This window comes from Stenotrophomonas sp. MYb238, assembly GCF_009496535.1.
Taxonomy (GTDB): Bacteria; Pseudomonadota; Gammaproteobacteria; order Xanthomonadales; family Xanthomonadaceae; genus Stenotrophomonas.
In genome coordinates this window covers 1-57,261 of record NZ_WIDL01000008.1, presented here as the reverse complement: position 1 = coordinate 57,261, position 57,261 = coordinate 1, and the positions used below count along the sequence as shown (strand labels likewise).

Here is a 57,261-nt window from a genome sequence, read left to right as displayed (position 1 = left end):
ACGGATTTCGCCGATGGGCGCGGTCATTTCCTGGTCGGCGGCGAGTTCCTCGACAACGACGGCATCGTGCCGCGCAGTTCGCGCAGCCGCGCCGGCCGCTGGTCGACCTTGTCCATCGGCAACGGCCAGTTCCAGCTGATGCCCGATGTCGGTTTCTCCGATGCCGGCTATGGCGGCCTGATCCTGTCCGGCGTGCTCAAGGGCAAGGCCTTCAATCCGGACGGTTCGCTGCGCGACTTCCAGTACGGCCATGTCGTCGGCGCGCTGATGAGCGGCGGCGAGGGTCCGTCGAACGACGACTACAGCCCGCTCAGCGCGCCGCAGAAACGTTACTCGGTGCTGGCCAGCGGCCGCTACGACCTGAACGACGACGTGCGCCTGACCGCCGAGGTCCGCCATTCGCGGATGTACAACAACTACATCTGGTTCGGCGACCACAACCGCAACAACCTGGACATCGGCATCGACAACGCCTTCCTGCCGCAACACGTGCGCGAGGCGATGCAGCAGGCAGGCGAAACCAAGCTGCGCATCGGCCGCTTCAACAATGACATCAACTACCCGCACATCGATTTCGAGCGCAGGACCACCCAGGCCACGCTCGCGCTCGATGGCTATGCCGGCGACTGGCGCTGGAGCGCCTACTACAGCCATGGCGAGGCCGAAGCCAACTTCGACACCCCCGGGTTCATCCTGCGCGACGCCTGGGCCAATGCGGTCGATTCGGTGATCGACCCGTCCACCGGCAAGCCGGTGTGCCGCGTCAGCCTGGGCAACCCGGCGGTGCACTGCGTGCCGATCAACGTGTTCGGCGAGGGCGCGCCGTCGCAGGAGGCCATCGACTACGTGACCGGCACGCCGCAGCAGCGCGCCAAGACCACGCTGGACGTGTTCGGCGCCAGCCTGCGCGGCGAACCCTGGGAGCTGCCGGCCGGCGCGGTCTCGGTGGCGTTCGGCGTGGAAGGGCGGCGCGAGGCGATCGACCAGCGCGTCGGCGAGCTGGACGCGGCCAAGGCGTTCCGGTCGTTCAACTTCAGCGCCATGAAGGGCTCCTTCAACGTCAAGGAGGCCTTCGGCGAAGTGCTGGTGCCGCTGGTCAAGGACGTGCCGGGCCTGAACAACCTGGCCCTGAGCGCGGCCGCGCGCATCTCCGACTACAACACCACCGGCTCGATCTGGTCGTGGAAGCTCGGCGTCACCAACGAGTTCTTCGACGGCTTCCGCGGCCGTATCGCCCGTTCGCGCGACATCCGCTCGGCCAACCTGGGCGAGCTGTTCACGACCACGACCACCGGCTGGAGCTACGTCACCGACCCGACCAACAACCAGACCGTCTACGCGTTGAGCAACGGCGGCGGCAACCCGGGACTGCGGCCGGAGACCGCCGACACCCTGACCGCCGGCCTGAGCTGGTCGCCGCGCGCGGTCGAAGGGCTGGATTTCTCGGTGGACTATTTCAACATCGACATCAAGGACGTGATCACCACGATCGGCCTGCAGGACATCCTCAGCCGCTGCGCCGCCGGCAACGCCGAGCTGTGCAGCCGGGTCGAGCGCGACGCGGGAGGAAACATCACCCGCATCGTCTCCACCTACACCAACCTGTCCCAGTACAAGACCGACGGCGTCGACCTGGAGGCTTCCTACCGCCGCGACGCCAGCCTGTTCGGCGTGCCCGGGCGGCTGCGCCTGCGCACCCTGGCGACCTGGGTCAACAGCCTGAGCACCGACGACGGGGTCAAGCGCATGGAGTACGTGGGCTCGCAGGGCTATGCGTTCGGCCTGGGCGTGCCGAAGTGGCGCGCGGTGTCCAGCATCGCCTTCGACAGCGATGCCTTCTCGGTCAACGCGCGCGCCCGCTACCTGTCCGCCGGCGACTACGACCGCAACCAGAACATCGTCAACAACCGCATCGGCAGCTACGTCTACTACGACGTGGGCGGCGCCTACCGACTGGGCGGCGAGGGCAGGGTCGAGCTGTACGCCAGCGCCAACAACGTCTTCAACAAGAAGGCGCCTATCGCCGCGACGTTCTCGCCCTACTACGACGTCATGGGCGCCTACTACACCGCCGGCGTGCGGGTGAAGTTCTGAGCGGCCTGGCCGCCAACCGACAAGGAGCACAAATGAATCATGCAATCCGTAACCTGCTGGCGGCGGCGTTGGCCGTCGTCGGCAATGCGGCCGCAGCGGTTCCGGTGCCGCCGGCGATCCATGCCGACGGCGTTCCCGCCATCCCCGACGCGACCGCCGAGGCCAGCGCCCGCTACCTGGAGTTCCGCCGCGCCGCGTTCCTCGGCTGGAACCCGCAGGACCGCTCGGTCCTGATGAAGACCCGCTTCGGCGGCACCGACCAGCTGCACAGCGTGCGCTCGCCCGGCGCCGCGCGTACCCAGCTGAGCTTCGAGGCCGAGCCGGTTCCCTTCGCCAGCCATGCACCGGGCGACAGCGGCCACTTGGTGGTGCAGAAGGACATCGGCGGCAACGAGTTCTTCCAGCTGTACCTGCTCAAGGACGGCCGCCTGGAGCTGTTGACCGACGGCAGCTCGCGCAACTGGTTCGGCAGCTGGAGCCGCGACGGACGCCTGCTCGGTTACGCCTCCTCGCGGCGCAACGGCGCGGACATGGACCTCTACGTGCTGGACCCGGCGCGGCCTGGCAGCGACCGCATGGTCGCCCAGGTCAGCGGCGGCGGCTGGAACATCTCCGACTTCTCGCCCGACGGCAGCCGCGCGCTGGCCATCAACCGGCTCTCCATCAACCATGCCGTGCTGGCCGAGATCGACCTGCGCAAGGGCGGGATGAAGGTGCTGACCCCGGCGCGCGGGCGCGCGTCCTACGCCGATGCGCAGTACGCCCGCGACGGCCGGATCTGGGTGCTGTCCAACCGTGACTCGGACTTCGTGAGGCTGGGCAAGCTGGACCCGCGCAGCGGTGCGTTCGCCGCGGTCAGCCGCGAGCCGCGCTGGGACGTGACCGACTACGCGGTGTCCGACGACGAACAGGTGCTGGCCTATGCGATCAACGACGCCGGGGTGTCGCGGCTGCGCGTGGGCGACGGCCAGGGCGGCAACGTGCGGCAGGTCGAGGGTTTGCCGGACGGCGTGCTGGACTGGAGCATCGGCCGGCTGCTGCAGATCGCGCCGTGGGGCGAGATCGGCCTGAGCCTTTCCTCGGCAAAGGTGCCCGGCGATGTCTATTCGATCGACGCCAGGACGCTGGCGGTCCGGCGCTGGACCCGGAGCGAGGCCGGCGGCCTGGACCTGGAGCGCAACCGCGAGCCGGAGCTCGTGGAGGTCGCCAGTTTCGACGGCCAGAAGATGTCCGGTTTCCTGTACCGCCCCGATCCCGCCCGCTTCCCGGGCAAGCGCCCGTTGATCATGGATATCCACGGCGGGCCGGAAGGGCAGAGCCGGCCGGGTTTCCTCGGGGCCGACAACTACCTGGTCAACGAGCTGGGCGTGGCCCTGTTCCTGCCCAACGTGCGCGGCTCCTCGGGCTACGGCACCCGCTTCCTGGACCTGGACAACGGCCCGTGGAAACGCGAGGACTCGGTCAAGGACGTGGGCGCGTTCATCGACGCGCTGGCGGCCGATCCGGCGCTGGATGCGGCCCGTTTTGCGGTCTACGGTTTCAGCTACGGCGGCTACATGTGCTACGCCGCGGCGGTGCACTACAGCGACCGCCTGCGCTCGGCCAGCTGCGCCGTGGCCATTTCCGATTTCGTCACCTTCCTGGAGAACACCCAGACCTACCGGCGCGACCTGCGCAGGGTCGAGTACGGCGACGAGCGCGACCCGGCCCAGCGCGCCAGGCTCGCGGAGATATCGCCGCTGCGCAATGTCGGGAAAATCCGCATTCCGCTGATGGTCGCCGCCGGCGGCAACGATCCGCGGGTGCCGGCCTCCGAGGCCGAGCAGATCGTCAAGGCGCTGCGCGGGCAGGGCGGCGAGGCCTGGCACGTGCTGGCACGCAACGAGGGCCACGGTTTCCACAAGCGCGAGAACCGCGATTACATCTTCTGGGCCGGGATCGAGTTCTGGAAGAAGACGCTGCTCGGCCAGGCGGATTGAGCGCGGGAGCGCCGGCGGCCGCTGGCGCTCCCGCTTCAGCGGTCGTCGTGCAGCTGGCCGCCGGGCAGGAACACCCAGGTGCGGGTGACCTGGAGGATGTCGATGTCTTCGGTGGTGCGGGGCAGGGGCGGGAACGGCTGGGCCAGTTCCACCACCCGCAGCGCGGCGGCGTCCAGCAGCGGCGTGCCGCTGCTGCGCAGGATGCGGCTGCTTTCCACGCTGCCGTCGCGGCGCACGCCCACGGTGATGACCACCTGGCCGCCGAGGCGGCGCTGGCGCGCTTCGTCGGGGTAGTTCAGGTTGCCCACGCGCTCGGCGCGGTCCACCCAGGCGCGCAGGTAGTTGGCGTAGGCGTATTCGCGGGTGCTGGCCGAGACGAACTTGCGGTTCGGGCGCTTGGCGTACTGCTCCGAGCGCAGGTGCACTTCGGCGGCCAACCGCGCCATTTCCGCGTCGCGCTGCTCGCGCGCGGTCATCGGCGCGTTGCTGTCGGGACGTTCGGGCAGCGGCCGCGACTGCGCCTCGGCGACGACCTGTTCGCCCTGCGCGCTGCTGACCACGCGCGCCTGCGGCGGCGGCGGAACCGCCGCGTCCCGGCGCCGGGTCGGCACCGGCGCCAGTCCGTCCTCGGGCTGCGGCACGATGCCGGCCTGGCTGTCGCGCGGACGCTGCGGCCTGTCGTGGTCGCCGCCGCCCTGCTGGTTGGCCTGGGCCAGGAAGTCGGCCTGCTTCGGCGTCAGCGGCGTGCTGGTCTGGCTGAAGATCACGTCCAGCGTCGGCACCAGCGGCGCGGTGCCGCCGACCGCGAAGCCCACGCCCGCGATCAGCAGGCCGTGCACCAGCAGCGACAGCGCCAGCGTGGCGCCCAGCCGCTGTTGTTCGGTGACCCGCGCCGGCGGCGGCAGGGCATCGGCGGGGGCGCTCATCGCGGCAGGCCGGCCTCGATCGCGTCGAACAGCTGGCCGGCGATGTTCAGCCCGAACTGGGCGTCGAGCTCGCGGGCGCAGGTCGGGCTGGTGACGTTGACCTCGGTGAGGTAGTCGCCGATCACGTCCAGGCCGACGAAGCGCATGCCGCGGCGCTTCATCTCCGGGCCGACCTGGGCGGCGATCCAGCGATCGCGCTCGCTCAGCGGGCGGCCTTCGCCGCGGCCGCCGGCGGCGAGGTTGCCGCGGAACTCGTCGCCCTGCGGGATGCGCGCCAGGCAGTAGTCCACCGGTTCGCCGTCGATCAGCAGGATGCGCTTGTCGCCGGCGCTGATGTCGGGGATGAAGCGCTGCGCCAGCGCCAGCCGGCGGCCGCCGTCGGTGAGTGTCTCCAGGATGACGTTGAGATTGGGGTCGCCGGTGCCGCTGCGGAAGATCGAGCGCCCGCCCATGCCGTCCAGCGGCTTGAGCACGACCTGCCCGTGTTCGAGCGCGAAGGCCTTGAGCGCGGCCGCGCTGCGGCTGACCAGGGTCGGTGGGCAGCACTCCGGGAACAGCAGCGCGGCCAGCTTCTCGTTGTAGTCGCGCAACCCCTGCGGATCGTTGACCACGCAGGCGCCGGCGGCCTGCGCCACCGACAGCACCTGGGTGTCGTAGAGGAATTCGCCGTCGAACGGCGGATCCTTGCGCATCAGCACGATCTGGCCGGGACCGAACGCGGTGCGGGCGTAATCGCCCAGCGTGAACCAGCCGGCCGGGTCGTCGCGCACCTGCAGCGGTGCGGTCTCGGCCACGGCGGCACCGCCTTCCAGCGCCAGTCCGCCGGGGCGCACGTAATGCAGGCGGTGGCCGCGCCGCTGTGCTTCCAGCAGCATGGCGAAGGTGGTGTCCTTGGCGATCTTGATTTGGGCGATGGGGTCCATCACCACGATGACGTCCAGCATGATCCACGGCCTTTCGGGTCAGGCGGCGATGGTAGCCTCCCGGCGCGACGGGCGCCCAGCGCCATGCGCGGCCCGGAGCGTTGCGCGGCTGAATGGCCCGGCGCAACGACTGCGATGGAGGTCACACTGCGCGCGGCGACGGCCCCGCGCTGGTAGCGGCCCTTGACAGTTTGCGGCCGGACTGGGATATAGACCGCTTTCGCAGCAGCACCACGCACAGATGGCGCGCTGCGCGCCCGGGGAAATCGCAATGGTTGAAAACATGGCTGCGGGTGGGGAACTCGCAGGGCTGAAGGTGATGGTCATCGACGATTCGAAGACCATCCGGCGTACCGCCGAGACACTGCTCAAGCGCGAAGGCTGCGAGGTCGTGACCGCGACCGACGGCTTCGAGGCACTGGCCAAGATCGCCGACCAGCAGCCGCAGATCATCTTCGTCGACATCATGATGCCGCGGCTGGACGGCTACCAGACCTGCGCGCTGATCAAGGGCAACCAGCTCTTCAAGTCCACGCCGGTGATCATGCTGTCCTCCAAGGACGGCCTGTTCGACAAGGCGCGCGGGCGCATCGTCGGCTCCGAGCAGTACCTGACCAAGCCCTTCACGCGCGAAGAACTGCTGGGTGCCATCCGCACATACGTCAACGCCTGACCAGGGGGTAAGGCACATGGCTCGAATCCTGTTGATCGAGGACTCACCGACCGACCGGGCGGTGTTCACGCAATGGCTGGAAAAGGCCGGGCACGAAGTGCTCGCCACCGACAACGCCGAGGATGGCCTGCAGATGGCGCGCAGCCAGACGCCGCAGCTGGTGCTGATGGACGTCGTGCTGCCCGGCATGAGCGGCTTCCAGGCCACCCGCGCGCTGTCGCGCGACGAGGCCACCCGCGGCATTCCGGTGCTGATCGTCAGCACCAAGAGCATGGAGACCGACATGGCCTGGGGCATGCGCCAGGGCGCGTCGGATTACGTGGTCAAGCCGCCGCGCGAGGACGACCTGATCGCGCGGATCAACAAACTGGTGGGTTGATGCGATCTCCCTTCGACATCCTCGAGGCCTACGAGCGGCGCAGCCTGGCGCACGCGGTGCAGCTGCCGGAACGGCATTTCTCCGCCGACGTGTGGCGCGGCGTGGGTTACCGCATCGGCAGCCGGCGCCTGGTGTCCGATTTCCGCGAGGTGGTCGAGATCGTGCCGATGCCGCCGGTCACGCCGGTGCCCGGCGCGCAGCCGTGGCTGCTGGGCGTGGGCAACCTGCGCGGCAACCTGTTCCCGGTGGTGGACCTGAAGTACTTCCTGGAAGGGCAGCGCACCGTCCAGCAGGAAGGCCACCGCGTGCTGATCATGCGCCAGACCGGCGGCGACGTCGCCATCAGCATCGACGAGCTCTATGGGCAGCGCAGTTTCGAGCTGTCCAGCCAGGTCCCGGCCGGCGACATCGCCCAGGGCCGTTACGCCCATTTCGTCGAGCGCGCCTTCAACGATGGCGGCCACGACTGGGGCGTGTTCTCGCTTTCCGTGCTCTCGCGCACGCCTGAATTCCGGCAGGCCGCCGCCTGAGCGCGGGCCCGCCTTTCCGTATTGGATACCGAGGTCGAAACATGAGTACTGCTCCGGACGCCGCCAAGGCCGGCAAGCTTGGCAACGTGGGTACCAATTTCTGGCTGGGCCTGCTGGTGCTGTCGATGATCGTATTCGGCGCCAACACCGGCGTGGCGACCTGGCAGGGCAGCCGCCTGGCCGGCGCGGGCACCGGCGCGGCCGACCTGCAGGTGCTGTCGCAGCAGCTGGCCAACCAGGGCCGCGAGGCGGTGGCCGGCAACCGCGAGGCCTACGCTGCGTTCAAGGACACCCGCGCCCGGGTCGACCGCACGGTGGGCGAGCTGAAGGGCCGCTTCGGCGAGGAAGCCGGCGTGGCCGCGCCGCTGCGCCAGCTGGTCGAAACCTGGCAGCCGCTGTCCAAGAACGCCGAGCAGATCGTGGCCAGCGAGCCGGCGGTGCTGGCGCTGGCCGGCAACGCCGACAGCTTCGTCGGCGCGGTGCCGCAGCTGCAGGCGCAGCTGAACGAAGTGGTGCGCGCGATGACCGCCGGCGGCGCGCAGTCGGCGCAGATCTACAACGGCCTGCAGCAGGTGGTGGTGGTCGGCTCCATGGCCCGCCGCGTCACCGAGATCCGCGCAGGCGGTCCCGGCGCCAGCGGCGCCGGCGACGCGCTGGCGCGCGACATGACCGTGTTCACCCAGGTGCTCGAAGGCCTGCGCGCCGGCAACCAGGAACTGGGCATCGCCGCGGTGCGTAACGCCGACGCGCAGGTGGCGCTGGAGCAGTCGGCCAGCCAGTGGACCAAGATGAAGAAGGACGCCGACGCGATCCTGGCCAGCTCGCGCAACCTGTTCGCCGCGCAGTCCTCGGCCGCGGCGCTGGCCAGCGGTTCGGACCGCATGCTGGACAGCAGCCGCAAGCTGTTCGACGCCTTCTCCGCGTTCGGTTCCACCCGCGACACCCGCATCTTCCCGAACTTCTGGTGGAGCGTGGTGTTCGGCGCGCTGTCGGTGCTGTCGATCATCGGCTTCGTGTGGAGCACGGTGCGCAGCCGTTCGCGCGAACAGGAACTGCGCTACCAGACCCAGGTGGAGTTCAACAGCCGCAACCAGCAGGCGATCATGCGGCTGCTGGACGAAATCAGCTCGCTCGGCGAAGGCGACCTGACGGTGAAGGCCTCGGTGACCGAGGACATGACCGGCGCCATCGCCGACGCCATCAACTACGCCGTGGACGAGCTGCGCCACCTGGTGACCACGATCAACGACATCTCCAGCAAGGTGGCGGTGTCGGCGCAGGAAACCCAGGCCACCGCCATGCAGCTGGCCGAAGCGGCCGGCCACCAGGCCGACGAGATCACCAGCGCCTCGGACCGCATCGGCGAGATCGCGACCTCCATCGAGCAGGTGTCGCGCAACTCCAGCGAGTCGGCCGAAGTGGCGCAGCGCTCGGTGGTGATCGCCACCGAGGGCGCCGGCGTGGTGCGCCAGACCATCCAGGGCATGGACCAGATCCGCGACCAGATCCAGGAGACCTCCAAGCGCATCAAGCGGCTGGGCGAGTCCTCGCAGGAAATCGGCTCGATCGTGGAGCTGATCAACGACATTTCCGAGCAGACCAACATCCTGGCGTTGAACGCCGCGGTGCAGGCGGCATCGGCCGGCGAGGCGGGCCGCGGCTTCGCGGTCGTGGCCGACGAAGTGCAGCGACTGGCCGAACGCACCTCCGGCGCGACCCGACGGATCGAAGGCCTGGTGCAGGCGATCCAGGCCGATACCAACGAAGCGGTCACCTCGATGGAACAGACCACCGCCGAAGTGGTGTCCGGCGCGCGCCTGGCCGAGGACGCCGGCACCGCGCTGACCGAGATCGAACGCGTGTCCAACGCGCTCAACACCTTGATCAAGAGCATCTCCATCGCCGCCCACCAGCAGGCTGCCGCCGCTACCGACATCACCCAGACCATGGGCGTGATCCGGCAGATCACCGGCCAGACCTCGCAGGGTGCCGGACAGACCGCCGATTCGCTCGGCCAGCTGAACCAGCTGGCCGCGGACCTGCGCCGTTCGGTGGCCGACTTCAAGCTTCCGGCCTGAACCGGTTGAACGGGCGGGGATGGAAAGGAACCAGCAGATGATGTGTCGTCATACCGCAGAACAGGGCCGCCCGGACGGCATGCGAACGATGCTGCACGGGGGAGTGCGATGAGTACCTTGCGCGATGCGATGAGCCACGCGGCGCTGGGCTGGGTCAAGCCGGAGCTGGACGAGACCCTGCGCCAGGCGCGCAGCGAGATCGAGTACTTCGTCGAGGACCCCGCCGACAGCAGCCGCATGCGCTTCTGCGCCGGCTACCTGCACCAGGTGCAGGGCACGCTGCGCATGGTCGAGCTGTATGCCCCGGCCATGGTGGCCGAGGAACTGGAACTGCTGGCCGACGCCGTGCGCGACGGCGCCGTGCCGGACCGCGACGAGGCCTGCGCCACGCTGATGCGCGGCACCGTGCTGCTGCCCGATTACCTGGAACGCCTGCAGAACGGCCACCGCGACATCCCCATCGTGCTGCTGCCGCTGCTCAACGAGATCCGCGCCGCGCGCGCGGCCGAGGGCATCAACGAGGGCGTGCTGCTGGCCTTCGACCCAGAGGCGGGCAAGGCCAGCGAAGCCGAACTGGAGCACGCGCGCGGCAGCCTGAGCGGGCGCAACCGCGAGCTGCTGGACACCGTCGGCAACGCGGTCAAGGAAGAACTGCTGCGCATCAAGGATGCGCTGGACCTGCACGTGCGCCTGGGCGGGGAGACCGCCGGGCTGCAGACCCAGGTCAACGAACTGGGCGCCGTGGCCGACACGCTGGGCGTGATGGGGCTGGGCGTGGCGCGCGGCGTCGTGGCGCAGCAGCGCGACGCGCTGCGCGACGTGGTGGACGGCGGACGTCCGCTGGACGACAACCTGCTGCTCGACATCGCCGGCGCGCTGCTCTACGTCGACGCCTCGCTGGACGACCAGGTCGCCTACCTCGGCGCCACCCTGGACGGCGACGAGGATCCGGCGGCGGTGGAAACGCGGCGCACCGTGGAGGTGCTGGCGCACGAGGCCATCGCCAATTTCGGTGCCGCGCGCGAAGCCTTCGTCGCCTTCATCGAGACCAACTGGGACCACGCGCGCCTGCAGGACGTGCCGCGCCTGCTCGACGAGGTGTCCGGCGCGCTGCGCATGCTCGACCTGCAGACGCCGGCGGACTACATGAACGGCGTGCGCCAGTACATCGGCGTCGAACTGATCGGGCGCAAGCGCGTCCCCGGTGGGCGTCAGCTGGACACCCTGGCCGATGCCATGGCCAGCCTGGAGTACTACCTCGAGGCGCTGCGCGAACGTCGCCCCGGCCGCGAGGAAATCCTGGACATCACCCGCAGCAGCCTGGAGGCGCTGCGCTACTGGCCGGTGCCCGCGGCGGGTGCCCCGGAGGACGCGATCCCCGCTCCCGCCATGGCGGCGCCGGCCGTTGCGGCCGCGGTCGCCGACGATACGCCGGAAGACGTGGCCGTCGCGACGGCGCCCGTCGCCTCGACGTCCGATGCCCCGGAGGCGGCGAGCGATGAGGCCGTTGCCGCGCCGGCCCGGCCGCTGGTGTTCGCCCAGGCCATCCATGCGCGTCCGGCGCCGGTAGCGGCCGAACCGCCGCCGCTGCCGCCGCTCGACATCGCGCCGGCCACGGACGTTGCGGACGCCGTCCCGACCTTCAGTACGAGCGAGGACGACTCCGTCGTGGCGGATGCCGAACCGGCGCCGTCCTTCGCGGCGCCGCGCTCGGACGCGGGCGAGCTCTATTCGATGCCGGAATGGCTGTCCGGCGATGCGGCCGGCAAACCTGCCGCAACCGACGAACCGGTGGTGGACGGAGCGGCCTTCGATCCGGTCGCCGCGGAACGGGATGCAGGACCGCAGGCCGGCATCACGCTGGAACCGTTTGCGGCCGATCCCGCCGCTGGCGAGTCCGCGCCGCTGGATGACGTCGATGCTTCGGCCGATGCCCGGGCGTTTCCCACCTTCGATCCGGTCGCTGCCGAGCAGGGGCCGACGGACGACGCGCCTGCCGTGCAGGCCACCAGTGACGCGCCGGTGTTCGATGCGGCGCCGTTCGAGTTCACCCTCGAGGAAGATGCATCGACCGCCGCGCGCGTGGAGGGCGAGGACGTGTCCGCCGCCGCCCCCGCGCAGCAGGACGAAGCGCCGGCTGCGATGGATGCGCCGGAACAGGCCGTCGCCGCCGCCGTGCCGGCCGGCGGCGGCCCGGTTTCCGAAGCGCCCGCGCCGGACCACGAGATCGCGGCGTTCATGGCCGAGCTGGACAAGGCCGCCGCGTCCTTCGATCCGTTCGCGGCCCCGGCCGCACCGGAAGCCGCGCCCGCCGCACCCGCGCCCGTCGCCGAGGCGCTGGACGCGGGCGTCGGCATGGACGGCGGTTTCGACAACGATGCCGAGCAGATCGACCAGGACATCCGCGATGTATTCATCGAGGAGTTCGATGAGGAACTGCTGAACCTGGGCCGGCTGCTGCCGGCCTGGCGTGCGGCGCCGGACAGCATGGAGCGCCTGCGCCCGGTGCGCCGCGTGTTCCACACGCTCAAGGGCAGCGGCCGCCTGGTCGGCGCGCGCACGCTGGGCGAGTTCAGCTGGAAGATCGAGAGCATGCTCAACCGCGTGCTCGACGGCAGCCGTCCGGCCAGCCCGGCGGTGGTGGCCATGGTCGGCCAGGCCTTCGAAGTGCTGCCGCAGTTCAACGCCGCCCTGCGCGACAACGGCCGCATCCATGCCGACGTGCTCGGCATGCAGGACATCGCCGACCGCATCGCCGCCGGCGAGGAAGCGTTCCATGTCGCCGGCGCCCCTGCCGCTCCGGCCGCCACCACCGTCGCACCGGCGGAGGCCACGCCGGCCACCACCGGCACGCCGGCCTCGGTGGACAGCGTGCTGCGCGAGATCCTCGAAGCCGAAGTGGGGCAGCACCTGGCCACGGTCGAAGCGTGGCTGTCGCAGTCGCGCCCCGAACCGCAGCCGGTGAGCGAGGAACTGCTGCGCGCCGTGCACACCATGAGCGGCGCCTTCGCGATGACCGAAGTGCCGGAGATCACCGCGGTGACCGCGCCGGTCGAGTCGTTCGTGAAACGCTCGCTCGCCAATGCCGTCACCCCGAGCGCCGAGGGCGTCGCCGCGCTGGGCGAGGCCGCCACCGCCGTGGCCACCACCATCACCGCGCTGCAGGCGCCGTCGCCGCTGATCCCGTCGTTCGCGCCGCTGGCCGAGCGCCTGCAGGCGCTGGCCGACGCGCTGCCGGAAGTGCGCTGGCCGCCGCTGGTGCACGAGGACATCGACGACGAGGACGAGCCGGTCGCCACCGCAGCCGGCGACACCCAGGCGCCGGAACCGCTGCCGGTGGCAGGCGAACTTGCCGGCATCGGCGATCTTTCCGCGTATTTCGATCCGGCGCTTCTGGAGGCCTCGTTCGCGGGTGTCCCGGCGCAGGAGGCAAGCGCGCACACGGAACCGCATGCGCCTTCCGCCGCCGCGGACGAGACGGCCGCGCTGCAGGTCTTCGAATGGCCGGAAGAGACCCCGGACGAAGCCGAAGCCGGCGTCGCGGCCGGGGAAGACGCCGACACCGAGACCGAAGCGGAACTGGAGATTTCCAGCCCGCTGCAGGACGAGGTGGAAACCCCGCTCGCGCAGGACGGGATGGACGCTGCCGGCACCGCGCTGGAGCGCGATGACGCCGCGCTGGAAGCATCCGTGGACACCGGGTCCGTGACGGACCCGGCGATGGAGCTGGCGCCGGCCGACGTCGAGCCGACCGAACTGGCCGGACTGGCCGACGCCATGCCGCTCTCCGACGAGGTGGAAGCCGTTGCGGCCGACGAGGAGCCGCAGCAGGACGAACAGGCGCAGGCGATGGACGCAGCCGTCGCGGCGCAGGACGAGCAGCACGACGGAGACGCGACTGGCGGGTTCGATGCCGCGATTTCGGAGCCGCTCCAGGTCGAAGAAACAGCCGACGTATCGGCGCCGCCGCTGGATGCGACCGAATCGATGGACCTGCCGGACGAGCGGATCGAAGCTGCGGCCGACGTCGCTGCGGCCGATGTTGCCGCCGAATCCGAACCTGAACCTGAACCTGAACCCGAAGCTGAAGCCGAAGCCGAAGCCGAAGCCGAAGCCGAAGCGGAATCCGAAGCGGAATCCAAGCCGGAGCCGGACCAGTTCGCCGCAGCAGCGGCGGCGCTTGCGCCGTTGACGGCGCCGGTGGACGACGAGGCCGCGCCGGCGCCCGCCGTCGACGCGGCGGCATTCGATGCCGGCCCGCTCGACTTCGACGACCTCGACCGCGAACTGGTCGACATCTTCGTCGAGGAAGGCAAGGACCTGCTCGACCATTGCGACCGCCTGATCAGCGAGTTGCGCTCGGCGCCGGAGGACCGCGAGCTGCTGGCCGGGCTGCAGCGTGACCTGCATACGCTCAAGGGCGGCGCGCGCATGGCCGGCATCAACGCCATCGGCGATCTCGGCCACGGCATCGAATCGCTGCTGGAAGCGGTGGCGGCCAGCCGTACCGAGATCGGCCGCGGCGACGTGCAGCTGCTCGAACGCGGTTTCGACCGCCTGCACCAGCTGCTGATCCGCACCGGCGCGCACCGCGCGGTGCGGATGCCGGTCGACCTGATCGAGGCGTTCGAAGCCCGCACTGCCGGCCGCGGCGACGCGCCGGAAGCGGCGCTGGCCGCGTACGCGCCGTCGGTGCCGGCGCTGGACGCCGGTGTGGCGCCGGCCGTCGAGGCCATGCCCGAAACGGAAACCACCGAGGGCGGAACGGAGCCGGCATCGGCCGAAGCCGATGCCATCGAGGACGCGTCCGCGGGGACGGTGGCGGCGTCCGCGCCGGCCGAGGCCCTGCCGGACATCGCGCCGCAGCCGCTGGCGGCCACCGGCATCGCCGCCGAGCCGCTGTCCGCGCCGGTGGTCGAAGCGCAGGCGGTGGACGAGGAAGGCGCGATGCGCACGCAGGAACAGGTGCGCGTGCGCGCCGACCTGCTCGACCGCCTGGTCAACCACGCTGGCGAGGTCGCGATCTACCGCTCGCGCCTGGAACAGCAGCTGGGCGCGTTCCGCAGCGCCATGGGCGAACTGGACCGTACCAACGCCCGCCTGCGCGACCAGCTGCGCCGCCTGGACCTGGAAACCGAGGCGCAGATCGTCGCCCGCTACCGCCGCGAGCAGGAGCAGGCCGACCAGGCGTTCGATCCGCTGGAACTGGACCGCTTCTCCACGCTGCAGCAGCTCAGCCGCGCCCTGAACGAATCGGCGGCCGACCTGGGCGGCCTGCAGGGCGTGCTCGACGACCTGTCGCGCAACTACGACGCTCTGCTGCAGCAGCAGTCGCGCGTCAGTTCGGAACTGCAGGACGGCCTGATGCGCGCGCGCATGGTGCCGTTCGACGGCCTGGTGCCGCGCCTGCGCCGCGTGGTGCGGCAGGCCGCGCAGGACATCGGCAAGCAGGTGCACCTGAATCTGGAAGGCACCCACGGCGAACTGGACCGCAACGTGCTCGACCGCATGGTCGCGCCGCTGGAGCACATGCTGCGCAACTCCGTGGCCCATGGCCTGGAGACGCCGGAGCAGCGCGTCGCCGCCGGCAAGCCGGAGGAAGGCAGCATCACCCTGCGCCTGCGCCGCGAAGGTTCGGAAATCGTGCTGGAAGTGGCCGATGACGGTGCCGGCCTCGACCGCGAGGCGATCCGCCGCCGCGGCGAGCAGCGCGGCCTGATCCAGGCCGGCGAACAGCTCGACGACACGCAGCTGGACAGCCTCATCTTCGCCTCCGGCTTCAGCACCAGCGAGCAGGTCAGCCAGCTCGCCGGCCGCGGCGTGGGCATGGACGTGGTGCGCAACGAGGTGCGCCAGCTCGGCGGCTCGGTGGACATCCACTCGGTGCGCGGGCAGGGCGTGACCTTCACTCTGCGCCTGCCGCAGACGCTGGCCGTCACCCAGGCGGTGTTCGTGCGCATCGGCGAGACCACCTTCGCCGTGCCGGTGGCCTCGGTCAGCGGCATCGGCCGCATCGCCCGCGAGCGCTTCGAATCCGGCCAGGGCGGCTACCACTACAACGGCGAGGACTTCGCGCTGCACGACCTGGGCACGCTGGTGGGGCAGGCCGCGGCCAAGGCCGAGGGCCAGCCGCAGATCCCGCTGCTGCTGGTGCGTGCCGGCGACCTGCGCGCGGCCGTGGCCATCGACCAGGTGCTGGGCAACCGCGAAATCGTGGTCAAGCCGGTGGGCCTGCAAATCGCCTCGGTACCGGGCATCTACGGCGCCACCATCACCGGCGAAGGCAACGTGGTGGTGATCCTGGACGTGGCGCCGCTGGTGCGCCGCCACCTGGCGCAGCCGCAGCAGCCGGTGGAGGCGACCGTGGTCGGCCAGCAGCGGCACGTGCCGCTGGTGATGGTGGTGGACGACTCGCTGACCATGCGCAAGGTCACCGGCCGCGTGCTGGAGCGCCACAACTTCGAGGTGGTGGCCGCGCGCGACGGCGTCGAGGCGCTGGAGCGGCTGGAAGAGCGCGTGCCCGACCTGATGTTGCTGGACATCGAGATGCCGCGCATGGACGGCTACGAGCTGGCCACCGCGATGCGCGCCGATCCGCGCTACCGGGAAGTGCCGATCGTGATGATCACCTCGCGCAGCGGCGACAAGCACCGCCAGCGCGCATTCGAGATCGGCGTGCAGCGCTATCTCGGCAAGCCGTACCAGGAGCTGGATCTGATGCGCAATGTCTACGACCTTTTGGGGATCGCCCGTGTCCGCGAGTGACCGTTCCAGCGGCAGGCCGGTCGCCCTGCTGGCGCGGCCCGGCGCCGCGCGCGAGCGGCTGAAGGACGCCGTGCTCGCCGCCGGCGGCGCGCTGGTGCTGGAAGCGGACCCGGAGGCGCTGGAGCCGGCGGCGTTGCAGGCCCTCGGGCCGGCGATGGTGCTGGTGGCGCTGGAGCCGGCGGTGGAGGACGCGCTCGAGCGCCTCGCGCCGGCCCTGGATGCGCCGCAGCTGGAGTTGATGTTCGAGGAAGCCGAGCTGGCCGCGCGCCGCGAAGGCTGGGATGCGCAGCGCTGGACGCGCCATCTTGCCGCCAAGCTGCACGGACACGGCCAGGTGCTGCCGCCCGGACACGAGGAAGAGGCGTTGCCGCTGCTGGAGCCGGGCATGCCCGAACGCCCGGCCGAACGCCATGCCGATGCGCCGCTGCAGTTCCACGTCGACGAAGCCGTGCTGCATATCGACGAGGTGCCGGCCGACACGCTGTATGCGCCGCCGGCCGCCATCGACCGGCCGGAAGTGCTGACCTTCGAGGAACTGATGGCGCTCGCGCCCTCGCGGGCGGAACCGGAAGCAGCGCCGGCGCCGCCGGCCGGGCCGCCGGAACTGCCGCCCGCGGCCACCGCGCCGGCACCGGCCGCCGCCGCGCCCTTGCCCGGCAGCTTCCACAGCTGGTCGCTGGTGGAGGACGACGCCTACGTCGCGCCGGTGCCGGTCGCCGCGCCGGCCGTGGACGATGCGCCGCAGGCCATCGATGCCGGCGGATTCGACGCCGGCGCGCTGTCGCTGGTCGAGCTGGACGCGGAAGCCGCCGCCAGCGTGCCGGGTGCGGTGCTGCTGCTGGCCGGCATCGGCGGGCCGGACGCGGTGCGGCGCCTGCTGGGCGCGCTGCCGGACGACTACGCGCTGCCGGTACTGGTGCAGATGCGCCTGGACGGCGGCCGCTACGCCAATCTCGTCAAGCAGATGTCGCGCGTGGCGATGCTGCCGGTCGCGCTGGCCGAAGCCGGACAGGCGCTGGAGGGCGGCAATGTCTATGTGCTCCAGGACGGCGTCGGCGTGGTCGCGCAGGCGGGCGGGCTGCGTTTCGTGGACGGGGCGGCGCCGGTGCTCGAGGCCTTGCCGGCCGAGCGGTCGGCGGTGGTCATGCTGAGCGGCGCGGATCCGTCGCTGGTGCCGGCGGCGTTCGCATTCGCCGAGCGCGGCGGCTGGGCCGCCGGGCAGAGCGGGGAAGGGTGCTACGACCCGGAGGCCGCCAGCCAGCTGGCCGTGGCCGGGCATCCGGCCGGCACGCCGGAATACCTCGCCGGCGAGCTCGCGCAGCGCAGCGCCGGCTGAGCCGCAACCGATCAAGGAACCGACCATGAGTTATGCAAGCAACGATGAAGTCCGCGGCGTCCTGATCCAGGCCGGCGCCGAGCGCGTGCTGCTGCCCAACGCCACCGTCGCCGAAATGATGTCGCGGGTGACGGTGGAGCCGATCGAGGGCGCGCCCGACTGGCTGGCCGGCTACATCGCCTGGCAGGGCTGGGAAGTGCCGCTGCTGTCCTACGCCCGCTTCAACGGCGGCGACGAACCGGTCGGCGGCAGCAACAAGGTGGTGGTGCTCAAGGCGCTGGGCGGCAACCCGGAGATGCCGTACTTCGCGCTGCTGACCCAGTCCTTCCCGCAGCTGATCGCGGTCCCCCGCGACGGCCTGCTGGCCGACGCCTCCGAGGAAAGCCTGCCGCAGGGCGTGCACATGCGCGTGCTACTGGGCGAGCAGAGCGCGCTGCTGCCCGACCTGGACGCGATCGAAAACGCGGTGCTCGCCGCGCTGGCGACGGTGGCCTGAGCCGTATCCTGCCGCCGGCAGCAACGCCTGGATACCCGTAGGAGCGGCTTCAGCCGCGATGGGGCGTTCCCGGCAAGACCCCATCGCGGCTGAAGCCGCTCCTACAGGTCGCCCAGCCCGCCTGCAGCGCCGCGATGGCCGCCAGCCCGGCGGTCTCGGTGCGCAGGATGCTTGGGCCCAGCCGCAGTCCCTGGAAACCGGCGTCGGCCAAGTTGGCGGCGGTGGCCTGAGCCGTATTCCCCCGCCGGCAGCAACGCCCGAACACCGTAGGAGCGGCTTCAGCCGCGAAGGGGTGTTCCCGGTAAAGCCCCATCGCGGCTGAAGCCGCTCCTACAGGTCGCCCAGCCGCGCCTGTGGCGCCGCGATGGCCGCCAGCCCGGCAGCCTCGGTGCGCAGGATGCTTGGGCCCAGCCACAGTCCCTGGAAACCGGCGTCGGCCAGGCTGGCGGCGGTGATCTGAGCCGCATTCCCCCGCCGGCAGCAACGCCCGGACACCGTAGGAGCGGCTTCAGCCGCGAAGGGGCGTTCCCGGCAAAACCCCATCGCGGCTGAAGCCGCTCCTACAGGTCGCCCAGCCGCGCCTGTGGCGCCGCGATGGCCGCCAGCCCGGCAGCCTCGGTGCGCAGGATGCTTGGGCCCAGCCACAGTCCCTGGAAACCGGCGTCGGCCAGGCTGGCGGCGGTGATCTGAGCCGCATTCCCCCGCCGGCAGCAACGCCCGGACACCGTAGGAGCGGCTTCAGCCGCGACGGGGCGTTCCCGGCAAAGCTCCATCGCGGCTGAAGCCGCTCCTACAGGTCGCCCAGCCGCGCCTGCAGCGCCGCGATGGCTGCCAGCCCGGCGGTCTCGGTGCGCAGGATGCGCGGGCCCAGCTGCAGTCCCTGGAAACCGGCGTCGGCCAGCTGCTGGCGGTCGCGCGGCGACCAGCCGCCCTCCGGGCCGATGGCGATCACCACGCCGCCGGCCGGCGCCGGCGGCAGCGCGGACAGGCGGTGTTCGCCCTGCGGGTCCAGGGTCAGGCGCAGGCTCTGCGCGGGCAGGGCTGCGGCCGCGGCGGCCAGCGCCTGCGGCGGCGACAGCGCCGGGATGCGGGCGCGGCCGGACTGGCCGCAGGCCGAGCCGATCACGCTGCGCCAGTGCGCGATGCGTTTCTCCGCGCGCGCGGCGTCCAGCTTCACCTCGGTGCGTTCGGCGTTCACCGGCACGATGGCGGTCACGCCCAGTTCGGTGGCCTTCTGCAGGATCAGGTCCATCTTCTCGCCGCGGGCGATGCCCTGCAGCAGGGTGATGGCCAGCGGCGATTCGTTGTCCAGCGCGTGCGCGGCGTCGATGCGCACCTGTGCGTCGCGCTTGCCCACTGCCACCAGCGTCGCGGCGTAGTCGCTGCCGTCGCCGTTGAACAGCACGCAGCCATCGCCCTCGCGCAGGCGCATCACCCGCACCAGGTGATTGGCGGCCTCCTCGGGCAGCGCCAGGGTCTGCCCGGCGTGCAGCGGCAGTTCGACGGGGCAGCGGGTCAGGCGCATGCGCGGCTCCGGCGATGCGGGGGCAACGGCGCGACGGCGGGGTCTGCTAGCATTTCGGACTCATGGAAACGTATCTGCCAGCGCGCATTCTAGCGATCCGCCCTCCCTCCGCCCGGTGCCGCGCATGAGCCGGCGGCTCCCGGTCATCCACCGCGTGCGGGAAGAGGACATCGGCCCGTTCCACCAGGAACACCTGGATCTGGAGTTCTCCAACGGCGAGCGCCGCCACTTCCAGCGGCTGGTCAGCCACGGGCACGGCGCGGTGGTGGTGGTGCCGATGCTGGACGAGGACACCGTGCTGCTGGTGCGCGAATACGCCGCCGGCCTGCACCGCTACGAACTGGGGCTGGTGAAGGGCCGCATCGACGCCGGCGAGACGCCGGAGCAGGCGGCCGACCGCGAGCTCAAGGAGGAGGCCGGCTACGGCGCCCGCCGCATCGACGTGCTGCGCGCGCTGACCCTGGCGCCGACCTACATGAGCCACCAGTCGTGGCTGGTGCTGGCGCGCGATCTCTACCCCGAACGCCTTGCCGGCGACGAACCCGAGGAACTGGAAGTGGTGCCCTGGAAACTGGCCGACCTGGACCAACTGATGCTGCGCGAGGATTTCTCCGAAGGACGCTCGCTGGCGGCCCTGTTCATCGCCCGCGAATGGCTGGGGGCGGCGCGATGAGCGTAGTGGACGCGGCCCTGCGCGAAGCCGTCATCGCCATCGCCCAGCAGGCCGGCGCGGCGATCATGCAGGTCTACGCCGACGGCTTCGACGTCGAGCACAAGGACGACCACAGCCCGCTCACCAGCGCCGACCTGGCCGCGAACGAGGTGATCGTGCAGGGCCTGTCGCGCCTGACCCCGGACCTGCCGGTGCTGTCGGAGGAATCGGCGCAGCTGCCATGGGAAACCCGCCGCCGGTGGCAGGACTACTGGCTGGTCGATCCGCTGGACGGCACGCGCGAGTTCATCAAGCGCAACGGCGAGTTCAGCGTCAACATCGCGCTGATCCGCGACGGCGCGCCGGTGTTCGGCGTGGTGCAGGCGCCGGTGACCGGCGTCGCCTGGCACGCCACGCGCGGCGAAGGCGCATGGCGCCGCGAGGGCGGGCGCGAGGACGCCATCCTGACCCGGCGGCCGCCGGCGCTGCCGCTGCGCGTGGCCGCCAGCCGCTCGCACCGCGACGCGCGCACCGTCGAACTGCTCGCGCGCATGGGCGAGATCGAACTGGTCGCGCAGGGGTCGTCGCTGAAATTCTGCCGCATCGCCGAGGGCACGCTGGACGTATACCCGCGCCTGGGCCCGACCAGCGAATGGGACACCGCCGCCGGGCAGTGCGTGCTGGAAGCGGCCGGCGGCGCGGTGCTGGCGGCCGACACCGGCGAACCTTTCCACTACAACCGGCGCCCGCGCCTGCTCAATGGCGACTTCGTCGCGCTGGGCGATGCGTCGCTGCCCTGGCGCGACTGGGTGGCCGGGCTGTGAGCGGGACCGGCGACATGGGCGAGCCGGGCGACATCGGCACCCTGCTGCGGATCATGGCGCGCCTGCGCGATCCGCACGACGGCTGCCCGTGGGACCTGCAGCAGGACTTCTCCAGCATCGCGCCGTATACGATCGAGGAAGCCTACGAGGTCGCCGACGCCATCGACCGCAACGACCTGGCCGACCTCAAGGACGAACTCGGCGACCTGCTGCTGCAGGTGGTGTTCCATGCGCAGATGGCCAGCGAGCGGGGCGCGTTCGCCTTCGCCGACGTGGTCGCGGCGATCAGCGGCAAGATGCTGCGCCGGCATCCGCACGTGTTCGGCGACGCGCGCGCCGGCGATGCGGGCGAGGTCGTGGCCAACTGGGAACAGATCAAGCAGCGCGAGCGCGCCGATGCCGGCGATACCGATGGCTCGGCGCTGGCCGGCATCGCCCGCGGCCTGCCCGAGTGGCAGCGGGCGCTGAAGCTGCAGAAGCGCGCCGCGCGCACCGGCTTCGACTGGCCCGACGTCGCGCCGGTGCTGGACAAGCTGCGCGAGGAGATCGGCGAGGTGCAGGCCGAGTTCGAGACCGCCGCGTATTCGGACAACCATGCGCGGCTGGAAGACGAAATCGGCGACCTGCTGTTCGTCTGCGCCAATCTCGCCCGCCATGCCAAGGTGGACCCTGGCAGCGCGCTGCGCCGCGCCAACCTGAAGTTCGAGCGCCGCTTCCGCGCCATGGAAACGCTGGCCGCCGCGCGCGGGCAGGCGATGGCCGCGCTGGACCTGGAACAGCAGGAAGCGCTGTGGCAGGCGGTCAAGCGCGACGAAAAGGACGCGCTGTGATCAGGACGCTGGCGCTGTTCCTGCTGACCGCGCTGGCCGAGATCGTCGGCTGCTACCTGCCGTGGCTGTGGCTGCGCCAGAACGGCAGCGCCTGGCTGCTGCTGCCGGCGGCCGCCAGCCTGGCGCTGTTCGCCTGGCTGCTGACCCTGCACCCGACCGCCAGCGGCCGCGTCTATGCCGCCTATGGCGGCGTCTATGTCTGCGTCGCGCTGTTGTGGTTGTGGCGGGTGGACGGCGTGTCGCCGACCCGCTGGGACCTGCTCGGCGCCGGCCTGTGCCTGCTGGGCATGGGCGTGATCATGGCCGGCCCGCGCGGCGCCGCGGTCTAGGGCGCTATGCTGCGCGCATCGCCCGTCGAGGGATGCGCCATGGCCGGTTTCGGCAGCTTCCGCGAGTTCTATCCGTTCTACCCGCGCGAGCACCGCGACCGCACCTGCCGCCGCCTGCACGTGCTCGGCAGCGGCGCCGCGCTGCTGTGCCTGCTGGCGGCCTTCATGACCGGGCGCTGACAATGGGCGCTGGCGGCGCTGTCCTGCGGCTGCGGCTTCGCCTGGGCGGGGCATCTGTTCTTCGAGAAGAACCCCGCCCGGTCACATTCAGCCATCCGCTGTACTCCTTCGCCGGCGACGGGGTGATGTTCGCCGGCGTGCTGCGCGGCCGGCTGCCGTTCCAGCGCCGGCGGGCTGGCTATACTCGGACGACAGTCATGCGAATCGATTCTCACAAGGAGTGTTCTGATGGGTAGCGGTGCCTTTCTCGCGTTGGTGGTGCTGGTGGCCGGCGCCATCGTCCTGTTCAAGACGGTGCGCATGGTGCCGCAGGGGTATGAATGGACGGTGGAGCGCTTCGGCCGCTACACCAACACCATGTCGCCCGGCCTGCATTTCCTGATCCCGGTGGTCTACGGCGTCGGCCGCAAGGTCAACATGATGGAACAGGTGCTGGACGTGCCCAGCCAGGACGTCATCACCAAGGACAACGCAGTGGTGCGCGTGGACGGGGTGGTGTTCTTCCAGGTGCTGGACGCGGCCAAGGCCGCCTACGAGGTCGCCAACCTGGAGGTGGCGATGATCGCGCTGGTGCAGACCAACATCCGCACCGTGATCGGCTCGATGGACCTGGACGAATCGCTGAGCCAGCGCGAGACCATCAACGCGCAGCTGCTGAGCGTGGTCGACCATGCCACCAACCCGTGGGGGATCAAGGTCAACCGCATCGAGATCCGCGACATCCAGCCGCCGCGCGACCTGGTCGATTCGATGGCGCGGCAGATGAAGGCCGAGCGCGAGAAGCGCGCGCAGATCCTCGAGGCCGAGGGCTCGCGCCAGTCGGAAATCCTGCGCGCCGAAGGCGAGAAGCAGGCCGCGGTGCTGGAAGCCGAGGGCCGCAAGGAAGCCGCGTTCCGCGACGCCGAGGCGCGCGAACGCCTGGCCGAGGCCGAGGCCAAGGCGACGGCGATGGTGTCCGAGGCCATCGCCCAGGGCGACGTGCAGGCGATCAACTATTTCGTCGCGCAGAAATACGTGGAGGCCTTCCGCGAGCTGGCCAGCTCGCCCAACCAGAAGCTGGTGCTGATGCCGATGGAAGCCAGCGGCGTGATCGGTTCCATCGCCGGCGTCGCCGAGCTGGCCCGGGAGGCGTTCGCCAAGCAGGAAGAACGCAAGGCATCGCCGTCGCGCGGCAACCCGCCGCCGCTGGGGCGCTGAGCCATGCGCTGGGAAGTGGTGGCCTGGGCGGCGCTGGCGGTGATCCTGTTCGCCGCCGAGGCGCTGGCGCCGGGCGCCTTCATGCTGTGGATGGGCTTCGCCGCCGCCGCCGTGTTCCTGGTGGTCTGGGCCTACGACGGACTGGCCGTGCTGATGCAGGTGGTGCTGTTCGTGGCGCTCAGCTTCGTCTCGATCCAGATCTACCGCACCTGGTTCCGCAGGCGCGCGCGGCCCAGCGACCAGCCGCTGCTCAACCGCCGTGCCGAGCAACTGGTCGGGCGGGTGGTGGTGCTGGACCAGGCCATCGCCAACGGCACCGGCCGGGCGAAGGTGGACGATGCGTTCTGGGTGGTGGCCGGCCCCGACCTGCCGGCGGGCAGCCACGTGCGGGTGGTCGCCGTGGACGGCATGACGCTGAAGGTGCAGGACGCCTGAGCATCCCGGCGGCGCGGCCACCGCGCCGCCGCGGTTTTGGATGCAACCATCTGGGATAATGGCCGCTTTCCTCCCGTGGAACGGCCATGACCCAGAAGACTCTCCTCAACGAAACCCACCGCTCGCTCGGCGCCAAGATGGTCGACTTCGGGGGCTGGGACATGCCGATCCACTACGGTTCGCAGATCGACGAGCACCACCTGGTGCGCCGCGCCGCCGGCATGTTCGACGTCAGCCACATGACCGTGGTCGACCTGAAGGGTGCGCGCACCCGCGAGTTCCTGCGCCAGCTGCTGGCCAACTCGATCGACAAGCTCAAGGTCGCCGGCAAGGCGCTGTACTCGTGCATGCTCAATGCCGAAGGCGGGGTCATCGACGACCTGATCGTCTACTTCCTGGCCGACGATTTCTTCCGCATGGTGGTCAACGCCTCCACCCGCGAGAAGGACCTGGCGTGGATCCGCCAGCATGCCGCCGCCTTCGGCGTGGAGGTCGTCGAGCGCGAGGACCTGGCCATCGTCGCCGTGCAGGGCCCGCAGGCGCGCGCGCTGGTCGCCGGCCTGGTCGCCGAAGCCGACCGCGCCGCGCTGGACAAACTCGGCCGCTTCGCCGCGCTGGACGTCGCCTCGGTCGACGGCGTGCCGCTGTTCGTCGCGCGCACCGGCTACACCGGCGAGGACGGTTACGAAGTGCTGCTGCCGCAGACGGCGGTGGTCGCGTTCTGGAACGCGCTGCTGGAAGCGGGCGTGAAGCCGGCCGGCCTCGGCGCGCGCGACACGCTGCGCCTGGAAGCGGGCATGAACCTCTACGGCCAGGACATGGACGAAACGGTCAGCCCGTTCGAAGCGGCGCTGGCCTGGACCGTCAGCCTGGACGACCAGCCCGATGGAAAGCCGCGCGGCTTCATCGGCCGCGGCGTGCTGGAAGCGCAGAAGGCCGCCGGCAACGCGCGCCAGATGATCGGCCTGGTGATGGACGAGAAGGGCGTGCTGCGCCATGGGCAGAAGGTGCTCACCGCCAATGGCGAGGGCGAGATCCTGTCCGGCACGTTCTCGCCGACGCTGGGCAAGGCCATCGCCTTCGCCCGCGTGCCGGCCGGCGACATGCCGATGGGCGCGGCGGGCAACGTGCGCGTGGACATCCGCGGCAAGGAAGTGCCCGTGCGCGTGGTGAAGTTCCCGTTCGTGCGCGACGGCCAGCCGCAGCCCGGCATCGACGCCTGATCCGCCCCGCGGTCCGCTAAACTAGCCCCCCATCCCGTCCACCGTTTCTTCCGGAGCAGTTCCATGAGCGAGATCCCTGGCGACCTCAAATTCCTCAAGTCCCACGAATGGGCCCGCGTCGAAGGCAATGGCCGCGTCACCGTCGGCATTTCCGATCACGCGCAGGGTCTGCTGGGCGACCTGGTCTACGTCGAACTGCCCGGCGTGGGCGACACGGTGCAGGCCGGCAACGCCGCCGCCGTGGTCGAGTCGGTGAAGGCCGCCTCCGACGTCTACAGCCCGGTGTCGGGCACTGTGGTCGAAGTCAACGAGGCCCTGGCCGACAAGCCGGAGACCATCAACGAGGACGCCTACGGCGAAGGTTGGCTGTTCGTCGTGGAGATGTCCGAGGCGGACCAGGTGAACGAACTGCTTGGCCCGGACGACTACGCCGAGCTGCTGGAAAACGACGACCACTGATCCGGTCGCACCGGACGAACAGGACGGCCGCCTCGTGCGGCCGTTTCTGTTTCCGGTATCCGGACCGGCGCCACCGCGAAGTCGGTTTCGCGGTCCGGGCAACATCGGCGCCATCGTCTCCGCCGGATGCTTTCGCGAAGCTGGCGCCGGAAGGAGGCGCGCGGTTGCCGCCGGTGGTGTCGGGCGATGGTCGCGCGCGATGCCCGGACGTTCGGCGAAGGGTTGTTCCAGTGCCGCCGCCGTCGCCGTTGGAAGGCCGCGACGACCGCGCAAGGGCGCGAAGTGTTTGCGCAAATTGTTCCGCGCGACGCGGGAAAACGCGATCGCGGCGAACGGAATTCAGTTCCCGGCGGCTTTTTTTTTCACGCCTCCGTTGGCGCATGCCTGTGCTCGCGCCTGCCTGCCCGCCATCGCGCCGTGCGCGCGTGCGGCAAACGAATAGTGCTTTTTTCATGGTGTTTTTCGCATGCGCGTGCATCGCTCGCGCGTTGCGCCTGCCGTTGCCCGGTGCTGCGCGCGGGGCGACGACGGACGTTGCGGACGCGAACGGCGTGAAGCTTTCCGGAAAAAGTTGCGCGCGGGTAGTTGACAGTAAAAAAAACCGTGATTAGGTTTCGCCCAGCAGACCATTGCTGCGGAAGCGAGTGAGCCGGATCAACATTCAGATGCGAAGCACAACCTGGACATCCGCCACGCGCGCGCTGATGGTGGAGCAGGAGCCGCTTCCTTCCGCGAAACACCCCCCGAACAAGACATGGCACCCGTGGCGGGAATCGTTGCGGGTGTTTCTGTATCCGTCACGATGCGTCTGACGCATCGTCGGTCCTCCGCGATACACCGCGGATTTGCTTCAACTGGGCATTTCAATTCCATAGATCACTGACGAGGAGCCATCCAATGGCCACGAAGAAAGCTGCGAAGAAACCGGCCGCCAAGAAGGCGGTGAAGAAGGTCGCCAAGAAAGCTGCCGCCAAGAAGGCGGTGAAGAAGGTGGCAAAGAAGGCCACCGCGAAGAAGGCGGTGAAGAAGGTCGCCAAGAAGGCCACCGCCAAGAAGGCAGTGAAGAAGGTCGCAAAGAAGGCCACCGCCAAGAAGGCGGTGAAGAAGGCGGCGAAGAAGGTCGCCAAGAAGACCACCGCGAAGAAGGCGGTGAAGAAGGTCGCCAAGAAAGCCACCGCCAAGAAGGTGGTGAAGAAGGCGGTCAAGAAGGTCGCCAAGAAGGCCACCGCCAAGAAGGCGGTGAAGAAGACGGCGAAGAAGGCTGCTGCCAAGAAGCCGGCCGCCAAGAAGGTCGCTGCCAAGAAGAAGCCGGCTGCCCGCAAGAAGAAGGCGGCTCCGGTCGCGCTTCCGGCCACCCCGGCGCCGCTGATCTGATCCAGCGCTAAGCTGTACCTGGAACTCCTTCCCCGACTGCCCAGCGGGGAGGGAGTTTTTTTATGCGCGCTCGCCGCCGGCGGTTCTGCCGGTGTGGGTGAGGGTGCTTCGCTGTTCGAGGGATACCGAGCGGGTGGCAAGGGACGGTTGCGAAGGTATTCACCGCCTGCAGGGTGCCGATGCAGGTTGGTGCTGGAGCGGATCGGCTGCGCCTTGATCCCTCAGCTACGGCGGGTGCAGGCAAAGGGCTTCCGTCGTGGCGACACATCCGCCATTTCCTTCCGGAACAGGCGACCGCTCGTCCGGCGCCTGCAGGAAAAACCGCAGGACGGTGTTTTCAAGGCGAAGCCAGGGGACGGGTGGCGTATCCGGGTGCATCATGAAAAACGGCAGGACAACCGTTTTTCACTGCGAAGCCGCCCCGGGGGGCGCGCAGGGAGGTGCGCCATGAAAAAGGCGGCCGAAGCCGCCTTGTCGAAGAATGCCCGGTGCGGTCAGCGCGGGGAGGCGGTGGCGCGATCGGAGGCGACGCCTTTCCTGCCGCGCGGCGCATCGGCCGGCGCATCCTCGGCCATCAGGTTGTCGCTGCCGAAGTCGGTGTCCACGTCCAGCCAGCGCTGCGTCGGCAGCCCGATGGCGCGGTCGAGGATGGTCGGCATCAGTCCGCTGGGAACGCTGCTCTCGCCATTCCACAGGACGGCGATGCCGAGGTCGCGCTCGGGCAGCAGGGCGACCAGGCCGCGATAGCCCTGCACCGCGCCGGCATGGAACACCACGGTGTGGCCGGCGTAGTCGAACACACGCCAGCCCAGCGCGTAGCCGGCCGAGTCCAGCCGCTCGCGGCGCCAGCCCGAGCGCATCTCGCCGGGCGTGTTGACCAACGGCGCGTGCAGCGTCGCCAGCAGCGGCGCGGAGAGCACGTCGGGGCGATGCCCGGTATGCGCCAGCAGCCATTGCGCCATGTCGCTGGCGCTGGCGTTGACGCCGGCGGCGGGAGCGACGCGGTAGTAGGTGGGCTTGGGCGACAGCGACACCCAGCCGTTGCGGCTGCGCACGTGCGGGCGCGCCCAGCGCGGGCTGGCCTGGATGCCGGCCAGGCCGAGGCTGGCGTCGTTCATGCCGAGCGGCTTGAACAGGCGCCGTTCCACCGCCTGCTCGTAGAAACTGCCCGAGGCGGCGTAGACCACGTCGCCGATCAGGCTGAAAGCGACGTTCTGGTAGGCGTAGCAGTCGCCGGGCTCGCATTTGAGCGGTGCATTGGCGAGCTTGCGGGTCAGGGTGTAGTAGTCGGCGTTGGCTTCGATGTCGCGGTCGTAGGCGTTGTACGGCAGGCCGACGCGATGGCTCAGCACGTCGGCCACGGTCAAGCGGCCGGTCGCCTCGGGCGTGGCCAGCTGGAAGCCGGGTACGTAGTCGGTGACCTTGCTGTCCCAGCGCAGCGTGCCGTCGTTGACCAGCAGCCCGGCCATGGTGCCGGCGAAGGCCTTGGACAGCGAGGCGAGGCGGAACACCGTGTGCGCATCGACCGGCTGCGGATTGCCGATGTCGGTGACGCCGTAGCCGCGCGCGGAAAGGACGCGCCCGTTCTGCACGATCGCCATGGCGATGCCGGGCACGCGGTTGCCGTAGGTGAGCTGCTCGGCCATCGATTCGATGGCGGCGACGTTGAAGCCGTCCGGCAGCGCCTGCACCTGGTCCGGGCGCAGCGCGACCCGGTAGGGCATCGGCTGCGTCGGCGACGGCAGCGGCGCGTTCTCCAGGTTCGCCGGTAGGTGCGGGACCGATTCGGCAAGCGCCTGCGGCGCGGTGGGCGTCTGTGCGGTGGATGACAGCGCGAAGGGCATCAATACACCCAGCAATCCCGATGCCACCGGACGGAAATGCCGGCGCCTGTTGTTGTCTTTCATCGTGACCGATGCCTGATAGCTGAGGCTGTCGGCGATTCTAGCGCCGCTTTTCGTGATTGCACAAACAAGAAGAAAATGAATGGGCATCGCGTTGATATTCCTGATTTTTGTCGCTGTGCTCGGGTAATGGCACGCATCGCGTGCCCTGCAGCCGCTGTCACCGGCGACGCGGCATCGCACGGGGAACGGCGCGCCGCATGCAGGTACGGACCTGCGCACACTGGCGATGTTGCAGTGCATCGGATACCTTGCGCGCTTCGTTGCGACGGATACAGGCCGATGCGGTCGGGTCAGGGCAGGGTACAGACGGGGGAGTGGCTGGCGGTCGCGCTGTCCTTCGCCTATTTCTTTTGCGTGCTGGCCGCGTACTACGTGATCCGCCCGTTGCGCGAGCAGTTGGCCGCAGCCGTCGGCTCGACCCAACTGCCGTGGTTCTACGGCGCCACCTTCCTCGGCACCCTGCTGCTGTCGCCGCTGTTCGGCGCGCTGGTCGCGCGCTGGCCGCGCCGGGTGGTCATGCCGGTGGTCTACGTGTTCTTCATCGCCTGCCTGATCGGCTTCGTGCCGCTGTTCGCCTGGCCGGACCTGCTCGCCCCGAAGACGCTGGGCGTGATGTTCTTCGTCTGGGTCAGCGTGTTCAACCTGTTCGTGGTGTCGGTGTTCTGGAGCTTCATGTCCGACATCTGGGACAGCGAGCAGTCGCGGCGCCTGTTCCCGGTCATCGCGGTGGCCGGCACGATAGGCGCCGTCGCCGGGCCGATGCTGACCCGTTCGCTGGTCGGCGTGATCGGCGTGGCGCCGCTGCTGGTGGTGTCGGCGGCGCTGCTGTGCCTGGCGCTGGGCTGCGTGATCGCGCTGGGGCGCTGGGCGCGCCGGCATGGCGCGCGGCGCCACGAGCCGGGGCACGAGGCGGCGGTCGGCGGCGGCATGTTCGATGGCCTGAAGCAGGTGTTCGCCGACCCGTTCATCCGCAACATGTCGATCCTGCTGCTGCTGGCCGACGGCATCGGCACGGTGAACTACGCGCTGGTGACCGACTATTCCGGCGCCACGTTCGCCGATGCGGTGGCGCGCACGCGTTTCGCCGCCAATATCGACCTGGCCGGCAACGTGCTGACCGCCCTCACCCAGCTCACGCTGACCCGCTGGCTGCTGCCGAAGAAAGGGCCGGGCATCGTCATCATGATCTGGGCGCTGGTCAGCGTCTGCGCGCTGGCGCTGGTGCTGTTCGCGCGCGATCCGCACGCGCCGGTGCTGCTGGGCATGCCGGCCGTGGCGATCGCGCTGATCGTCAGCCGCGGCCTGGCCTACGGCATGGCCGAGCCGGCAAGGCACAGCCTGTACACGCGCGTGCCGCGCAACGTGCGCTACAAGGGCCAGAACACGGTGGATACCGCGGTGTGGCGGTTCGGCGACATGTCCATCGCGCTGGGCATGAACTGGCTGCGTCTGCTTGGCGTGGGCGCCGCCGGTTTCGCCGGCGTCAGCGCGGCCGCGGCGGTGATCGCGGCCAGCATCGGCTGGCGCCTGTCGCGCCGACCCGAAGGCGTGTCCGCGCCGGAAGCGCCACCTTCCCGTTGATGCTGGCGCAGGACGCGCGCGGATCGACGGCGCGCCTCAGGCCAGCCACAACGGCACGGCATACAGCGCTGTTCCAAGTGCGAACAATGCGCTCAACAGGTGCACGCGCCAGTCGTCGATGCGCAGGAATACGAACTGCTCCACGCCGCGTCCCAGCCAAAACAGCGCCATGAATCCCAGCAGCGCCCGCCCCAGCGGCGTGGCGGGCAGGTCGCGGGCGAAGGCCAGCGACACCGCGCCCATGCCCAGGAACACGTAGACCAGGCGCAGGTTGAGGATCTGCAGGATCGCGCGGTTGGCCAGGCTGTTGCGGGCGAGATCGCGTTTCCAGTCGAACAGCTTCCAGAAGGCCAGATGGAATGCGGCGAAGCCCAAGCTGTGCAGGCCGCCCAGGCGTATCAGCAGTTCGGCGGTGTCCATGGCTCAGCCGTGCTTGCGGCGCGGCGGCACCCGCATCGCGATGTGGGCGACGAACACCTCCGCGATTGCGGCATCGCTGATGCCGGCCCGCACCGGCAGTTCGTAACCGGTTGTGGCGCTGGTGATGGAGCGTTCCGAAGCGTGGACCCTCAGCCCGGCGCTCGGTTCGGCGAGATTGCATGGCGCGATTGCTTGCACGAGTTGCATTGGCTGGTTCCTGGGGTGTGTTGACGCGCTGGTTGCGTTCCCTGCGGGGAGCGAGCTTGCTCACGAACGAGCATTTGCCGGTCAGGCCTGCTTCCATGAAGAACAACCGTTCTTGACCGATTACAACAGGGCGTGCGTCGACGCGTCAGGTTCCATTGGCGTCTCCTTGCCTGCCTGGCGCGGCGAACTAGGGCGCCTTGAAGTACACCACGCGCGCGAACAGCCGGCGGCCGCAGGGCCGGTGCGACAGGCGCCGGTAGAGCGGGCGCAACAGGGCGGTCATGCCTTCCCCGCGAAAGAAAACGGCGGGCATGCGCCCGCCGTTTCCGGTTGCCGATGGTTGCTCTGACTCAGGCCACCTGCGAAGGCCGCTGGCCTTCGTGGTCGTAGTACGAAGCCGCGCGCAGCTCGTGCGGTTCGAAGTCGTCCACGGTGATCGTGTCCAGGGTGATCGCGCGCAGTTCCTCCAGCAGGGTGCGCTCGTCCTGGGTGATGACGCCCTCGGCCACCGCCTCGTCCAGCTGCGCCGGGAAGGTGAGCGCCTCGATGCCCTTGGTCTTGAGCGCCTTGAGGAACTTGCGCTCCACCGGCTCGGCCATGACCGCCTTGGTCAGGTAGCTGGCGATGCGGCCGCCCGGATTGTTCTCGCAGGGCGTCAGGAACACGCCCTGGGCCAGACGGTCGCGGGCTTCGTTGGGCGACATCAGGGTGGCGGCGACGCGGCGGCTCAGGCGGTCGCCGGGAGCCTCGGCGCGGCGGCCGAACGGGAAGATCAGCGCCCACATCAGCCAGCCGATCGGACGGATCGGGAAGTTGCGCAGCGCCGCCGACAGCGACTCCTCGATGCGGTGCACGCTGTCGTGGAAGGCCCAGGCCAGCAGCGGCTGGTCGGCGCTCGGCGCGCCCTCGTCGTGGTAGCGCTTGAGCATCGCGCTGGTCATGTAGATATGGCTGAGCACGTCACCCAGGCGGCCGGACAGCGATTCCTTGAACTTGAGCTTGCCGCCCAGGGTCATCATCGAGATGTCGGCCATCAGTGCCAGGTTGGCCGAGTAGCGGTCGAGCTTGCGGAAGTAGCGGCGGGTGTAGGCATCGCCCGGCGCGGCGCCGAAGCGCGCGCCGGTCAGGCCGAACCAGAACGACCGCACGGCGTTGGAGATGCCGAAGCGCACGTGGCCGAACAGCGCCTGGTCGAACTCGCGCAGGCCGGCGGTGCGGTCCTCGTCCTGCGCCGCCTTCATTTCCTTGAGCACCCACGGATGGCACAGGATCGCGCCCTGGCCGAAGATCAGCAGGCTGCGGGTCATGATGTTGGCGCCTTCGACTGTGATGGCGATCGGCGCGGCCTGCCAGCTGCGGCCGGCGAAGTTGCGCGGGCCCAGGATGATGCCCTTGCCGCCGATGATGTCCATCATGTCGCTGATGCACTCGCGGCTCATGTTGGTGCAGTGGTACTTGGCGATGGCCGACGGCACCGACGGCACGTCGCCGCGGTCCACCGCCGCGGCCGTGGCCTGCGACAGCGCGCTGATCTTGTAGGCCTTGCCACCGATGCGGGCCAGCGCTTCCTCCACGCCCTCGAAGCGGCCGACCGACAGGCCGAACTGCTTGCGGATGCGCGCGTAGGCGCCGGTGACGATCGCACCGGCCTTGGCGCCGCCGGAAGCGGTGGACGGCAGCGTGATCGAACGGCCGACGGCCAGGCATTCGTTGAGCATGTTCCAGCCCAGGCCGCGCTTCTCCGGGCCGCCGATGATCTGGCTCAGCGGGATGAACACGTCCTTGCCGCGGATCGGGCCGTTCTGGAACGGCGAGTTCAGCGGGAAGTGGCGGCGGCCGATCTCCACGCCGGCGGTGTCGCGCGGCAGCAGCGCCAGGGTGATGCCGATGTCCTTGGTGTCGCCGAGCAGGCCGTCCGGGTCGTACATACGGAAGGCCATGCCGATCAGCGTGGCCACCGGCGCCAGGGTGATGTAGCGCTTGTCGAAGGTCAGCTTCAGGCCCAGCACTTCCTCGCCGTTCCAGGTGCCCCTGCAGACGATGCCGAAGTCGGGAATGGAGGTGGCGTCGGAACCGGCGAACGGACCGGTCAGGCCGAAGCAGGGCACTTCGATGCCTTCGGCCAGGCGCGGCAGGTAGTAGTCCTTCTGCTCCTGCGTGCCGTAGTGGTTGAGCAGCTCACCCGGGCCGAGCGAATTGGGCACGCCGACGGTGGAGCTGACCACGCTGGAGATCGAGGCCAGCTTCTGGATCACCTTGTGGTGCGCCAGCGCGGAGAAACCCAGGCCGCCGTACTGCTTGGGAATGATCATCCCGAAGAACCGATTCTTCTTGATGAAGGCCCACAGCTCCGGCGGCAGGTCGGCGTGGACGTGGGTGATTTCCCAGTCGTTGACCATGCGGCACAGTTCCTCGACCGGACCGTCGAGGAAGGCCTGCTCCTCGGCGGTGAGCTGCGGCTTGGGATAGTTCAGCAGCTTCTGCCAGTCCGGGTCGCCGGTGAACAGTTCGCCCTCGAAGCCGACCGAGCCGGTCTCCAGCGCGATGCGCTCGGTCTTGGACAGCGGCGGCAACACCTTGCGGAACACGCCCATGAACGGCGAAGTGATCAGCGGCTTGCGCAGGAACGGCAGCAGCACCAGCGCGCTGACCACGGCGAGGATCGCCGCGGCGACGATGACCGCGGTCTGGTTGACGCCGGCGAACCAGCAGATGCCCAGCAGCACCGCGCCGATCACCGTCCAGGTGAGCAGCCGCATGCGGTGGTAGGCAACGAAGGCGCCTGCCAGCAGCAGGGCCAGGAAGGGAACGACAATACTCATGGACTTGCTCCGGTAACGTGCTCGGTACGGGCGGACGCTGCGGCGGAAGCCGGGGGGAGTGCGTCCAGATAGTTCAACACGGCGGCGGTAAACGCGTCGTTGTCATCGCCTGCCACCATATGCGTGGCGTCGGGCAGATGCACGTGCTTCGCATGCGGCACCAGCGCCAGGAATTCGGCCACGGTCTGCGGGGTGACCAGGTCGCTGCGGCCGCCGCTGACCAGCAGCACCGGGCATTCGACGCGGCGCGCGGCCTCGGCGATGGCGTCCTGGTGCTGTTCGCTGTCGCGCGCCAGCTCTTCCACCAGCCGCGGATCCCAGTGCCAGTTCCAGCGGCCCTCGGCGGTGGGACGCAGCAGGGCGCGCAGCGCCTCCTCGCTCTTGCGCGGGCGGTGCGGCAGGTAGGCGGCGATGCTGTCGGCGGCGTCTTCCAGCGAGGCGAAGCCTTCCGGATGCGCGCTCATGAAGGCGAGGATGCGCTCGACCCCACGCGTTTCCCAGCGCGGCGTGATGTCCACCAGCACCATCGCCGCGAACAGCCCGGGCCAGCGCGCCTCGGCCATCAGCCCGAACAACCCGCCCATCGACGCGGCGACCAGCACCGGCGGCCGCGGCAGCTCGCCGGCAACGACGATCAGGTCGTCGGTGAACTGTTCGCCGTGATACGGCAGCCCGGCCGGATTCCAGTCCGAGCCGCCATGGCCGCGCGCATCGAAGGCCAGCGTGGCGTGGCCGGCGGCATGCAGCGCCGCGGCGGTCGCCGTCCATGCGCCGCGGGTCTGGCCGAAACCGTGCGCGAACAGGATCGGCGGCTTGCTGCCGGTGGTTTTCGAGGCGGCCAGCCCGATGCCGTGGGCACCGTCCAGCCGGATGTCTTGCACGTGCATGCGGGAGCCATGGAGATGAAACCGTACCCGATGGTATGGATTGGTTACGACCCCTGTCAATACTGATGGGTATGGATCGACTGCCCTTTACTCCCACAGGGCGCAGGCCATGGCGCCGGTCGTGCGTCGGCGACTGTGTGGGCATACTGCAACCAGTCCCCGGCGTATGGTTAAATCAGCGGATGAACGAATCTTCAGCTTCTCCGGCGCAACCCCGCGGTACACGCAACAGCCGCCTCAGCGCGGACGACTGGGCCCAGGCGGCCTTGGACCTGATCGCGGAGCAGGGCGTCGGCGCCGTCGCGGTGGAGCCGCTGGCCCGCCGGCTGGGCGTCACCAAGGGCAGCTTCTACTGGCATTTCCCGTCCCGCGACGCCCTGTTGCAGGCCGCGCTGGAGCGCTGGGAACTGGTCGAGCAGCAGCAGGTGTTCGGCAGTCTGGAGGAAGTGCCCGATCCGCGTACCCGCCTGCGCGCGCTGTTCCAGCTCGTCGCGCACGAGGTGACCCCGCACGTCATCTACAGCGAACTGCTCAAGGCGCTGGACAACCCGCTGGTGCGCCCGGTGATCGACCGCGTCTCGCAGCGCCGCCTGGACTACCTGATGGCCTCGTTCCGCCAGGCCGGCCTGAGCTCCACCGACGCCCGCCACCGCGCGCGCCTGGCCTACGCCGCCTATGTCGGCTTCCTGCAGCTTTCCCTGCAGCTGCAGCAGCCGAAGCAGGCCCGCGAGGAATTCGAGTCCTACGTCGAGCATGTGATCGAGACGTTGATTCCCAATTAATCCAGCGGGAGAACGTCGAACGCGATGCTGATCCGCTTGCTGCGGCCGCGGTACGGCGTTGTGTGGTGCAGAAAGAAGGACGGGAACAGCAGGATCTGGCCGGTCCGGGGGGCATGGCTGAAATCGTGCCGCGGCGGGTCGAACCGGAGTTCGTCCGGAGCGTGGCCGAACACAAGCTGGCCCTCGCCATCGGCACCATCGCCGCTGTCCAGGTAATAGACGCCGCTCAGCCATCCGGCAGGATGTATGTGGGAACGTTGGTGCCCGCCTTCGCCATGCAGCACCGTTGCCCAGACCTGCAGTTTCCAGCCAGCGGGGCGTCCGCGGTGCCAAGGGTGCTCGGGGAGAGCGGAGTCGAGATGGATGCGGAAGGCTTCCGCTACCCGCTGCTGCAGGAGGTCGGACAGCTGCGCGAAGGATGGGGTTGCCAGGTCGAGCAGGGTGGTTTGCTGCCCGCCGGCGGTGGATTTGCCTATGGGTTCCCAACGCAGGCCTTGATGGGAAAGGACCGCTGTCCGTAGCGAGGCGCGATCCACGAGGTCCGCGTCGTCGGTTTCGATGACGAGATTCCTGTGCATGAGGCCTTGCGCTGCTGCGGCATCTCCCAGGGCGCTGTCGGCCAGATAGAGGCCCGTCAAGGCCCACTGATCCCGCCTGGAGCGATCCACCACCTTCTGATAGCACTCTCGCGCGCGCTTGAAATCGCCTGTGGCCAGCAGGGTCAAGGCATAGTCGGTCTGGATAGCGTTGTCTGTGGGGTTTCTCCCCGCCAGTTCCGCGAGCAGTTGCAGGGCCATGCCGCTGTTTCCCATGCCGCGATGCGCATTGGCCAGGCTGCGCAGCACCTGGGCGTTGCCGGGCTTGAAACGCAGGTAATGGCTCAGCAGGTTGACGGCCTGGGGATATTCGTTGCGGCGGAGATGGATGATTCCGCAGTTGCCTACGGCGTCCAGATCACCAGGGGTGAGCTGGACGACACGCTTGAAATCCTCCAGCGCGGCGTCGAGCATGTCCAGTTGGGCCTGCGCGGCAGCCCGCTTCCGCAGGTAGTCGAGGTTGGACGGGCTGATCCGGAGGGCTGCGTCAAGGTCCGCAAGGGCGGCGAAACTCCGTCCGTCAGCTAGCAGCGACAAGGCCCGCAGGAAGTGCAGGTGGGGGTTGTCCGGCGTGGTGTCCAGCGCCCGGGAAATGATCGCCGCGGCCTCCTGGAAGCGGGCATTGCCATAGAGGATCCCCGCATATTCTTCATGCACGGGCAGGTGGTGGTGGAGGCAGGCCTCGTAGCCGGCGATGGCGCGCTCAAGCTGTCCTTCATGGAGATGCCGGCGTGCGCTGGCAAGCAGATCGGCAGGCGTCATGGAGTGGCCTCCTCGCGGAGGAGCCCGCGGCAAAGAGCCTCGATCTCCCTTGCCGTCCTGCGCGGATCCAGCAGTTCGTCGCGCTTCGGCGAGGCGAGCAGGGCTTGCCTGGCCTGCGCAAGTCCATCCTTCCGGTTGATGATCGCGATGGCCTTTTCGATGTAGTCGGCCGGTGAGTCCGCGATGAAGTCCGGTAGCTCCAGGAAGCGGTTGATGCTTGCGGAAAGGCGCGATACCGGGCTCGTCCCCGTACTGCAAAGCACAGGAAGGCCCGCCGCCAGCGCGTCGATTGCCGTGGCCCCGGCGCTGTAGTCGAAGGCATCGAGCATCAGGTCGCAACACCGCATCCGCGCCAGATTGGAGGCCCGGTCGATGTTGTCGAGGAAGATCAGGCGGCTTCCATCGCCGCCGCAGACCTGCCAATGCGTGGTCAAGCCCTCGCGCGCATGGTCCGGCGCGTAGATGGCCAGGTGGGTGTCGGGACAGGCGCTCAGGATGGCTGCCCATGCCGAGATCAGGTCAGCGCTCAGTTTGTAGGTGTTGTTGAAGCTGGCCAGCACGGGGCCAACCTCCGGAAGGCCGAAGTCGGCGCGGGTAGCCGGAGCGATGGTCGCCGGCCCGGTGCCAGGCAGCAAAGGGGAAGGCAGCCGGACGACATGGTCGGAAAACAGCCAGTCTTCATCTTCAGGCTGGACGACATCGTCGAAGACGAGCGCATCCAGCCAGGGCGCCTCATGGGGGCTTATGAAACCAAGCCAACCCAGTTGGATGCCGGCGGGACGGAGCGCAAGGATGGAGGGGCGGGAACCTTTGGTGTAGCCGCCGAGATCGAACAGGACATCGACGTCCTGGGCGGCGATCAGCGCGGCCGCCTCGGTATCGGAGAGCCCGCCGAGCGGGAAGAACGCCTCGATACCATGCTCGACGATCGGCGTCGCCGCTTGCGGCGCGGTGGCAAGGGAGAAGGCCGAGATCCTGAAGCCATCACGGTCATGGGCCCGGAGCAGGCCCTGGATCAGATGACCCACGGCGTGGTTGCCGAAGTCCGCCGACAGGTAGCCGATGTGGATCCGTTCGCCGCTGCGGCGAAGTGCGCTGTTGGTAGGCCTGATCCGTGCACGGTGTTGAGCCGCATAGTGGGCCAGCGCCTTCCGGTAGGTTGCCGGGGCCAGCTGCTGATAGCAGAGATGGAACGGTTCGGGCCTGTCGCCGTCGGCCAGTGGCTGCTCGAGCAGAAGGCCAAGCTTTCTCCTGAGCGCGTCGCGGGCAGGGAAATCGCAGGTCAACGAAAGCACATGCAGCAGGCGCGCATGGGCGTGGAGGTGTGCGGGTATCGCCTGGACGGCATGCTCGTAATACCGACGAGCAAGCGCCATATCCCCCAGCGACTCGGCGCATTGCGCGATGTTCAGTGCTTCTTGCGGCTTGCTCCGCAAGACGTGCTGGTACTCGGCGATGGCTTCCCTGTACCGCCCCTGCCGCTGTAGGCATTCGCCGAGGAAGTGGTGGGCTTCGGCCATCCCGGGCGCCAGGTGCAGGCACCGCCGCAAGGACGCCTCCGCCGTTTCGATGGCGCCGGTGGCCACGAGAAGGCTGCCATGAAGCAGCCAGCCCAAGGGATCGCCAGGTGTCGCGGCGATGGCCACGCCCGCGCTTGCCAGCGCATCGCCAGGCAAGCCGCTGTCGCGCTCGCACAGCGCCCTGGGAACCAGGGACGAGGGATGGGCGGGATGTTGAAGGGGTATGCGCGCGAACTGCACGAGCGCATCCGACAGACGCCTGGATTGCATGAGAAGCACTCCCAGGTCCCTGAGCAGGGCGCCATCCTCCGGCGCGCGTTGCAGCGCGGCTCGGTAAGCGGCTTCGGCGTCGGCCAGCCGTCCTGCCTGGTGCAGCCTGCGTGCGAGGTCGCCTTCATTCATGGTGCGCGACCAGCGTCCAGCCCATTGTGGTCCCGTCCTGCCGCAGCTCCCCTGTCTGCACCTTCATGCCTGTGGCCTGCAGCTTTCCGGCGAGGGCCTGCAGCTGACCTTGGTCATAGGCGGCCTTCTGCATGTCCTCCAGGCGCCTTCGCTCGTGCCGGAGATGGGTCTCCGCCCGGTCGAGCATGTCCAGCGTTGTGGTGGGCGAGCGGGCCAACTGAGCCAGTGCACCGTGCAGTAGTGCGTAGGCTTTTTCAACGATGGGGGCGTGCGTGCCGGACGACAGTTCCTGCATCAGGAGGCTCGCCGAACTGTTGAACTTGGTCCGTGCCTGCTCGGCGCCGTTCGGATGGGATCGCAATGCCGTCGCGAGCTGCCGCGCCTTGCCGAAGATATCCAGATCCGCGAACAGTAGATCCAGGCCCTGCAGTTGGCGGGCCGTCATGCGGGAGATTTCGGAATCCTCGCTGTGCAGCACCATGGCGATGCGCCCGGATACGGGGTCCAGGATGCGCAGCGTCTCAGCGAGCGCCGGTTGCATGGGGGCGTATTCGAAGGCGTACTGCGACGTGACCAGATCGGTGCTGCCATCGCCGAACGGCAACGAGCTCATCTGGCAGCCCGCATGGAAGCAGATACCGTCGTAGTCGTACTTTTCGCCGCCCATTACCTTGGCCGGGTCGATCCGGGCGCTGTCGATCCCGTGCAGGATGAGCCCGGGGGTGGTCGTCTTGGCGAGCAGGAGAAGCGCCCCGTTGCCGGTGCCCAAATCCACTACCTGTTGCCCAGGGTGCAGCATCTGGAAGCGGGATTTCCAGAACTCCCGTATCTGCCCGTCGTAGTTGCCCTGGATCGCGGAGTTGCACGAGTGCAGGACGCCGGCCTGCCAAAGTGCCGTCCAATGGAGGTCGGAAGGACTAGTCGAAGTCATGGGGCTGAAGATGTGTTGGCATGGGCTTGGTCGTGGCGGCGCAGGAAGTCCGCGGCAGCATCGCCCACCCTTCGCGCCAGGCCCAGGCCATCGGCGTTGAGAGGGCGTCGCACCTGCGATTCGCTGAACGTGGCGGTGCTTTGTGTCTTTTTCCAGAAATCGAGAATGCGCGGTTCCCAGTCCAGGCCAAGCTGCCCCAGCAGCGTCTCCAGGGTTGGTTCGGGAGAGGACACCAGATCCTCGAAGTCGACCGTCGCCATGCGGCCGGGATGCAGCCGGGCGACATGCCGGGCGTGGTCGGAAACGAACGCATGATAGCGGGCGATGTCATCGGCCGAGGTGGCGTATGTGCAGCCGAAATCAAAATCGCGCAGATGGATGGAGACGGCGCAATCGTGCGTTTCCCGGCGGATGTGGATGATCCTGGCCGTGGGGAAACAGGCAAGAATGAAGCCGCAATGCTCGATGTTGGAGGGAAGTTTGTCCACGCTCATGGTGCCGTCAGGGCAGAGATCGGCGGTCGCCGCCCTGTACCACCTGTTGGCGAAATCGACGAAGGCCGCTGAAAGCGGCGTGGCGCTCTCGCCGACCGTGCGCATGGCCAGCGACGGCACGAGGTTCTGTTCGCCGACATTGCCCATGGCGCTGTGGGCGCCGAGCAAGGAGCTGAGCAGCGTCGTGCCGCTGCGCGGCATGCCGACGATGAAGACCATTCCTGGCTTCGCGAGGGCGCGTGGTCGGGGACAGGACTGGGCGAGTTGCAGGTCGTTGCGCAGGCGTTGTTGCACCTGGTCGGCCCGCCAGTGGGGCAGGCGTTTCCTTTTCAGCTGCTGGGCGGCGCTTGCCAGAGCGAAGGCCTGTTGCGGATCTGTCTGGAGCAGACAGGCGGACAAGGCGAACTGGAGCTTTTCCGCGCTGTAGGCATCGGGAACGCGCGCGAGCAGGTCGCGCAGCCGATCCGCCAGCGCATGCGGAGACAGATGGGGAGCATCGAACTCGGCGTATTTCTGCCATGCGTCGACGTCCATCGGATGGTCCCGGATCCGTCGCAGATAGAGATCCCTTGCCTTGTCCCTGGCTCCCGATACCTGCGCGACCTGCGCCGCCAGCAGCAGGTGTTGGTCGCTCAAGGTGCCGGTCTGCAGTGCGTCATCGAACCAGTTCCAGACCGGCTGCGGGCGATTGCCCAGGAGCATCGCCTGGAGCCAGTGGTGCTGCGTTTCGCTGGAATGCGGCGCCAGTCGATGAAGTTGGTCGAGCGCGCGCAGGCGCGCATAGGGGTCGTTCGCAATCCGCGGGTGCGGCAGCGCGGCGGCAAGGGCCACCGCATCGTCCGACTGCAACAACGCCTCGAGGCCTGGATCAGGGTGCGGATGCCATGGGCTTTCCATGTCGGACAGGTTCCCTGCATGTTCCGGAAGAATCAAGGAGTCGCTCACGTATTCCAAAAAAAGGCGACCCGCATTACGCGGGTCGCCTCGATCCCTCAAACGGGCAGGACTGGATTAGAAGTTCTGCTCGTAGCGGATATACGGGGTACGGCCCCAGATGTTGTACAGATCGTTGTCGTAGTACGGGAAGCTGTACAGCGTGGAGTTGAACGGAGGCATCTTGTTGCCCAGGTTGCGGACACCCAGGGTGACCTTGCCGTTCCACGGCAGGGCGACGCTGGCCTGGACATCGAAGGTGGTCCACGACGGCAGGGAGGTCGCCGGGGTGCCGTTCGAACTGTCACTGATGTAGTTGGTGATGACGGCGGCATTGAAGTCGCCCTTGTCCCAGCCCAGCATCAGCTGTGCACGATCCTTCGGATAACCAGCGGTGCCGCCGCGCTCCAGCTTGTCCGACGCAATGGCGGTGAAGTCGAACTCCAACTGGTGGGACCAGGACAGCTTGGTGGTGAAGTTGCCGGCTGCATCGGTTTCGAAGCGGTAGGAGGCTTCCACGTCGACGCCGCGGACGGTCTGCAATGCACCGTTGTCGATCGGCAGCAGGATCTGCTGCGCTACGCCCGGCAGGATGGCGCCGTTCGGGGCCACGATGTTGGCGGTGCGATCCACGCCGTAGCCCGGGACGCCCTGGTCGCCGTAGCGGAATGCCAGCGCGCGCGGAACGGTGGAGATCACGTTCTCGAGCTTCACGTCGTAGTAATCGACCGCGAAGGACAGATTGCTCATCGGGCTCCAGACGAAGCCCACGCCCCAGTTCTCGGACTCTTCCGGCTTCAGGAAGGGATTGGACGAGACCAGCCACTGGTACTGGTCCTTGCTGGTGCAGGGGTCGACCGGGTACGGCTGGTAGTTGGCATTGCCCGGGGTGGCCTGGACGGCCTGGAGCGCCTTACATGCGAGCTCGTCGCCGCCCGGATGGCCGGCCGAGGAGAGCGGCGGGCTGCTCAGGTTCGTGGTGGACGGAGCACCGTACAGGTCGGGCAGGGTCGGCGCACGGAAGCCCTTGCCCCACGAGCCGCGGACCAGCAGCGATTCGAAGGGACGGAACTCGAACGAGGCGCGCGGCGAGAACTTGCTGCCGACGTCGTTGTAGGAGTCGTAGCGGCCGGCCAGGGTCAGGCTCAGGGTATCGAGCAGCGGCAGCAGGGTTTCGAAGTACGCGGCGTAGGACGCGCGCGAGCCGCCGCTGCCGGCACCCGCGGAGCCGAACACGTTGCCGGCGGCGCTCTGGGCGTCGTACACCATCTTGAGGCGGTCATCCAGGTACTCGAAGCCGGTCACGAAGCCGGCCGGACGGCCGCCGATCTCGAACAGGTCGAAGGAGATGTTGCCGCCGACGTTGACGGTGCGCTGCTCGTTCTCCACATAGACGGTGTGGCCGACCGACGGAGCGGCGGCCGCAACGCTGGGGGAGGTGGGATCGAACGGGTTGTAGCTGCCCGAGTCGATCGCAGCCTGCAGCGCGCTGCTCAGGCCGTAGTTGTAGTTGACGCTGCTCTGGCTGACGCGTCCGTGGCCTGCGAATACTTCCCAATCGGCGCTCTTGCCGAACAGGTCGATGTTGCCCTGCAGGCCGAACGAGTAATCGCGGTAGCTGTCCTTGCGGATCGCGTCACGGGTACCCAGCGGGGTGAAGCGGTAGTACAGGGTGCCGTCCACGCCGAACGGGTTGTACGGGTTGTCGGCCGCGATGGTCGGATAGGAATCCACCGGTGCCGAGGCATACACGCCCACGCTCTTCGTATCCGAGGCGATGGCACGGAAGAAGAACGAGGTGTTGTCGGTGAGCTGGTAGTTGGAATTGACCAACAGCGAGTCGCGGGACAGCGAAGCCTCGTTGGCCGAGGTCGCGCCGTGGTCGAATCCGCAGGTGGTGGGGCTGGTGCGGATGCTGTTCTCGAAGGTGTCGCAGTTGGCGACGCCGACCAGGCCCGTGGACGGGCTGAAGAAGTTGGCCGACGAGTTGAAGGCACTGGTGCCCCAGGTCAGGCCGGCGCCGGTGATGAGGTTCTTGATCTCGCGGTTGTACATCATCTCGCGTTCCTGGTGGTCCAGGACGAAGGTGACGTTGCCACGATCGGAACTGATGCCGCCGGCGATGCTGCCGGTCCTGCCATTCGGGCCGATCTTCGGCGACTCATAGCCCGCCGAGAAGCTCAGGCCTTCGTAGTCCTTGCGCAGGATGACGTTGACCACGCCGCCGATCGCGTCCGAGCCATACACGGCGCCGGCGCCTTCGCGCAGGATCTCGATGCGCTCGACCGCGGCGGTCGGGATCAGGTTGATGTTGGCAGAGCCGCCGTCCAGAGCGGCGGACTTGGTCATGCGACGGCCGTCCAGCAGCACCAAGGTGTACTCCGAGCCCAGGCCACGCAGGCTGATGGTGGCCTGCGAACCGGTAGCGGAACCGGAAGATTCACGGACGGAGCCGAACGAGTTGTAGACGTTGTTGCGCAGGAAGTCGGCAACCGAGATCTCGCCGGCGGTTTCGATATCCTGGCGCGAGATGACGGTGACGGGGCTGGGGCCTTCCACGTCGACGCGCTTGATGCGCGAACCGGTCACCTCGATGCGGTCAAGGTTGGTGGCGCCTTCGGCATCCTGGGCGAAGGCGGCGCCGGTGGTGCCGGCGGCGCCGGCGACCAGGGCCAGCACCACTGCGTCACGCAGCTTGTTGGACTTGCAATACATGGGCTCTCTCTCCAAGTGATCTTGGTAGTTACAAGTGGAATGGCCTGCGCGGTAGGAGCGAAAGATGCGGTCCCAAAGCCGCGAGGCTGATCCGATAGTACTTCCGTCTCTTCTGAAATTAAAGCTTCGTTAATGAACTGCATGGAATTGGTGAAATACGGCAAAGTATTGTTGCAATTGCAACAAAAACGCCTCCTTTCGGAGGCGTTCTGGTGACTGCTCTGGAGGTTGGCCCTTATAGGTCCTGTTCGTACCGGACGTAGGGAATAGCCCCTTCGTCGTTGCTCTCATTGCGTGGAGAGAACGGATTCTTGCCGCGGGTAATGACGTTTTCGGCGCCCACGGTGAGCTGGCCGCTCCACGGGGTGCGCCAGGTCAGGCCTAGGCCGATGCCTTCCCACTTGCCGGATTGGCCCGGGGCATCGACGACGCGGCCGATGATGTTGGCACTGAAGGGGCCGTAGCCGCCGCCGATGCTCAGGCTCTTGCTGTCCCACTGGTCGACGAGCGCGGGCGAAGCATCGCTCAGCGGCACCAGGCGCGCCTTGGCGTAGGTGCCGCCAATGGAGACGAAGCCTTCGCGGCCGATGTTCTTCTGGCCGAAGACGGTCAGGTCGTTCTGTTCCATGCGCGCGGCCGGCGCCTTGACGTTGCCGGACAGCCAGGCCGGCAGGGTGTCGCGGCCGGTGCCTGCGCTCAGGCCGAGGCGTCCGCCGGGGCGGTTGAAGGCGGTGGTCGCGGACAGGTGGCGCCCGTTACCCGCATCGTCGTCATCGCCCAGGCTAGCGAGCATGCAGTGGCTGGCCAGCCCGCTGATGCTGCTGCCGCGGTTGCTGTTGCACAGCAGGCCGAGCGAATCGCCGGACGAGAGTCCGAAGGCGGCATCGAGGGAGTTGCGGCCGAAATGCCAGCGCGCGCCGGCCACCTGTTCGCCGGTGGGCTCGAGGTACAGCAGCGCTTCGACCTTGCCGCTGCCTTTGTTCCATACCGGGAGCACGGTGCTGTCCGGTGTGGCGCGCGGCTTGGCCTGCGCATGCGCGCCCGCAGTCACCCCGAGGGCGATCAGCAAGGCAAGCGGCAGGCGCAGGAAGGCGTTCATGGACTCAATCAGACAGGGCCAAGGCCGGGAAGTTCCCGGTGCGTGAGAATCTGATCGTATGTTGTTTATGTTTTCTTAACAAGACTCCGTCCTCCCCGGAACGCAGCTCGTCGGTGCCGTTACTGCAGCCGCTCTGGAGCGGCCTGGCTGGCTGGTGTAGCTGCGAACAATACGCCGAATTCGGTCAAAGGGAAGTGATATTCGCGCCCGCAGAACTCGCAGCGCACGTCCACCTGGCCGGTTTCGGCGGCCGCGGTGCGGGCTTCTTCCTCGCCCAGCGACTGCAGCATGCCGATGACCCGCTCCCGCGAACAGGAGCAGCCGAAGCGCAGCGGCTTGTCGCCCATGGTCTCCAGGTGTTCCTCATGGAACAGGCGGTGCAGCAGCTCGGGGCCGGCCACGGCCAGCAGCTCGTCGCGGCCCAGCGTGTCGAACAGGGCGCCGGCGCGGGCCCAGCCATCGTCGTCGCCCTGGTCGCCGGGCAGCTTCTGCAGCAGCAGGCCGGCGGCGCGGTCGCCGTCGGCGGCCAGCAGCAGGCGCGTGGGCAACTGCTCGGAATGGCGGAAGTAGTCCTCGAACGCCTCGTCCAAGCTGCTGCCCTGCAGCGACACCAGGCTCTGGTAGCGCTGCGGTTCGCGCGGGTCGAGGCCCGGGTTCTCGATGGTGATGGCCAGCAGCGCGCCTTCGCCGAGCTGGGAGAGGTCGGCCGGGGCATCCTGGCCATCCTCCACCTGGGCGATGCCGCGCAGGGTGCCGGCCGACGTGCATTCGGCAAACAGCGTGCGCAGCGGGGAGCCGCTGCGCAGCTGGATGGACAGGCGCCCGTCGATCTTGATGTGGCCGGTGAACAGGGCCGAGGCGACGCAGGCCTCGCCCAGCAGGCGCATGGCCGAGGGCCGGTAGCCGCCGTGGGACAGGATTTCGCGCCAGCTGTCGGCGAGCTGGACGTGGACACCGCGCACGCCGGCCTCGGGCAGGAGGAAGCGGACGAGAAGGTCAGACGTTTCGGTCATGGGAATCTGCACGTGTGGGGACGCCGGTGCCGGATAATGCACCGACTGTCGGGATTCATGGGTCAGGCATGCAGATGGGGACGGAGCGGGACGAGCGCAAGGTGCGGCCACGGCGCAGGTGGCGGCGATGGCTGTGGATCACGCCCTGCGCGCTGGCGGCGTTCAGCGTCGTGCAGGTGGCGGTGCTGCGGTTCGTCGACCCGCCGTTTTCCACGGTGATGGCGCTGCGCCAAGCCGAAGCCTGGGGCCAGGGCGACTGGGGCTTCCGCATCCACTACCAATGGCGCGACCTGGACGCGATGGCGGCCAGCGTGCCGATCTCGCTGGTGGCGGCCGAAGACCAGCGCTTCCCGCTGCACAACGGCTTCGACCTGGAGGCCATCGAGAAGGCGATGGACCACAACGCCAGCGGCAAGCGCCTGCGCGGCGGCAGCACGATCAGCCAGCAGGTCGCCAAGAACCTGTTCCTGTGGCAGGGCCGCAGCTGGCTGCGCAAGGGGCTGGAAGCCTGGTACACGGTGCTGATCGAAGCGCTCTGGCCGAAGCGGCGGATCCTGGAGATGTACGCCAACGTCGCCGAGTTCGGCGACGGCGTCTACGGCGTGCAGGCCGCGTCGCGGCGTTTCTGGGGCAAGGACGCGGGACGGCTGTCGGCGGGCGAGAGCGCGCGCCTTGCCGCGGTGCTGCCGTCGCCGCGCCGCTACAGCGCGACCCAGCCCGGCCCGTTCGTGCAGCGCCGTGCCGCCTGGATCCAGCGCCAGGCGCGGCAACTGGGCGGCTCCGGCTACGCGGTAGGCGATGACTGAAGCCGCTGCGTGCGGGAGAGGGCCGGGCTTGCCGACGGGATTCCGTAGAATGCGCGCATGACATCCCGCGACCGGCTGACCATCGTCATCGCCGCCTGCAACGAGCAGGACGCGCTGCCGTTGCTGCACCCGCGCGTCCGCGCCGAGCTCGAGCGCCTGCCGGACATCGACGGGCGCGTGCTCTACGTGGACGACGGCAGTACCGACGCCACCTGGTCGTTGATGCAGCAGCTGGCGGCGACCGACCCGCAGGTGGCCGCGCTGCGCCTGTCGCGCAATTTCGGCAAGGAGGCCGCGCTCACCGCCGGGCTGGATCTGGTGGACGACGGCGCGGCGCTGATCCTGGATGCGGACGGGCAGGACCCGCCGGAGCTTATCCCGCAGTTCGTCGCGTTGTGGCGGCAGGGACACGACGACGTCTACGGCACGCGCCTGGTGCGCGACGGCGAGGGCTGGCTCAAGCGCGCCACCGCGGCGGCGTTCTACCGGGTGATCGGGCGCCTGTCGAAAACGCCCATCCCCGCCGATACCGGCGATTTCCGGCTGCTGTCGCCGCGCGCGCTGGCCGCGCTGCGGCAGCTGCGCGAACGGCAGCGTTTCATGAAGGGGCTGTTCGGCTGGGTCGGTTTCCGCCGGGTGGCGCTGCCGTACCATCGTGCGCCGCGCATGGCCGGGCGCAGCAAGTTCGGTTTCTGGAAGCTGTGGAATTTCGCGCTGGAAGGCATCACCAGCTTTTCCACCGCGCCATTGCGCGTGGCGACCTACCTGGGCCTGCTGACCGCCGCTTCGGCATTCGGCTTCGGCGCCTGGGTGGTGGGCAAGGCGGCGCTGTATGGCGACCGCGTCGCGGGGTGGCCGACGATGATGGCGGTGATCCTGTTCCTGGGTGGCGTGCAGCTGATCGCGCTGGGGCTGATCGGTGAATACCTGGGGCGCCTGTACATGGAGGCCAAGCAGCGGCCGCTGTACCTGGTTGACACCTGGCGGCCGGCCGGCGTGGCACTATCGCACGCATCCGCCAGCACGGGAGAACGCCATGCAGACCGTTCGTCAGTTGCTCGGGACCAAGTCCCCTGAGATCCACGCGGTAGCGCCGCAGAGCGCGGTGATCGACGCGATCCGGCTGATGGCCGAGAAGGGCATCGGCGCGGTGCTGGTGATGGACGGCGCGCGCCTAGCCGGCATCCTTTCCGAGCGCGACTACGCGCGCAAGATCGTGCTGCGCGACCGCTCCTCGCGCGATACGCCGGTGGCGGCGATCATGACCGCCGAACTGGTCACGGTGACGCCGACGGACACGGTGGAGGATTGCCTGCAACTGGTGACCGACCGCCGTATCCGTCACCTGCCGGTGGTCGAGGACGACGCGGTGCTGGGCGTGATTTCCATCGGCGACCTGGTCAAGTCGGTGATCGAGCAGCAGCGGCAGGAACTGGGGCAGCTGCAGCAGTACATCGTCGGCGGCTGATCCGGCGACGGCGGCTACTTCGCGTAGTGGCCGCCGCAGTCGGCGTCCTTGCCGGGCCCGGTTTCGATGGTGGCCAGCAGCGCCGCCGGCGGGGTGATGCTGCCCAGGGTCAGGGCGATGGCGCCACGCAGGCCCAGTGCCTTGAAGTCGGGGCGGAACGAGGGGTCCTTGAAGGTGCCGCCGATCCGCAGCGGCGAACGCAGGGCGAGGATGCTCTTGTCCTTGGGCCGGGGCCGCAGCAGCAGGTCCAGTTCCTCGCGCTTGAGGCTGATGCTGCCTTCGCCCACGATCAACGTGTCGGTGGTGTCCAAGGCCAGCGAACGCGCCTCCATCAGGCCGTCCTCCACGCCGAAGTCGGCGAAGGCGCAGCGCAGCGGGATCTGGCGGTCGCCGGTGAACAGGAACTTCAGCGACTCCGCCACGTCCAGTCCCGCCAGTTCCATCAGCAGGTTGCCGACGTGGCCGCGGCCCATGCCCAGCCCCACGTTGCCGTCGCTGCTGCCGAGCATGGCGGCGATGGAATTGCCGGTGCCGGACAGCTGCACCCGCCCGCCGATGCCGCCCGATGCCTGTTCGGCGAGCTTGGCATCGGGGAAAAGCTGGCCCAGCTGCACGCCGCGCACGCTGGCGTCGAGCGCGGTGGTGATCTGCGGGCGGCGCGCGTCCATGCGCACGGTGCTGCGGATGTCGCCCCCGGCCACGCCGAAGTTCAACGGTTCCAGGCGCAGCAGGCCGTCGTCGAGCAGCAGGTGGGCATCCATGTCGTCCAGCGGCAGCGATGGCGAATTGATGCGCTGCGCCTTCCAGCGCACGTCGGCATCCATCGCCCGCAGTTTGGCCAGGTCGTAGGGCGTGTCCGGCAGCACCGTGGGCTTGGCCGTCAGCGCGGCGGCCCTGGCCTTCTGTTCGGCGTTGGCCGTCTCGCCGTCGCCGGTCCTGGGCGGCGCGCCGACGAAACCGGCGAGGTCGTCGAAGTCCAGCCGGCGCGAGACCAGCGCGGCGGTCAGCCGCGGGCGTTCGCCGGCCACGTCGATCTGCACGTCGCCGGCCAGGTCGCTGTCGCCGACCTGCCCGCTGAACTTCTCGTAGCGCCAGACCTGGTAGTCGCGCTTGAGCCGGCCATCGAGCCGGTACGGCGGCGACGAAGGCAGGGCGAGCCCGACCAGCGGATACAGGTCCTCCAGGTCCTGGCCACTGAGCCGCAACTGCAGGTCGAACACCTGCAACTGGAACGGATTGGTCAGCGTGCCTGTGGCGACGGCATGGGTGGCGCCAGCGCGGCCATCGAGGTGCAGGCGGAAGGGATGGTCGCTGTCGGCCAGTTCCAGCGGCGATTCGGTGCCGCCGCGCACGGTGAAGGAGGCGCCGCGCCAATGTCCCTTGCCCTCCAGCAGCAACGGTGGCGCCGCGGTGGCCTGCTTTGCCGTGCCGCTGCGGACGTCGAGCTGGATGTCGGTACGACCGGCTTCGTCCTGGAACTGCAGCCGGCCGTCGTCCACGCGCAGGCGCTTGAGCTGCACTGACTGGCCGCCATTGCCGCCGGTGAGGAAGGCCCAGTTGCCGGGATCGCCGCGCCGGGGGGCGGTCTGCAGCAGCAGGTCGGGGCGGGTGAGGCGTATCTCCGGCAACTGCACGCTGCCGCGAAGCAGCGGCCACAGGCGCAGGTCGATCTCGACCCGGTCGGCGCGGGCCATGTCCGGCCGTTTCGCCCAGGGCGCGTTGGCGAAGGTGATGCGGTCGGCGCGCACGGTGCTGGTGCGGCCCAGGTTGACATCGAGATTGCCGATGTGCAGGGCGCGGCCGGTGCGTGCCTGCACCATGCGCTCCACCGGACCCCTGAACCAGTTCCAGTCCCAGAGCAACAGCAGCACGACGATGGCCGCGGCGAGCAGGGCGAACGCCGCCAGCCAGCGCTGGCCACGCTTTCCGGGGCGGCTGAAGCGCCAGCGCGACGTGCGCGGCGCAGCGGGGGCAGGTGCAGTATTCACGCGGCCATGGTTGCCGCCGTCTCGTGCACGCGATGCGAAGCATTCATTCGCGCGGCGTGCAGGTTCCGTTGCCGGGGCGTGGCCCGCACCGGCATGCGCGCATCGGGAACTAGAGGATCTGCGCCGTCACCGAGACGAAATGGCAGACGCTGCCGCCGATCACGAACAGGTGCCAGATGGCATGCGAATAGCGCACCGATTCGCGGTGATAGAAATAGGTGCCCAGCGTGTAGAACACGCCACCGGTGAACAGCCAGCCGAGGGTGAAGCCATCCAGTTCGCGCCACATCGGCTTGATCGCCACGATCACCAGCCAGCCCATGGCGATGTAGATCAGCGTCGAAAGGCGCTTGAAGCGGCCGGTGTAGAACAGCTTGAAGATCACCCCGCCGACGGCCAGTGTCCAGATCGCCGCGAACAGTCCCCAGCCCCACGGCCCGCGCAGTCCGATCAGGGTGAAGGGGGTATAGGTGCCGGCGATCAGGATGTAGATCGCGCAGTGGTCGAAGATCTTCAGCCGGCCCTTGGCCACCGGGTGCTGGATGGCGTGGTACAGGGTGGAAGCGGTGTAGAGCAGCAGCAGCGCGATGCCGAAGACGATGGCGCTGGCCAGTTGCCAGCCGTCGCCGTAGATGGCGGCCAGCGTGATCAGCACGGCGCTGGCGCCCAGCGCGGTGACCGCGCCCAGGCCATGGGTCAGGGCGCTGGCGATTTCCTCGCGGATGTCGGCGGCATGATGCCGCGGGGGGGCGACGGTAGGCATGGGCGGCAAGTTACCGCAATGCAGCACCCGCTGCATCCGTACGCCTGGCGCCCGTTCCGGATGGCGTCAGGCGGCACGGCATTCATTCCACCGAGACGGTGTGCGCGGCTTCGCGTGTGGCGGAGAAGCGCACGTCCGGCGCGCGTTCCTGCGCCAACTGCAGGTTGACGCGGGTCGGGGCGAGGTAGACTAGGTGCCCGGCGGCGTCCACGGCCAGGTTGCTGGCGTTCTTCTCGCGGAACTCCTCCAGCTTCTTCGGGTTGTCGCAATGCACCCAGCGCGCGGTGACCACGCCGACCGGCTCGAAGATGGCTTCCACGCCGTATTCGTCCTTCAGGCGGTAGGCGGCCACGTCGAACTGCAGCACGCCGACCGCGCCCAGGATCAGGTCGTTGCTCATGAGCGGGCGGAAGAACTGGGTGGCGCCTTCCTCGGACAGCTGCGCCAGGCCCTTCTGCAGCTGCTTGAGCTTGAGCGGGTCCTTCAGCCGCGCGCGGCGGAACAGTTCCGGGGCGAAGTTGGGGATGCCGGTGAAGGTGACCGCCTCGCCCTCGGTGAACGTATCGCCGATGGAAATGGTGCCGTGGTTGTGGATGCCGATCACGTCGCCTGGCCAGGCCTCGGCGGCGATCTCGCGGTCGGAAGCCATGAAGGTCAGCGCGTTGGCCAGCTTCATTTCCTTGCCGGTGCGCACGTGGAAGGTCTTCATGCCGGCGGAGAACTTGCCAGAACAGACGCGCATGAAGGCGACACGGTCGCGGTGCTGCGGGTCCATGTTGGCCTGGATCTTGAACACGAAGCCGGTCAGCCTGTCTTCCTGCGGGGCGATGTCGCGGCCGGTGGTGGCGCGCGGCTGCGGCGCCGGCGCGTGCTCGACGAAGAAGTCCAGCAGCGGCTGCACGCCGAAATTGTTCACGCCCGAGCCGAAGAACACCGGGGTCTGCTCGCCGCGCAGGTAGGCGTCCTTGTCGAACGGATGGCTGGCGCCCTGCACCAGTTCCAGTTCCTCGCGCAGGTCGGCCAGCATCTTCTCGCCGATGCGCTCGGCCAGGCCGGGCGCGTCCAGCGACGGGAAGATGGTCGAATCCTGGCGGGTGAAGTTGCGGCCGGGTTCGTACAGGTGCACCTCGCCGGTGAGCAGGTGCACCACACCCTTCAGGCGCTGGCCCATGCCGATCGGCCAGGTGACCGGCGCGCACTGGATGCCCAGCACGGTCTCGACCTCGTCCAGCAGTTCGATCGGGTCCTTGCCCTCGCGGTCGAGCTTGTTGATGAAGGTCATGATCGGGGTGGTGCGCAGGCGGCACACCTCCATCAGCTTGATGGTGCGTTCCTCCACGCCCTTGGCCACGTCGATCACCATCAGCGCCGAGTCCACCGCGGTGAGCACGCGATAGGTGTCCTCGCCGAAGTCGGCGTGGCCGGGGGTGTCGAGCAGGTTGACGATCTTGCCTTCGTACGGGAACTGCATCACCGAGGAGGTGACCGAGATGCCGCGCTCCTTCTCCAGCGCCATCCAGTCGGAGGTGGCATGGCGGCTGGTCTTGCGCGACTTCACCGAACCGGCCATCTGGATCGCGCCTCCGAACAGCAGCAGCTTTTCGGTCAGCGTGGTCTTGCCGGCGTCGGGGTGGGAAATGATGGCGAAGGTGCGGCGGCGCGCGGCTTCGGAGGCGACTTCGGACATGGCGGCTGCGCCCGCGGCGGGCGCGCATTGGGAAAGGGAAGCCGGCGATTATAGCCGCTCAGGGCGGGGCGCCCGTCTGGCGGGCGAAGCGCAACTCGCCGCGCGGGCCGGCCATGCGGAACGGAATCGAGGCCAGCGCCAGGCTGGTGTTGGCCTGCACGGCGAAGTGGAGGTGCGGGCCGGTGCTGTGGCCGGTATTGCCGGAGCGGGCCAGCGGTTGCCCGGCCTGGACCGGCTGTCCCGGCCGGACCGACAGGCTGCCCGCCTGCAGGTGGGCGTAGAGGGCCATGCTGCCGTCGGCGTGCAGCACCCGGACCAGGCAGCCCTCGCCGGCCGAGTCGGACACCACCTGCATCGCCGTGCCGGCGCGGGCGGCCAGGACCGGCGTGCCCTCGGGCAGCGGGAAATCGATCGCGTAGCGGTTCTGCGCGTCGCCGTGGCTGCGATGGCCATCGATGCCCTGGCTGACGCGGACCGGCGCGCCGTCGAACGGCAGCCGGTAGAGATGATCGGCCGGACGGGCGGACGGGTCGCCGGGAAAGGCGTCGAGCAGCAGGCGGACCGGGCTGCCATCGTCGGCCAGCCACGCCAGGCGGCGCTGTTCGCCGGCGGCCAGCACCGCAGCGATGCCGTCGTCGCCAGCGCGCAGGCGGACCTGCACCGGTCCGGCCAGCAGGTTGCGTACCTGCGCTTCATGGCCGCCCGCGCGGCGCTGCAGGGTCAGGCTGGCGAAGCGGCCGTCGCCGTCGATGCCGCTCTCCGCCGCGACCGTACCGGCCAGTCCCCAGCCCTGGCGCCAGCGCGAGGCCGGGGATTCGCCCAGGGCGGGCAGGGCGAGTGTCGCGGACAGGAGCAGGAGCGGCAGGCGGCGCATGCGGCGGCGGTGGCAAGGGGTTCTGGATTATGCCGGCATGGTTGCAGTGGAAACTCCATCGCTCCATCCGAATAAAGAGATTGACATGGCTGGCAACGGCTGGCATCGTGTGCCCACCATCGAGACCGGCAGAGGGACAGGCCCTTTGAAGCCGGGGCAACCAGCAGGTGCGCAAGCGCCTGTGTTTGGTGCCAAATCCTGCGGTGACCACTGTGTCCGCCGAAAGATGGTTCGATCCGTGCCACGCACGGCGAACACGGGCCCGCGAAGCTCGATGGCTGCTCCTTACCGGATACCGCCATGAGTTTCGCCACCGCCACCGCCACCCGAGAATTTCCGGCCGCCGCGCCCGAGGGCGGGTCGCATGCCGTCGCTGCCGTTCGCGGGGAAATCGAACTACGCCTGGCGATGCGCCATGCCGGCACGCGCGTGTTGCGCCTGCGCTACGAACTGGTCGGCAGGGCGGACGCGCCGGTGGTGCTGGTGGCCGGCGGTATTTCCGCGCACCGCCACCTGGCCGCCAATGCCGTGTTCGGCGAGAAGGGCTGGGCCGAAGGGCTGGTCGGCTGCGGCCGCGCGCTGGACCCGCAGCGCCGGCGCCTGCTCGGTTTCGATTTCATCGGCGCGGACGGCGACCTCGACGTGCCGATCGACACCGCCGACCAGGCCGACGCCATCGCCGCGCTGCTCGACGCGCTGGGCATCGACTGCCTGCATGGCTACGTCGGCTATTCCTACGGCGCGCTGGTCGGCCTGCAGATGGCGATCCGCCACCCGCAGCGGCTGGTCCGGCTGGTCGCGGTCAGCGGCGCGCACCGCCCGCATCCCTACGCCTCGGCCTGGCGCGCGCTGCAGCGGCGCGCGGTCGCGCTCGGCCAGCTGCAATGCGCCGAAACCCACGGGCTGGCGCTGGCGCGCCAGTTCGCCATGCTCAGCTACCGCACCCCCGAGGAATTCGGCGAGCGCTTCGACGCCGCGCCGGAGGTGGTGAACGGCCGCGTGCGCGTGGCCGCCGAGGACTATCTCGACGCCGCCGGCGCGCAGTACGTGGCGCGCACCCGCGTCGACGCCTACCTGCGCCTGTCCGAATCCATCGACCTGCACCGCGTCGATCCGGCCGCCGTCAGCGTGCCGACGCTGGTGGTCGCGGTCGAGGGCGACCGCCTGGTGCCGCTGTCCGACCTCGTCTCGCTGGTCGAGGGCCTGGGCACGCGCGGCAGCCTGCGCGTGCTGCGCTCGCCCTACGGCCACGACGCCTTCCTGAAAGAAACCGATCGCATCGACGCGATCCTCGCCAACGCCCTACGCCTTCCCGGAGAAAACGCATGAGCCTGTCCACCGCTTCCGATGTGTCCTGTTGCCGCGCCACCGCGGCCGTGCGTGCCGGCATCGACCGCGATACCGCCTTCGGCGCGGTGACGCCGCCGATCGTGCTGTCGTCCAATTTCAGCTTCGACGGCTTCGGCAACAAGCGCCAGTACGACTACACCCGCAGCGGCAACCCGACCCGCGACCTGCTGGGCGAGGCGCTGGCCGAGCTGGAAGGCGGCGCCGGCGGCGTCATCACCTCCACCGGCATGGGCGCGATCAACCTGGTGCTCAACGCGCTGCTGCAGCCCGGCGAGAAGCTGGTGGTGCCGCACGACGCGTACGGCGGCAGCTGGCGGCTGTTCAACGCGCTGGCGGCCAAGGGCCACTTTGAGCTGATCACCGCCGACCTGACCGACCCGCGCGCGCTCGCCGAGGCGCTGGCGCAGGGGCCGAAGCTGGTGCTGGTGGAGACCCCGTCCAACCCGCTGCTGCGCATCACCGACCTGCGCTTCGTGATCGACGCCGCGCACAGGGCCGGCGCCAAGGTCGTGGTCGACAACACCTTCCTGTCGCCGGCGCTGCAGAATCCGATCGCCTTCGGCGCCGACCTGGTGCTGCACTCGACCACCAAGTACGTCAACGGCCACAGCGACGTGGTCGGCGGCGCGGTGATCGCGCGCGAGCCCGAGGTGCACCAGCAGCTGGTGTGGTGGGCCAACGCGCTGGGCCTGACCGGCTCGCCGTTCGATGCCTTCCTGACCCTGCGCGGCCTGCGCACGCTCGATGCGCGCCTGCGCGTGCACCAGGAGAACACCCGCGCGCTGGTCGAGGTGCTGGCCGCCAGCGACGTGGTTGCCAACGTCTATTACCCGGGGCTGGAATCGCATCCGGGCCACGCGGTGGCCGCGCGCCAGCAGAAGGGTTTCGGCGCGATGCTGTCCTTCGAACTGGCACAGTGCGAAGGCGCCGACCCGCACGCGGCGGTGCGCGCCTTCGCCGAGGGCCTGCGCTATTTCACCCTTGCCGAATCGCTGGGCGGCGTGGAGAGCCTGGTCGCGCATCCGGCCACCATGACCCATGCGGCGATGACGCCCGAAGCGCGCGCCAAGGCCGGCATCAGCGATGGCCTGCTGCGGCTGTCGGTCGGCATCGAGGCCAGCGAGGACCTGGTGGCCGACCTGCAGGCGGGCCTGCTGCGCGCCGCGCGCGTGCTGGCCGAGCGCGGCCTCGACGCCCAGCGAAAAACGGTGGATGCATGAGCGCGCAGCTGCGTCCGCGGACGGCAGCGCAGGCGCGGCTCGCGCTGCTGGGCACCGGTATCGTCGGTTCGGCCTTCGTGGCCCGCTACCAGGCCCTGCGGCAGCGGCAGATCGAGCTGCCGTCGCTGCACGTGGTGGCGAACTCACGCGTCGCGCTGGCCTGCGGCGACGCTCCCGAGGCCGTGCTGTCGCGCGCCCGCCTCGCCGACCGGCAGGGCGATGCGCCGGCGCACCCTGAGGAAGCCGGGCGCCTGCAGGCCGGCGACATCGTGGTCGATGCCACCGCAAGCGAGGACGTGGCCGCCGAGCACGCGCACTGGCTGGCGCGGGGCATCCACGTGGTCACCGCCAACAAGCTGGGCAACGGCACCACGCTGGCGCGCGCGCGGCAGATCGGCGGGCTGGTGGCCGCCGGCGGCGTGCGCTATGGCGATGCGGCCACGGTCGGCGCAGGCCTGCCGCTGCTGTCCAGCATCCGCGCGCTGGTGGCCGGCGGCGACCAGGTGCATGCCGTCGAAGGCGTGCTGTCCGGTTCGCTGGCCTGGCTGTTCCATCGTTACGACGGCAGCCGGCCGTTCTCGGCCTGCGTGCGCGAGGCGGCGGCGGCCGGCTATACCGAGCCGGATCCGCGCATCGACCTGTCCGGCGAGGACGTGCGCCGCAAGCTGCTGATCCTGGCGCGCGCGGCCGGCATCGCGCTGGAAGCGGAGCAGGTGAAGGTGGAATCGCTGGTGCCGCCGGCGTTGGCGGCGCTGCCGGCCGGCGAAGTCGATGCCGGGCTGGCACAGCTGGATGCGCCGCTGCAGGAATGGCTGCAGCGGGCGGGC

At 69.1% G+C, this 57,261-nt stretch carries 46 protein-coding genes, 4 pseudogenes and 1 riboswitch (1 of these 51 only partly in view); of the genes and pseudogenes, 28 read left to right on the top strand and 22 right to left on the bottom strand.

Features of this window, described 5'->3' with window-relative positions; genetic code table 11:
• Positions 1-2,094, top strand: the 3' portion of a protein-coding gene (locus CQ393_RS07275) for a TonB-dependent receptor (protein ID WP_153190893.1). It extends 594 nt beyond the left edge of the window; the window shows 2,094 of its 2,688 coding nt (coding positions 595-2,688); its start codon lies beyond the left edge, outside the window; it ends in the stop codon at positions 2,092-2,094.
• 32 nt (positions 2,095-2,126) lie between these two features.
• Positions 2,127-4,073 (top strand): prolyl oligopeptidase family serine peptidase, encoded by a 1,947-nt coding sequence (locus CQ393_RS07270; protein WP_153190892.1) that lies wholly within the window; start codon positions 2,127-2,129, stop codon positions 4,071-4,073.
• A gap of 35 nt (positions 4,074-4,108) precedes the next feature.
• Here the strand turns inward: CQ393_RS07270 and CQ393_RS07265 are convergent, their stop codons facing one another.
• Both CQ393_RS07265 and gshB read right to left on the bottom strand, forming a co-directional pair.
• Positions 4,109-4,999: an energy transducer TonB gene (locus tag CQ393_RS07265; RefSeq protein ID WP_153190891.1), complete on the bottom strand. Its 891-nt coding sequence runs from the start codon at positions 4,997-4,999 to the stop codon at positions 4,109-4,111.
• Positions 4,996-5,946 carry a glutathione synthase gene (gshB, locus tag CQ393_RS07260; RefSeq protein ID WP_343199820.1) on the bottom strand — a complete coding sequence of 317 codons (951 nt, stop codon included), beginning with the start codon at positions 5,944-5,946 and terminating at the stop codon, positions 4,996-4,998. Before gshB ends, CQ393_RS07265 begins: the two co-directional genes overlap by 4 nt.
• Before the next feature lie 247 nt (positions 5,947-6,193).
• Here gshB and pilG point away from each other — a divergent pair, with 247 nt between their 5' ends.
• The 7 genes from pilG (at position 6,194) to CQ393_RS07225 (ending at position 18,179) form a co-directional block, all read left to right on the top strand.
• Entirely contained in the window at positions 6,194-6,595 is a 402-nt protein-coding gene (pilG, locus tag CQ393_RS07255; RefSeq protein WP_054667142.1) for a twitching motility response regulator PilG, read from the top strand.
• A 16-nt stretch (positions 6,596-6,611) separates the two neighbouring features.
• Positions 6,612-6,974 carry a response regulator gene (locus tag CQ393_RS07250; protein ID WP_153190889.1) on the top strand — a complete coding sequence of 121 codons (363 nt, stop codon included), beginning with the start codon at positions 6,612-6,614 and terminating at the stop codon, positions 6,972-6,974.
• A complete protein-coding gene (locus CQ393_RS07245) occupies positions 6,974-7,504 on the top strand; it encodes a chemotaxis protein CheW (RefSeq protein ID WP_153190888.1) in 531 nt (176 codons plus the stop codon). Before CQ393_RS07250 ends, CQ393_RS07245 begins: the two co-directional genes overlap by 1 nt.
• A 41-nt stretch (positions 7,505-7,545) precedes the next feature.
• Positions 7,546-9,582 (top strand): methyl-accepting chemotaxis protein, encoded by a 2,037-nt coding sequence (locus tag CQ393_RS07240; RefSeq protein WP_153190887.1) that lies wholly within the window; start codon positions 7,546-7,548, stop codon positions 9,580-9,582.
• 108 nt (positions 9,583-9,690) lie between these two features.
• Positions 9,691-16,347 carry an Hpt domain-containing protein gene (locus CQ393_RS07235; protein WP_153190886.1) on the top strand — a complete coding sequence of 2,219 codons (6,657 nt, stop codon included), beginning with the start codon at positions 9,691-9,693 and terminating at the stop codon, positions 16,345-16,347.
• On the top strand, positions 16,334-17,683 hold the full coding sequence (locus CQ393_RS07230) for a chemotaxis protein CheB (protein ID WP_343199791.1): 1,350 nt from the start codon (positions 16,334-16,336) through the stop codon (positions 17,681-17,683). Before CQ393_RS07235 ends, CQ393_RS07230 begins: the two co-directional genes overlap by 14 nt.
• A gap of 25 nt (positions 17,684-17,708) precedes the next feature.
• A complete protein-coding gene (locus CQ393_RS07225; protein WP_153190884.1) occupies positions 17,709-18,179 on the top strand; it encodes a chemotaxis protein CheW in 471 nt (156 codons plus the stop codon).
• Between the two features lie 49 nt (positions 18,180-18,228).
• Here CQ393_RS07225 and CQ393_RS18195 read toward each other — a convergent pair.
• The 4 genes and pseudogenes from CQ393_RS18195 to CQ393_RS07205 form a co-directional block, all read right to left on the bottom strand.
• Positions 18,229-18,396 (bottom strand): annotated as a pseudogene (locus tag CQ393_RS18195) (16S rRNA (uracil(1498)-N(3))-methyltransferase); the annotation flags it as partial.
• A 113-nt stretch (positions 18,397-18,509) separates the two neighbouring features.
• Positions 18,510-18,626: pseudogene (locus CQ393_RS07215) on the bottom strand (16S rRNA (uracil(1498)-N(3))-methyltransferase); the annotation flags it as partial.
• 113 nt (positions 18,627-18,739) lie between these two features.
• Positions 18,740-18,856: pseudogene (locus CQ393_RS07210) on the bottom strand (16S rRNA (uracil(1498)-N(3))-methyltransferase); the annotation flags it as partial.
• Positions 18,857-18,969: 113 nt separating this feature from the next.
• Positions 18,970-19,704 carry a 16S rRNA (uracil(1498)-N(3))-methyltransferase gene (locus CQ393_RS07205; RefSeq protein ID WP_153190883.1) on the bottom strand — a complete coding sequence of 245 codons (735 nt, stop codon included), beginning with the start codon at positions 19,702-19,704 and terminating at the stop codon, positions 18,970-18,972.
• 124 nt (positions 19,705-19,828) lie between these two features.
• Here CQ393_RS07205 and nudE point away from each other — a divergent pair, with 124 nt between their 5' ends.
• The 11 genes and pseudogenes from nudE (at position 19,829) to CQ393_RS07150 (ending at position 27,207) form a co-directional block, all read left to right on the top strand.
• Entirely contained in the window at positions 19,829-20,377 is a 549-nt protein-coding gene (gene nudE, locus CQ393_RS07200; protein ID WP_153190882.1) for an ADP compounds hydrolase NudE, read from the top strand.
• A complete protein-coding gene (gene cysQ / locus CQ393_RS07195; RefSeq protein WP_153190881.1) occupies positions 20,374-21,180 on the top strand; it encodes a 3'(2'),5'-bisphosphate nucleotidase CysQ in 807 nt (268 codons plus the stop codon). The genes nudE and cysQ overlap by 4 nt, the downstream gene beginning before the upstream one ends.
• A 14-nt stretch (positions 21,181-21,194) precedes the next feature.
• Entirely contained in the window at positions 21,195-22,010 is an 816-nt protein-coding gene (gene mazG, locus CQ393_RS07190) for a nucleoside triphosphate pyrophosphohydrolase (protein WP_153190972.1), read from the top strand.
• The gene (locus CQ393_RS07185) at positions 22,010-22,339 is read left to right on the top strand and encodes a YnfA family protein (protein WP_343199818.1); all 330 of its coding nucleotides are present in this window, start codon (positions 22,010-22,012) and stop codon (positions 22,337-22,339) included. Before mazG ends, CQ393_RS07185 begins: the two co-directional genes overlap by 1 nt.
• Before the next feature lie 39 nt (positions 22,340-22,378).
• A pseudogene (locus tag CQ393_RS07180) lies at positions 22,379-22,680 on the top strand (DUF962 domain-containing protein); the annotation flags it as partial.
• 67 nt (positions 22,681-22,747) lie between these two features.
• Positions 22,748-23,716, top strand: a complete 969-nt coding sequence (locus tag CQ393_RS07175) for an SPFH domain-containing protein (RefSeq protein WP_153190880.1) — start codon at positions 22,748-22,750, stop codon at positions 23,714-23,716.
• A 3-nt stretch (positions 23,717-23,719) separates the two neighbouring features.
• Positions 23,720-24,151, top strand: coding sequence for an NfeD family protein (locus tag CQ393_RS07170; RefSeq protein WP_153190879.1), 432 nt, complete (start codon positions 23,720-23,722; stop codon positions 24,149-24,151).
• Positions 24,152-24,237: 86 nt separating this feature from the next.
• Positions 24,238-25,374 carry a glycine cleavage system aminomethyltransferase GcvT gene (gene gcvT, locus CQ393_RS07165; protein WP_153190878.1) on the top strand — a complete coding sequence of 379 codons (1,137 nt, stop codon included), beginning with the start codon at positions 24,238-24,240 and terminating at the stop codon, positions 25,372-25,374.
• A 63-nt stretch (positions 25,375-25,437) separates the two neighbouring features.
• Positions 25,438-25,833, top strand: a complete 396-nt coding sequence (gene gcvH, locus CQ393_RS07160) for a glycine cleavage system protein GcvH (RefSeq protein WP_153190877.1) — start codon at positions 25,438-25,440, stop codon at positions 25,831-25,833.
• 186 nt (positions 25,834-26,019) lie between these two features.
• Positions 26,020-26,388, top strand: coding sequence for a hypothetical protein (locus CQ393_RS07155; protein WP_153190876.1), 369 nt, complete (start codon positions 26,020-26,022; stop codon positions 26,386-26,388).
• Positions 26,389-26,730: 342 nt separating this feature from the next.
• Positions 26,731-27,207: a histidine biosynthesis protein HisIE gene (locus CQ393_RS07150; protein WP_153190875.1), complete on the top strand. Its 477-nt coding sequence runs from the start codon at positions 26,731-26,733 to the stop codon at positions 27,205-27,207.
• A 494-nt stretch (positions 27,208-27,701) separates the two neighbouring features.
• On the opposite strand, the gene CQ393_RS07145 is transcribed toward CQ393_RS07150, so the two are convergent.
• On the bottom strand, positions 27,702-29,114 hold the full coding sequence (locus CQ393_RS07145; protein ID WP_153190874.1) for a serine hydrolase domain-containing protein: 1,413 nt from the start codon (positions 29,112-29,114) through the stop codon (positions 27,702-27,704).
• A 279-nt stretch (positions 29,115-29,393) separates the two neighbouring features.
• Between CQ393_RS07145 and CQ393_RS07140 the strand changes: the two genes are divergently transcribed.
• Positions 29,394-30,695: an MFS transporter gene (locus tag CQ393_RS07140; RefSeq protein ID WP_153190873.1), complete on the top strand. Its 1,302-nt coding sequence runs from the start codon at positions 29,394-29,396 to the stop codon at positions 30,693-30,695.
• 36 nt (positions 30,696-30,731) lie between these two features.
• Here CQ393_RS07140 and CQ393_RS07135 read toward each other — a convergent pair whose 3' ends face one another.
• From CQ393_RS07135 to CQ393_RS07120, 4 genes are all read right to left on the bottom strand, one after another.
• Positions 30,732-31,115 carry a hypothetical protein gene (locus CQ393_RS07135; protein WP_153190872.1) on the bottom strand — a complete coding sequence of 128 codons (384 nt, stop codon included), beginning with the start codon at positions 31,113-31,115 and terminating at the stop codon, positions 30,732-30,734.
• A 3-nt stretch (positions 31,116-31,118) separates the two neighbouring features.
• Positions 31,119-31,322, bottom strand: a complete 204-nt coding sequence (locus tag CQ393_RS07130; protein ID WP_153190871.1) for a hypothetical protein — start codon at positions 31,320-31,322, stop codon at positions 31,119-31,121.
• Positions 31,323-31,672: 350 nt separating this feature from the next.
• A complete protein-coding gene (locus CQ393_RS07125; RefSeq protein ID WP_153190870.1) occupies positions 31,673-34,144 on the bottom strand; it encodes an acyl-CoA dehydrogenase in 2,472 nt (823 codons plus the stop codon).
• Positions 34,141-35,031, bottom strand: a complete 891-nt coding sequence (locus CQ393_RS07120; RefSeq protein WP_153190869.1) for an alpha/beta hydrolase — start codon at positions 35,029-35,031, stop codon at positions 34,141-34,143. The genes CQ393_RS07125 and CQ393_RS07120 overlap by 4 nt, the downstream gene beginning before the upstream one ends.
• Before the next feature lie 182 nt (positions 35,032-35,213).
• Here CQ393_RS07120 and CQ393_RS07115 point away from each other — a divergent pair, with 182 nt between their 5' ends.
• Positions 35,214-35,813, top strand: coding sequence for a TetR/AcrR family transcriptional regulator (locus tag CQ393_RS07115; protein WP_153190868.1), 600 nt, complete (start codon positions 35,214-35,216; stop codon positions 35,811-35,813).
• On the opposite strand, the gene CQ393_RS07110 is transcribed toward CQ393_RS07115, so the two are convergent.
• From CQ393_RS07110 to CQ393_RS07080, 7 genes are all read right to left on the bottom strand, one after another.
• Complete coding sequence (locus CQ393_RS07110; protein WP_153190867.1) at positions 35,810-37,171, bottom strand: putative 2OG-Fe(II) oxygenase; 1,362 nt, start codon at positions 37,169-37,171, stop codon at positions 35,810-35,812. The genes CQ393_RS07115 and CQ393_RS07110 overlap by 4 nt on opposite strands.
• Positions 37,168-39,093, bottom strand: a complete 1,926-nt coding sequence (locus tag CQ393_RS07105; protein WP_153190866.1) for a glycosyltransferase family 41 protein — start codon at positions 39,091-39,093, stop codon at positions 37,168-37,170. The genes CQ393_RS07110 and CQ393_RS07105 overlap by 4 nt, the downstream gene beginning before the upstream one ends.
• Positions 39,086-40,024, bottom strand: a complete 939-nt coding sequence (locus CQ393_RS07100; RefSeq protein WP_153190865.1) for a methyltransferase domain-containing protein — start codon at positions 40,022-40,024, stop codon at positions 39,086-39,088. Before CQ393_RS07100 ends, CQ393_RS07105 begins: the two co-directional genes overlap by 8 nt.
• A complete protein-coding gene (locus CQ393_RS18430) occupies positions 40,021-41,463 on the bottom strand; it encodes a sulfotransferase (protein WP_153190864.1) in 1,443 nt (480 codons plus the stop codon). Before CQ393_RS18430 ends, CQ393_RS07100 begins: the two co-directional genes overlap by 4 nt.
• 66 nt (positions 41,464-41,529) lie before the next feature.
• Complete coding sequence (locus tag CQ393_RS07090) at positions 41,530-44,166, bottom strand: TonB-dependent receptor (RefSeq protein WP_153190863.1); 2,637 nt, start codon at positions 44,164-44,166, stop codon at positions 41,530-41,532.
• Positions 44,167-44,401: 235 nt separating this feature from the next.
• Complete coding sequence (locus CQ393_RS07085; RefSeq protein WP_153190862.1) at positions 44,402-45,265, bottom strand: hypothetical protein; 864 nt, start codon at positions 45,263-45,265, stop codon at positions 44,402-44,404.
• 119 nt (positions 45,266-45,384) lie between these two features.
• A complete protein-coding gene (locus CQ393_RS07080) occupies positions 45,385-46,278 on the bottom strand; it encodes an Hsp33 family molecular chaperone HslO (protein ID WP_153190861.1) in 894 nt (297 codons plus the stop codon).
• Positions 46,279-46,352: 74 nt separating this feature from the next.
• Here CQ393_RS07080 and mtgA point away from each other — a divergent pair, with 74 nt between their 5' ends.
• Genes mtgA through CQ393_RS07065 form a run of 3 tightly spaced genes read left to right on the top strand, consistent with a single transcriptional unit; the run spans position 46,353 to position 48,552 of the window.
• Positions 46,353-47,084, top strand: a complete 732-nt coding sequence (mtgA, locus tag CQ393_RS07075; protein ID WP_153190971.1) for a monofunctional biosynthetic peptidoglycan transglycosylase — start codon at positions 46,353-46,355, stop codon at positions 47,082-47,084.
• Between the two features lie 57 nt (positions 47,085-47,141).
• Positions 47,142-48,161: a glycosyltransferase family 2 protein gene (locus tag CQ393_RS07070; RefSeq protein WP_153190860.1), complete on the top strand. Its 1,020-nt coding sequence runs from the start codon at positions 47,142-47,144 to the stop codon at positions 48,159-48,161.
• Entirely contained in the window at positions 48,121-48,552 is a 432-nt protein-coding gene (locus tag CQ393_RS07065; RefSeq protein ID WP_153190859.1) for a CBS domain-containing protein, read from the top strand. Before CQ393_RS07070 ends, CQ393_RS07065 begins: the two co-directional genes overlap by 41 nt.
• Before the next feature lie 14 nt (positions 48,553-48,566).
• Here CQ393_RS07065 and CQ393_RS07060 read toward each other — a convergent pair whose 3' ends face one another.
• The 4 genes from CQ393_RS07060 to CQ393_RS07045 all read right to left on the bottom strand — a co-directional run bounded on the left by CQ393_RS07060 (position 48,567) and on the right by CQ393_RS07045 (position 53,864).
• Positions 48,567-50,540, bottom strand: coding sequence for an AsmA family protein (locus CQ393_RS07060; RefSeq protein WP_343199780.1), 1,974 nt, complete (start codon positions 50,538-50,540; stop codon positions 48,567-48,569).
• A 109-nt stretch (positions 50,541-50,649) separates the two neighbouring features.
• The gene (locus CQ393_RS07055; protein WP_153190858.1) at positions 50,650-51,303 is read right to left on the bottom strand and encodes a hemolysin III family protein; all 654 of its coding nucleotides are present in this window, start codon (positions 51,301-51,303) and stop codon (positions 50,650-50,652) included.
• Between the two features lie 82 nt (positions 51,304-51,385).
• On the bottom strand, positions 51,386-52,990 hold the full coding sequence (locus CQ393_RS07050) for a peptide chain release factor 3 (RefSeq protein ID WP_153190857.1): 1,605 nt from the start codon (positions 52,988-52,990) through the stop codon (positions 51,386-51,388).
• A gap of 58 nt (positions 52,991-53,048) precedes the next feature.
• A complete protein-coding gene (locus CQ393_RS07045; protein ID WP_153190856.1) occupies positions 53,049-53,864 on the bottom strand; it encodes a M23 family metallopeptidase in 816 nt (271 codons plus the stop codon).
• Between the two features lie 113 nt (positions 53,865-53,977).
• A riboswitch (SAM riboswitch) is annotated at positions 53,978-54,097 on the top strand.
• Positions 54,098-54,164: 67 nt separating this feature from the next.
• Between CQ393_RS07045 and CQ393_RS07040 the strand changes: the two genes are divergently transcribed.
• The 3 genes from CQ393_RS07040 to CQ393_RS07030 form a co-directional block, all read left to right on the top strand.
• A complete protein-coding gene (locus CQ393_RS07040) occupies positions 54,165-55,193 on the top strand; it encodes a homoserine O-succinyltransferase (protein WP_153190855.1) in 1,029 nt (342 codons plus the stop codon).
• Entirely contained in the window at positions 55,190-56,434 is a 1,245-nt protein-coding gene (locus CQ393_RS07035) for an O-succinylhomoserine (thiol)-lyase (RefSeq protein ID WP_153190854.1), read from the top strand. Before CQ393_RS07040 ends, CQ393_RS07035 begins: the two co-directional genes overlap by 4 nt.
• Positions 56,431-57,261 (top strand): homoserine dehydrogenase (locus CQ393_RS07030; protein WP_153190853.1); only part of this gene is annotated, 831 nt, incomplete at its 3' end. The genes CQ393_RS07035 and CQ393_RS07030, both read left to right, overlap by 4 nt.

Bases quoted from the DNA above. Each gene is read 5' to 3' on its own strand.
- CQ393_RS07270 (WP_153190892.1), top strand. From the start codon at position 2,127: ATGAATCATGCAATCCGTAACCTGCTGGCGGCGGCGTTGGCCGTCGTC.
- CQ393_RS07265 (WP_153190891.1), bottom strand. From the start codon at position 4,999: ATGAGCGCCCCCGCCGATGCCCTGCCGCCGCCGGCGCGGGTCACCGAA.
- pilG (WP_054667142.1), top strand. From the start codon at position 6,194: ATGGTTGAAAACATGGCTGCGGGTGGGGAACTCGCAGGGCTGAAGGTG.
- CQ393_RS07250 (WP_153190889.1), top strand. From the start codon at position 6,612: ATGGCTCGAATCCTGTTGATCGAGGACTCACCGACCGACCGGGCGGTG.
- CQ393_RS07245 (WP_153190888.1), top strand. From the start codon at position 6,974: ATGCGATCTCCCTTCGACATCCTCGAGGCCTACGAGCGGCGCAGCCTG.
- CQ393_RS07240 (WP_153190887.1), top strand. From the start codon at position 7,546: ATGAGTACTGCTCCGGACGCCGCCAAGGCCGGCAAGCTTGGCAACGTG.
- CQ393_RS07235 (WP_153190886.1), top strand. From the start codon at position 9,691: ATGAGTACCTTGCGCGATGCGATGAGCCACGCGGCGCTGGGCTGGGTC.
- CQ393_RS07225 (WP_153190884.1), top strand. From the start codon at position 17,709: ATGAGTTATGCAAGCAACGATGAAGTCCGCGGCGTCCTGATCCAGGCC.
- CQ393_RS07205 (WP_153190883.1), bottom strand. From the start codon at position 19,704: ATGCGCCTGACCCGCTGCCCCGTCGAACTGCCGCTGCACGCCGGGCAG.
- nudE (WP_153190882.1), top strand. From the start codon at position 19,829: ATGAGCCGGCGGCTCCCGGTCATCCACCGCGTGCGGGAAGAGGACATC.
- cysQ (WP_153190881.1), top strand. From the start codon at position 20,374: ATGAGCGTAGTGGACGCGGCCCTGCGCGAAGCCGTCATCGCCATCGCC.
- mazG (WP_153190972.1), top strand. From the start codon at position 21,195: ATGGGCGAGCCGGGCGACATCGGCACCCTGCTGCGGATCATGGCGCGC.
- CQ393_RS07175 (WP_153190880.1), top strand. From the start codon at position 22,748: ATGGGTAGCGGTGCCTTTCTCGCGTTGGTGGTGCTGGTGGCCGGCGCC.
- CQ393_RS07170 (WP_153190879.1), top strand. From the start codon at position 23,720: ATGCGCTGGGAAGTGGTGGCCTGGGCGGCGCTGGCGGTGATCCTGTTC.
- gcvT (WP_153190878.1), top strand. From the start codon at position 24,238: ATGACCCAGAAGACTCTCCTCAACGAAACCCACCGCTCGCTCGGCGCC.
- gcvH (WP_153190877.1), top strand. From the start codon at position 25,438: ATGAGCGAGATCCCTGGCGACCTCAAATTCCTCAAGTCCCACGAATGG.
- CQ393_RS07155 (WP_153190876.1), top strand. From the start codon at position 26,020: ATGGTCGCGCGCGATGCCCGGACGTTCGGCGAAGGGTTGTTCCAGTGC.
- CQ393_RS07150 (WP_153190875.1), top strand. From the start codon at position 26,731: ATGGCCACGAAGAAAGCTGCGAAGAAACCGGCCGCCAAGAAGGCGGTG.
- CQ393_RS07145 (WP_153190874.1), bottom strand. From the start codon at position 29,114: ATGAAAGACAACAACAGGCGCCGGCATTTCCGTCCGGTGGCATCGGGA.
- CQ393_RS07140 (WP_153190873.1), top strand. From the start codon at position 29,394: ATGCGGTCGGGTCAGGGCAGGGTACAGACGGGGGAGTGGCTGGCGGTC.
- CQ393_RS07135 (WP_153190872.1), bottom strand. From the start codon at position 31,115: ATGGACACCGCCGAACTGCTGATACGCCTGGGCGGCCTGCACAGCTTG.
- CQ393_RS07130 (WP_153190871.1), bottom strand. From the start codon at position 31,322: ATGCAACTCGTGCAAGCAATCGCGCCATGCAATCTCGCCGAACCGAGC.
- CQ393_RS07125 (WP_153190870.1), bottom strand. From the start codon at position 34,144: ATGAGTATTGTCGTTCCCTTCCTGGCCCTGCTGCTGGCAGGCGCCTTC.
- CQ393_RS07120 (WP_153190869.1), bottom strand. From the start codon at position 35,031: ATGCACGTGCAAGACATCCGGCTGGACGGTGCCCACGGCATCGGGCTG.
- CQ393_RS07115 (WP_153190868.1), top strand. From the start codon at position 35,214: ATGAACGAATCTTCAGCTTCTCCGGCGCAACCCCGCGGTACACGCAAC.
- CQ393_RS07110 (WP_153190867.1), bottom strand. From the start codon at position 37,171: ATGACGCCTGCCGATCTGCTTGCCAGCGCACGCCGGCATCTCCATGAA.
- CQ393_RS07105 (WP_153190866.1), bottom strand. From the start codon at position 39,093: ATGAATGAAGGCGACCTCGCACGCAGGCTGCACCAGGCAGGACGGCTG.
- CQ393_RS07100 (WP_153190865.1), bottom strand. From the start codon at position 40,024: ATGACTTCGACTAGTCCTTCCGACCTCCATTGGACGGCACTTTGGCAG.
- CQ393_RS07090 (WP_153190863.1), bottom strand. From the start codon at position 44,166: ATGTATTGCAAGTCCAACAAGCTGCGTGACGCAGTGGTGCTGGCCCTG.
- CQ393_RS07085 (WP_153190862.1), bottom strand. From the start codon at position 45,265: ATGAACGCCTTCCTGCGCCTGCCGCTTGCCTTGCTGATCGCCCTCGGG.
- CQ393_RS07080 (WP_153190861.1), bottom strand. From the start codon at position 46,278: ATGACCGAAACGTCTGACCTTCTCGTCCGCTTCCTCCTGCCCGAGGCC.
- mtgA (WP_153190971.1), top strand. From the start codon at position 46,353: ATGGGGACGGAGCGGGACGAGCGCAAGGTGCGGCCACGGCGCAGGTGG.
- CQ393_RS07070 (WP_153190860.1), top strand. From the start codon at position 47,142: ATGACATCCCGCGACCGGCTGACCATCGTCATCGCCGCCTGCAACGAG.
- CQ393_RS07065 (WP_153190859.1), top strand. From the start codon at position 48,121: ATGCAGACCGTTCGTCAGTTGCTCGGGACCAAGTCCCCTGAGATCCAC.
- CQ393_RS07055 (WP_153190858.1), bottom strand. From the start codon at position 51,303: ATGCCTACCGTCGCCCCCCCGCGGCATCATGCCGCCGACATCCGCGAG.
- CQ393_RS07050 (WP_153190857.1), bottom strand. From the start codon at position 52,990: ATGTCCGAAGTCGCCTCCGAAGCCGCGCGCCGCCGCACCTTCGCCATC.
- CQ393_RS07045 (WP_153190856.1), bottom strand. From the start codon at position 53,864: ATGCGCCGCCTGCCGCTCCTGCTCCTGTCCGCGACACTCGCCCTGCCC.
- CQ393_RS07040 (WP_153190855.1), top strand. From the start codon at position 54,165: ATGAGTTTCGCCACCGCCACCGCCACCCGAGAATTTCCGGCCGCCGCG.
- CQ393_RS07035 (WP_153190854.1), top strand. From the start codon at position 55,190: ATGAGCCTGTCCACCGCTTCCGATGTGTCCTGTTGCCGCGCCACCGCG.